This is a genomic window from Rosettibacter sp. KY25 (assembly GCF_057554405.1).
In genome coordinates this window covers 1-42833 of the sequence record NZ_BAAJAO010000022.1, presented here as the reverse complement: position 1 = coordinate 42833, position 42833 = coordinate 1, and the positions used below count along the sequence as shown (strand labels likewise).

Below are 42833 nucleotides of genomic sequence, written 5' to 3'. Positions count from 1 at the left end.
CATCAGAATTGAACTGATAGCCAGATTACTAATTGAAACAGATTTATCAATCTCACAGATTACTTCCCTTTTCAATTTTACTGATGCTGAACATATCTCAAGATACTTCAAAAGAGAAAAAGGAATTGGTTTGAGAGAATTTCGTAAACTTCACCAGCCTCGTTAGTAATGACGTTATCTGGTTAGTTTTTGTCAAAATTTGGTTATGCTTGTTTTATTTCTTTGGCTATATTAATTATTGGATAAAGCACATAAATATTTCAAGACTCACTCCCCTACAACAAAATAAGGTGTTACATGAAAAAAATATTACTGATGTTATTTCTAAATTATATTTTTATTACCTCATTAATTTCTCAATCAATCTCATTTAAGACTTATCTGAATCCTGTAATACCAGGTGATCATCCTGATCCAACATTAACAAAAATTGGAAAGTACTTTTACACATCTGGTTCTTCATTTAATCCGACACCTAAAATTTATCGTTCAACAGATTTAGTTCATTGGGAAGTAATTGCACAGCCGGTTTCAGCTTCATGGTCTGAATATGGTGATAGTCCAGGTGGCGGTATATGGGGCGGTCATATGGTTTATTACAAAGGCAAATACTGGCATTTCTTCGGAAGAGGCGGTGGAAGTATGTATTTTGTTACAGCAGATAAACCTGAGGGACCATGGAGTAATCCAACACGAATGAGAGTTCCCTCAAGTATGCCTGCAGGTTTGGGAGTAGATAATTCAATTTTTATTGATGAAGATACTGGTAAATGGTATTTGCTTACAAAAGCTGGACAGCCAAATAATCACATAGTTGAATTAGGTGATGATGGTCAACCAACAGGCAAAGTTCTGGATTTAACTTGGTTAAATCCAGCTCCTTCATATCCATTCAGCTGGGCTGAAGGTCCAGTTATGTGGAAATACAAAGGTTATTATTATTACAGCTTTGCACAGCATCTTGTTGGTGCTCAATATGTAATGAGAAGTGATACATTAACAGACGATAAATCTAAATGGACTATTGTTGGAACTAACATTTTTACCGGTCCAAGATATTTTTACAACACTCCTAATCATATCTCCCCTGCTGTAATACTTGATGACAGCACAAGCTGGGTTATTGCACATAGTTATCATGGAAACAGTCTTTGGTATGCACAAGGAAGGCAGGGTTTGTTATGCCAAGTAAAATACAACGAACAAGGATTTCCAACAATTCAATTTCCTGTTGATGATGGTGTTGCAGCTCCTAAGCTTCCAAGTAGCGGAATTCCCTGGACTGTGCCGCATTCTGACTTTTTTGATTCAGATAAACTTAATCCTGAATGGTCATTCTTAGGTTATACAGCTTCGAATACTTATTCACTTACTGAAAGACCAGGCTGGTTAAGACTCTCCCCCAAAAGCAGTACTAAACCAAACACAATTATTAAAAATGATGGAGAACATAATTATTCTTTGATAACAAAATTAGATTTTAATCCATCATCAACATCTCACGAAGCAGGTTTATGGATAATTAATGGTCCACAAACTCTTACCGTTAAAGTATACAGCACAGTAAATACAAATGGACAAAAAGTTTTTGCTTTTAGCTTTGATAAAACATATTACGAAGTTGAAAATAACATTGGAAATATTGTGTGGCTGAAATTAGTTCGCGACGAACACATCATGTCAGGTTATTACAGTGCTGATGGTAATAACTGGAAACAAATTGGAAAGGAAATTGACGCAACACCTATTGATCGAGAACAAACACAATTCAATAATTTTACCGGCAATCAACAGGGTCTTTATGTAAAAGGAAAAGAAGCATATTTTGACCTTTATATTTATCGAGATGCATACACAAAAATTACAGCTCAAAATGCTGCAAATAGACTTGGTGTTTCTGCAGCAAGTAGTTATTTATACAATATTCACAATAACGATTGGGCTATGTATGCAGGAGTTGAATTTGGGAATAAAGAGTATAATAAAAAACCAGTCTCAATTGAAATTTCTGCCTCGAGTTACACATCTGGCGGAATAGTTGAAGTATGGCTTGATTCGATTGATACAGGTTCAAAAATTGCTGAATGCAAAATCGAAAACACTGGTAGCTGGAGCAATTATCAAATCTTTTCTTCTAAAGTTGATTCGACAGTAAGCGGCAATCACGATTTATATTTTAAATTCGTGGGTTCAGGCACAGAGCAACTTTTTAGAATAAATTGGTTTAGATTTGTTAATGCCTACGACACTCTAACTTCTATGAAAGAATATGGTAAAAATGAATTCAAAAATTTCCAGCTGTATCAAAATTATCCCAATCCATTTAATTACAGCACAAATATAAGTTTTTATATTCCTTATGATTCAAATGTATCATTAAAAATTTTTGATTTACTAGGAAGAGAAGTAACAACTCTCTTATCAGGAAAATTAACTTCTGGAAGTTATTCACTTAAGTGGGATGCAAATAATTGTTCGGGGGGTGTATATTTCTATCAATTAACAACTAATAATTTTATTGACACAAAGAAGCTTATTTTATTAAAATAATCTCAGAAAAGTTTTAATTAATAATGGAGAATCAAAATGATTAAAAAAATTTTTACTCTAATTAGTTATTTATTATTAATAGTTCATTTAGATTTATCTGCACAGGTCAATCCTGTTGCAAGTAACTTAATTCACTCATGGACTTTTGATGATGGAACTGCTGTAGATAAAATAAAAGGTATTGCAGGAACATTAGCAGGAAATGCCAAAATTTCTAATGGAGCACTCAATACTACAGCATCAAATTCATGGCTTGCGTTGCCAGCAAATTCAATATCTATAAATCAATATCAGGCTCTTACATTTGAAATATGGTTTAAATCTGTTCCTAAAGGCAATACTGGTTTTCATATGATTGTTTCTTTTGGTAATACAAGAAATACAATTGGTGTTAATTATTTTTTCATTACCCCTGCAAGAGCTGACGATAAAAGTCGTGCGGCAATTTCCTGTCTTGATGAATCAACTCCATGGGCTAACGAGTCAGGTGCAGATGGTCCAGAACTAGATGATGGCAATGTTCATCAAATGGTAAGTACAATTGATTCAGAAAATATTACATTGTATATCGATGGACAACTTCAGTCAAAAACACCATTATCAGATAATAATAAAATTGCAAACATTAGTAATAACTTTGCTTATCTTGCTAAGAGTGTTTATGATAATGATCCCACATGGAAAGGAGAAATTTATGAATTCAACATTTACAATAAAGCATTATCATCAGATGAAATTACTTATTTGTATAACACATCAAATCTTACTGCTGTAAATAAACCAGTCGTAGTTGAAGCTGAATCGGGTAAACTTGGCAGCTATTTTATAATTAAACAGGAAGGAAACATATCATACATCACAACTACAGTTAATTATACAGGGCTAACAGCACCAGCTGACAGCAACAGAATAGCAACGTATCAAGTTACATTTCCTGATTCTGGGCATTACAATTTATTCTTACGTGTTCGAGTAGGTTCTGGTGGATATAACGACGACAGCTTTTTCTATGGAAGAGGTTTTGGTATTAAAAACGATACAGCAAGAGCTGATTGGGTATTTGTAAATGGTCTTGGGGGCGCTGGTTTTTCCAATCCTACTGATATTGTTGATAATGTAGGTGCAGTTGGCTCAGGTGTATGGAAATGGGTGAATGTTTCGAAAAATACTTACTCAGGTGCTCAAGGACATGTCTTCTATGTTAGTCTGGATAGTCTTACCAAAACTTTTCAAATTGCAAGCCGTGAAGATGGATTGGACATAGACAAAATTGCATTTGGCAAAGCAAATTTATTATTCACCGTAGCAAATCTTGACAGTGTTCAGGAAGGTACATCTATTCCTGTTGAACCTGTTATACCATGGAGCGGTCCACCATTAGCTCATAAGCAACCTAAATTTGTTGGAAATATTCATAGTCCTTCTCAAATAGAAAATTTTGAATACTACTGGAATCAGGTTATTCCGGAAAATTCTGGTAAATGGGGCAGCGTTGAAGGAGTAAGAAACAGTATGAACTGGACTGCATTAGATGCAGCATATAAATTAGCAAAGGATAATGGTTTTCCATTCATGTTTCATGTTCTTATCTGGGGTGCTCAACAACCATCATGGATTAATTCACTTCCCAAAGACGAACAGCTAAAAGAAATTAGAGAATGGTTTCAGGCTGTAGCAAATAGATATCCTGATATTGATTTCTTACAGGTCGTAAATGAACCTTTGCCCGGTCATAATCCACCTGACGGAAATAGTGGACGAGCAAATTATAAAGATGCTCTTGGTGGTAATGGTGCAACAGGTTGGGACTGGGTAATTAATGCATTCAGAATGGCGCGTGAAATCTTTCCAAAGAAAACTAAACTAATGATAAATGATTACAACATTATCAACAGCACTTCAAGCACTTCACAATATCTTAAACTCATAAGATTACTTCAATCAGAAAATTTAATTGATGCTATTGGTGTACAAGGACATGCATTCACAACAGCTAATGCAACAGCTTTATTAATGAAACGAAATCTCGATTCTTTAGCATCTACCGGTCTGCCAATTTATGTAACAGAGTTAGATATTGATGGCCCAACTGATGATGTTCAATTAAATGAATACAAACGAGTTTTCCCGGTATTATACGAACATCCAGGAGTTAAAGGAATAACTCTTTGGGGATGGAGACCTGGTTTATGGAGAAATGAGCAACGCGCTTATTTAATTAATACTGATGGAACTGAAAGACCGGCATTAGTTTGGTTAAGAAATTATCTTGATACTGTGAAGGTTGTAGTTTCTGTTGAAGAGAAGTCTGAAATTCCTCAAGCATTTAATTTATACAATAATTATCCTAATCCTTTTAATCCATCAACCACAATAAGCTATGATGTGCCTTACACAAGTTATATCAGTTTGAAAGTATACAATTTATTGGGACAGGAAGTAAAAACTTTGTTTGAAGGAATTCGCCAACCAGGTCATTATAAAGTTCAATTTGATGGAAGCAATCTCAGTTCTGGAATATATCTCTACAGATTAACTGCTGATAAATTTTCAGCCACAAAGAAACTAATGTTAATAAAATAAAAAATATAAAATGCTGGAAGCTCAATGAGAATACTTTTATATAAAATAATAATCTTAATTGCTCTGCTTGGAAATTTAGAAGCACAAAAGTTATGCAGTGATAACGGAGATGGAACATACACTAATCCTATAATTTATTCAGATTTTCCTGACCCTGATGTAATTCGTGTTGATTCTGTTTATTACATGGTTACAACAACAATGTTTATTTTTCCAGGTGTTACAATATTAAAGTCCTTTGACCTTGTTAACTGGGAATATTGTGTCAATGCTGTAGAAAGGTTTGATTTCAGTCCGTGTTATAATCTTGAAGGCTGTAATAGATATTCTCATGGGCAGTGGGCTACAAGCTTCAAATATCATAATGGAAAATTTTATTTATTATTCATTACACTTGATGAAGGCGGTTTTTTATGCACAGCTGATAAACCCGAAGGACCATGGCAAATAAGAAAGCTCCCAAAAGGATTTTATGACCCCGGATTATTTTTTGATGACGATGGGAAAATTTATGTTGCTCATGGATATAATAAAATTTACGTAACTGAACTAGATACAAATTTTCATCCAAAGGGAGATGATGTTTTGGTTTTTACAGGCAACATTCGCCATGGTCTTGAAGGCACACATGTTTACAAAATAAACGGTTATTACTATTTATATTGTACTTATGGTGGAAGAGATGGATTTCAAGTTGCACTTCGCTCTAAAAATATTTATGGACCGTATGAACAAAAAATTGTAATAAGAGATACTTCCTATTTAGGTACTGGTTTACATCAGGGAGCTCTTATTCAAACTCAAACTGGAGAATGGTGGACAATAATTTTTCAAGATGGGGGCGCCTTTGGCCGCTTCCCATCTTTACAGCCTATAACCTGGATTGATGATTGGCCCTTAGCTGGAATTAATGGAAAAGGTGTAATTATATACAGAAAACCTAATGTGGGCAAAAATTATCCCATAAAAATTTTGCCAACATCAGATGAATTTGACAGCACAAAATTAGGATTACAATGGGGATGGAATCATAACCCCGAACCATTAAAATGGTCGTTGACAGAAAATCCTGGTTTTTTAAGACTCAAAACTGTCAGAGTTGTTTCTAATTTAAGAGAAGCACGAAACACACTTACGCAAAGAATTTTTGCATATTACTCAAAAACTTTTGTAACTACTGCAACAATTAAAATGCATATTGACAGTATGAAAGATGGTGATATTGCTGGACTTGCGGTATTTCAGGACCCTTATGCATTCATTGGTATTAAAAATAACAACGGGAAAAAATATGTTATAATGGTTAATAATGGTTCTTTAATTGATTCTACAGAAATTAATTCTTCAATAATTTATTTGAGAGCAATGGCAGAATATGGAACCAGTAAAGCTTCCTTTGCTTACAGCATAGATAATCATACATTTAAGCAACTTGGGAATAATTTATTGATGCAGTTCAATCTTTCTGTTTTTACAGGAAATAAATTTTGCATATTCAATTATGCTACAAAAAATACTGGTGGATTCGTAGATGTAGATTGGTTCAGAATAAATTTGCCGAAGTAAATTATTCTGTTTAAAAAAATTTTTTCAAATGTTACCTTGCTAACTTTATAATTATTAATGCTTTCCATAGATAACCATCTACTATTTTTATAGAATTTAAAAATTGTTTGTGAAGAAAAATTATTTTATAATCTGAAGTGATTATCAAATAATTCTGGAATAAACTATGAAAAAAATTTTAGGAATACTTTTTATTGCATTTATTCTATCTGCTTGTGCACCTGGCGGCGGAAAGTATAATCAATCAAGAAAAGCTGGATTTCTTGATGGCATCTGGCATGGCTGGATTGCACCGGTTACTCTTGTTTGGGGATTATTTAATAACAATATCAGAGTCTATGAAGTTAACAATACAGGCTGGTGGTATGACTTTGGTTTTTATATTGCAATTGTGGGTGGATTTGGAGGTTTTGCTTTATCAAGAAAGAAAAAGTGATAAATATTTTTAACAGAAACTGCATAATTTTTTCGTAAAGCGTTTTCATTAAATCCAAGAAAGAATTTTACATGCTCTTTCTGTTTTTACCTGTATTATTTTTGTAAATTTATAGGAAGAATTATTAAACAGGTTTAGAAATATGTATATCAAAACATTTACGTTCACTGTAAACACAAAGGGATTTAATGATATTGTTGATATTACTCCTGAAGTTCAATCCAGATTAAACGAAACCGGAATGAAAGAAGGAAATGTTCTAATTTTTGCTCCAGGTTCAACTTCTGGAATTACAACAATTGAATATGAACCAGGACTTCTTAAAGATTATCCTGAGTTCTTTGAAAAGATTGCACCATCCAATCATCATTACCATCATAACGAAACATGGCACGACAACAATGGACATGCTCACGTACGAGCATCACTTCAAGGTGGTTCTCTTCAAATTCCTTTTACTGATTCAAAACTTTTGCTTGGCACTTGGCAGCAAATTGTCTTAATTGATTTTGACAACAGACCAAGAAGAAGAAACATCATTGCACAATTTATAGGACAATAATCATGAAAAAATCATTTCTGCTTCTTTTCGTTTTTCTCCCAACAATTTTCAATTTTGGCTGGGGAGACAATGGTCATAAATTAATTACAAAACAAGCTCTTTTAATTTTACAAAATGAAATTAATTTTTCAGACAATCTTAAATCTGCGATAATTCAGCATTCCATTGACCCGGATTATCGAAAGAAAGATGACCCTTCAGAACCGACAAAACATTTTATTGATATAGATTATTACAAAGAATTTTTAAATGGAAATATGATTATATCGATTGATTCACTTAAAAAAATTTACGGCGACAGCACTGTTACTGCTCAAGGAATTTTACCATGGGCTACAGTTTCAACTTACTCACATCTTGTTGAAGCATTTAAAGAAAACAACAAAGATAAAATTTTATTATACACATCCGACCTTGCTCATTATGTTGCCGATGGACATCAACCACTTCATTCTACTATGAATTACAATGGCCAACTTTCTTCTCAAAAAGGTGTTCATTTTAGATATGAAATTGAAATGGTTGACCGACATTTAAATGACATAGAAAAAAATTTGAAAATCATTTCACCTGTTTATGTTACTGATATTACAGATTTTGTTTTCAATTATATCTACGAATCAAACTTTGAAGTTGACATTTTACTTTCCGCAGATAAGCATGCATCAAAAATCAGCAATGGAAAATATGATGATGATTATTACCGAATCTTATGGTTTCGAACAAAAAATTTGACTATAGACAAATTTGAGCAAGCCGCTTTTTCCCTTGCTTCTCTAATTTATTCTGCATGGATTGAAGCAAACAAACCAAAAGTAAATTACTGATGAAGAAAAAATTTGTAACAGTATTCGGCAGTTCAATTCCGCGTCCAGGAGATTATGAATATGAAATTGCATATTGGCTTGGTAAAAAATTAGCAGCAAATGGATTTAATGTTTGCACAGGTGGTTTTCAAGGAATTATGGACGCAGTTTCAAAAGGAGCAACCGAAGAAGGTGCAGAAGCATTAGGTATTACATTAAGTATTTATAACGCCGTTCCAAGTAAATACCTTACAAAAGAAATAAAATGCGATACTCTTTTCGAACGATTAAAAAAATTAATTGAGTACGGTGATGCATATGTAATTCTAAACGGCGGAACAGGCACTCTTGTTGAACTTGCAGTTGTATGGGAATTAATAAATAAAAATATGCTTATCGAAAAACCTGTTGCATGTCATGGCACAATGTGGAAAGAAATTGTTCATTTAATGGAAGAACAAATTAAAAGAGAACATAGAAAAACAGGATTAGTAAAGTGCTTTGATGAAATCGATGATTGTGCTGATTATATAATTGAAAAACTGAAAGAATAATTTCAATTATCTAAAACTACAATTCTTCCCTTGATTTTATATTTCTCTTCAAGTTCAATCAGAGTTTTATTTGCCTCTTCTTCACTTGAGAATTGCCCGCAATTAACAACACTTAAAATACTTCCTCCAACTTCTTTTAAAGTTATTTCAGTGTAATAACCATCTCGTTTCAATATTTCACTTAATCTTTTTGCATTATCCGATAACAAAAAAGCTCCAGCTTGAATAGTAAATTTTTTGTTATCAATCGGAATAGAATCGGGCAGATTTCTATTTGCATAATTTAGAAACGAAGATTCGGGAAATTTATTTTTCAATTCATTTAAATATTTGGCAGCTGTTTTATAAAGTCCAATTGAATAGTAATAAGAAAAAATCTTAAACAAAACTGCATCGTTAAATTTGTGATTGGGAAATTTTTCATAAAGGGATAAATATTTTTTTAATGCTTCTTCGCCGTTTTTAGTGAGAAGTGCATCAAGATATAAAACAGAAGGGTCGGAAGGATTTTCTGATTTGAATTTTAAAAGCATACTCTCAGCTTTTTGAATATTTCCGTTGTCAATTTCATTTAATGCTTCGGTTATATCAATATTCTGAGAGTATGCAGTAACATTAATTAAAAGAAATATCAATAAAAATTTTTTCATTCCTGCAAAGATTCTTTTGACCTTCGATATGCAGAAATCACAAAACCAATAACCATTACAGCAACACCAAGCCAGATTAAACTGATAAATGGTTTAATGCTTGCTTCAATAGTAAGAATTTCTTTGGGAGCCGATTTTTCTTCCGATTTATTTGAGAGTGAATCAAAAGTAAGCTCAACCATTCCTTGTGATGCATTCATATTATTGATGTAAACTTTCAAATCTGCTGCTTGAGATTCTGCCGGATAAAATTGTGGTCCATCACCTGTATTTTCCATGTATGGTTCAATAATTTCTGATTTACCATCATAATTAAGTTTCAAGCTTACACCAATTCTAAAATTTCCTCCGCTCATCATTGCGCTCATGTCTTTTGGCAGAACAAAATTCAAAAAAGTAATTTGAATATTTTTGTAGGTGTATGTCTCTCCTTTCTTCATCTGGACAGAAGAATTGGATGATGAATTTGTTTCATCATAAGCAATTGGAGCCACATAAAAATCTTTTGTAAGACCAACAAGAATATCGGGTTCTCTCATCAAACTGTTATTAAATTCTGCGATATACATCACTGGCGAAACTTGACGAATTGAATTTCCTTTTTTGACCATTACATTAAATGCATATTTTTTGCCACCTTCAATTGGCTGATAACCTGTAAATGTAAGTTCATAACCAAAAAGATTTGCTTTTTCTCCTTTGACCAAATCTATTTGTTGATGTTTTGAATAACCGCCTGTTGCAACAACACCAACAAGAAAAAGTGCAATTCCAATATGTGCAACATAGGCACCAATAAAACTTTTTCTTCCTCTAAGAATTGAATAAGCAATTTCTCCATTTACAAAAAGTGCAAATGCTGAGGAGAATGTTAAGAGCACAAGCATAAAGTTACTTACACCGCTTAAAACAAAAATCAATAAAGTAAGAATCAATGCAGCAATAACAGCAAATCTTGATTCTTTCCATAATTGCTTGCTTTCAGTGTATTTCCATTTTAATATTATACTCAATCCATTAAGCAATCCAATAATTATTGCAATAGGAAGATTAAGTTCATTATAAAAAGTTGTATCAACAGTTTGTCCAAAAATTGGTGCGCTTGTTCCAGCCAGAATAATAATTGCTGATGCAATTAAAGCAACAGAGCCTGTAAACAAAGCTAATTCTCTTGATAAAATATTTTCTTCAAAAGTAAAATGCTCTGTTAGATATTTCCATCTGTAAATAATCATTCCAATTCCAAGTAAAGCAAAAAGAACTAAAAATAAAATCAAGAAAAGATAAACTGTCATACCTGGGTCAACAAATGAATGAACCGATGCATCACCAAGTATTCCGCTTCTTGTAAGAAAAGTGCTGTAAAGAACGAGGATATAAGTCATAATACACAAAATCAAATTTGTTTTAACAAATCGGCTGGTTCCATCTCTATCTTGACTTTTCTTTTGAATTAGCATTGTATGAATTGCAGCAACACCAATCAACCAAGGAACAAGAGAAGAATTTTCAACTGGGTCCCAGCCCCAATAGCCACCCCAGCCTAAAACACCATAAGCCCAGTAACCGCCAAGCATAATTGCCAAACCCAGAATCATTGAACCAGTAAGAACCCATGGTAATGCCTGTTTAATCCATTCTTTATAATCATTTTTAAGTAATGCCGCAATTGCAAATGCAAAAGGAACTGCTGACATTGCAAATCCTACAAATAACATTGGAGGATGAATTTGCATCCAGAAGTTTTGTAATAATGGATTTAATCCTTTCCCTTGAATAATAAAATTTTCTATAGGAATATTGTTTGTAGCAAGAATGCTGTAAAGTTCTTTACTAACTTGAATAAAATGTTTATTTGATTGCGGGTCGCTGAAAATAAAATTTTGTAATGCTGGTAAAGTAAGGTAAGCAGTATTAATGTGTTTTAAATCTACAAAATCACGTTGAGACCAGATATAATTAAAAGGTGATTTAAGAAGTGGATTTAACATTATCAAAAGAAATGTAATTGAAAGTGAATAAACCATCATTACTCTTGGTTCTAAGTCACCTCGTTTTGAAGTATAATCCAAAAGAATTAATCCAATAATTGCAGAAAATAATGCCCAGAGCATAAAACTGCCTTCCTGCCCAGCATAAAATGTTGAGATAAGTAAACCCGTAGGCAAACCGCTGCTGCTGTAATCATAAACATATTTGTATTGATATTGATGAGTTAAAATTGCATGAAGAAGCAATGCGCTTGCAGCCATAATCATAACTGCAGTAAAATGAAAACTTATTCGAGCTATTCCCAGCGTGTTTTGATATCCTCTGTAATTTAGATAATACATCAAAACGGTAAAAGCTCCTGCAATTAATGCAAGAGTTAGAAATATATTTCCAATCATTATTTCTCCTGTTGCTTAAGTTAAGATTTGGCTTTTTGAACTGTTTGTCCCTGATACTTAGAAGGACATTTAGTTAATATATCTGTTGCCTGAAAAACTCCATTAGAATATTTGCCAGTAACAACAACACTTGTTGAAGATTCAAAATTATTTGGCATTCCTCCATGATAAACAACTTTCATCACATTACCGTTTTCATCTTTAATGTAAAAAGAAAAAACTTTATTCTCTTTGTCGAATTCATAACTTCTTTCTTTCAGCCATGTGCCTGTTGCTTTAACAGTTTTACCAGACTGCATTACTTTCACAAAGCTGCTTTCATATTGAACATTGGTTTGTGTAAACAAGTAAATCATAATTCCAAGAAAAACCACAATGATTATACCGCCGAAGAGATATTTATTTTTCATAGTATTATTTCTCCTTAATTTCTTTCTCAATTTCTTTAAGTCTTTTATCAGTATTCAATAAGAAAAGAAAAATTCCTATCCAAACAACAAGAACAATGAACATTACAATATAAATTGAGTTCTGCTCAAGAAAATTTATTAATCCGTTTTCCAATTTTAACCTCTTATAATTTTTTAGAAATATTTTCGTTTATGATTATTACTTTATAACGAATTTTCCAAATCCACCAGTATAAAATTGTAAATGCAATAAGTGAAATATAAAATACCAGCATCATATTTAAATTCATTTTAAAATCTACAACTGGACCGGCTGTATCATCATTTGCAGAACCTGGATGCAAACCTGTCATTATTCTTGGCATAATAAAAATAAAGAAAGGAACTGTTAGGAACGCAATGATTGAGTAAACAGCAGAAAGTCGAGCTCTTTTATCTTCGTTTTCTATTGCGGAACGAAGAGCAAGAAGAGAACCATAAATTAAGAGCAAAATAAAAATGCTTGTCTCACGAGGGTCCCAATGCCAGAATGCACCCCATGTAAATTTTGCCCAGATTGAACCTGTTACAGTTGCAAGAATGCAAAAAACCATTCCAAGCTGCAAAGCAGAAGCTGATTTTGCATCATCATCAAGATTTTTATTTCTCAAATATTTTATTCCATAAATCATTGCCATCAAAAATGCAATAACAGAAATCCAAGCTGTTGGAACATGAAAGAAAATTATTTTTGCTTTTTCTTCAAGACCAGGTATGTTAGGAAATTCATACCAGTGCTGAGGCTGTGGAACTATTGGAAATGTAATTCCAGCAATAATTACAAATGTCATCAATATGAATAAAATTATTTTCCATGCCATAATTTATCTTTCTTGTTTAATTACAAATATGGATATTTAGACAGCATTTAAGTCATAGTTGCACGAAAAATATAAAAGTAGATTATGATTTCCAAAGACTTGGCTTTTATTTATGTTTATTGTACAAGCAGAATCAGAATTTTTAACAATATTAGTCTTAAAATATTTTTGATGTTTTTTAACTAAATTAAATTTTTTTCGATACAATATTAAAATAAATTCGTCTAAAAATGCAGAATAATAATTAATGAGGAAAATTTGGCTGACAAAAATCCGATAAAAAGAATATTCGACCTTTACACAAGTGATTTGAGTTATCAGGAAATTGAAAAATTAATTAAACAGGAAGCCAGTGAAGTATATGAATTTTTCAAAAGTGATATTCCTAAACCAGACACATCAAAAAATAAATTCATTCGCGGTTTGATATTTATCAGAAGTTTATTCAATGCATTCATTTTAAGACTTTCTCCTGCAAGAAGAATTTTTTATTTAATCGCTCTCTTTTTCTTTTTTATAAGTTATTCTGAACCAAACTCACTTTATCTTTTGTGTTCATTCATAATATTAAATTTGCTTCTTGCATTTGAACTTGCTGATAAATTAACCGCCAAAAGTGAACTTGAAGTTGCAAGAAAAATACAATTCGATTTAATACCAAAACATTCACTTCAATTAAAAGATTATCAAACGGCAACGTATTATGAACCTGCAAGAGAAGTAGGCGGTGATTATTTTGATATTATTGAAACCCAAGAAAAAAGTTACATAATTGTTGGTGATATTTCCGGAAAAGGAATGGCAGCTGCACTTTACATGGTTCGCGTTCAATCAATTATTTATTTCTTGCTTGATTACTATTCTGATATTAAAGATATAATCACAAATCTGAAAAAATATTTTTCAAAAAATTTGAGGAAGGAATTTTTTCTTACAATCACTATTGCGTCAATTGATAAAGATGGAAAAATTAATTTTGTAAGAGCAGGTCATCCGCTGGCAATTCACTACAAATATAATCAAAAAGAATTCGTTGAAATAAATCCAGCTGGTATTGCTATAGGAATGAATGATAAAGGTTTATTTGAAAAAACTTTAGAAGAAGTTCAAGTAAATCCGGAGATAAACGATATTATTTTAATTTATTCCGATGGTGTAACTGAAACAATGAACATTTTCAAAAATATGTTTGGACTGGAAAACATTAAAAATGTGATTGAGAAAAATGCGGAAAAGTCTGCTGAAGAAATAAAAGAAGCTTTATTAAAATCAATTACTTCATTTCGAGGCAATGCATTGCAGAATGATGATTTAACTTTTGTAGTATTAAAAAGGACTCAATCTGTTTCAAGCACATGAAATTCTTCATCGGCTGGTCTGATTTCATCATACATTCTTTTTAATGCATTAAAAGCAGTTTGATTTCCTCTTTGAGCAGCTCTTCGATAAAATTTAACTGCAATCCCCTTTTGTTCTTTTACTCCAATTCCTTTTTCATAACAATACCCAAGATAAGTTTCAGCAAGAACCGAACCTTCGTTTGCAGCATTTTGAAGAATTTGAATTTGGTTTGTCAAATTATTTCTTGATGAAGAATCAGCAATTTGTGCAAATGCAATTCTAACCAGAGCTTCTTTGCTTCCTGAGTTTTTTGCAATTGTCCAGTATTCAATTGCTTTTTGAAGATCTTTCTTTACAAGTGAACCTGAGCTGTAACATAATCCAAGTTCAATAATTGAAGGCACATGATTTTTTGCAGCAGCATTTTTTAACAACTCGAGTGCCTGCTGATTTGTAATGAGATTTACAAATCCAAGTGCTGTTGCTCCTGCAATTACATACATTGCATCTGCATCATTTTTATTTGCTCTTTCTTTCAGAACATTAATAAAATTTTCATCTCTAATCATTTTATAAAAAATTTCTCCAGCTTTATAAGAACCAAGACGATATGCATGCAGATATTTCGATGCAGCCTTTATCAAATTTTTTTCAAACAAAATTCCTTTTTCGTATGCAAGTCCCTCAATTAAAATTGCTTCCGGACTTCCATTTTCGGCTGCAAATAGTAAAATGCTTTTTCCGCTTGTATCGGGAAGATTTATATTTTCATTTTCATCAATGCCAAAATATTTTTTTAATTCTTTACTGCTCTTTTTTGTTAATAGATTCAGTTCGTAATTATCTTCTTTTTTATTTTGATTTTCTAAATCAAGGAATTCAAGATTCCAATCAGAATTAATTAATGAAACATCCTCAGCTTTAACAGTGGTAACTTTGCTTTCAGTTGTATCCGCAGGAGGAATAAAACCACTCTTCTTAAATTGTTCTAAAGCTTCTTTTGCTGGTTGGAAACCTGCTTTTGCTGAACTCTGAAATAGTTTATAGGCTTCTGTATAATTTCTGTTTACAACAAGATTATCCATTAGCATCAATGCATAAGCAAATTGAGCTTCTGGCAAACCAGCATTAGCTGCACTTTTAAAATTCAAATAAGCTTCAAAAGGATTCCATGGGACACCAATTCCGTTGTAAAGCAAAATTCCATAATTATGTTTTGCACTTGGTAAATTTTGGTCTACAGCTTTTCTAATCCAATAAATTGCTTTGACAGTATCAGGTGAAAAACCTTGTCCAAGTAAATATCTTATTCCCAATTCGTGTTGGGCAAATGGGTCCCCTTTGTTTGCTTCTTTAACAAGCAAATATCCTGCAAGCAAAGAGTAGGATGGATATTTTGCCTTAAAATATGTTTTTCGTGATTGATTGGATTTAAACGCTTGGCTTCTTAATGTATCGTTCTGATTATAATATTGTGCATTGATATATTCAGATGATAAAAAAATAATCAGCAGAAAAAAATGGAGTGAGCTTTTCATTCTAATTTTAATAAAGCCACTTTTTAAGCACGAAATAATTTTTTCCATTAATTGAAAAATAATCAAGTTCATCCATCAATTGTTGAATAATAAAAAGTCCCATTCCGCTTTCTGGAAGACTTTCCAAATCATTCGGATTGTAATCAAGTTTTTTAATTTCCAGATTAGTTCTCGGCAAACCTTCATCAATAATGTTCACTTCAACTAAATTTTCATCCTTGATTACTTTCACCTGAATCGATTTTCCTTTTTCTTCCTTGTAAGCATGTTTAATAACATTATTCAGGGCTTCGGTTAGACAAATATCGAAGGCATTTCGGATTAATTCTTCTATTCCTTGTTTGATTAAAAAATCATTAACAGCATCATTAACCTTAACTACTTCTTCATAATCGCTTGATATTTTAATTTCTATTTCGTTCACTCGATTAAATATTTTATTTCATTCTTAATATAAAAAAGTGTGGTTTCACTATAAAGCCTTTTTGTGTAATAAATTTAGAGTTAATCATGTTTCAGTAATTAAATTTTATGCTTAAATTTAAATAAAAATTAAGGTTCAATATGAAAATTATTTTTGTTGGAACAGGCTCAGGCAGAACAAGTGTAAAAAGGTTCCATTCTTCTTTCTTATTAAAAACAAAAAAACACAATTTGCTTGTTGATGTTGGAGATGGAATTTCAAAAGCATTATTAAAACAAAACATAAGTTTTAATTCAATCAATTCTATTTTATTTACTCATTATCATGCAGACCATTTTACTGGAATTGGAGCTTTAATAACTCAAATGAAACTGGCTAACAGAACAAATTTATCAAAACAAGGCGGGCAATTAAAAATTTATACACATAAAAACTTAATTAATCCACTTGTATCATTAATCAATTCTGTTTACATGTTTAAAGAAAATCTTGATTTCGAGATTGATATAAATGGATTTAATTTTGATGAGCCTGTTCAGATAAATGAAGAAATTAAATTCGTTGCAAGACAGAACTCACATATTTTTCAGAAAGATTTTTTGAATCACTATCCTTCGGAATTATTTGTTTCCTCAAGTTTTCTTTTTAATGCAGAAAACAAAAACATTTTTTATAGTTCCGATGTTGGGAATAAAAACGATTTATATCTTTTTGAAAATGAAAAAATAGATTTAATGATAATAGAATCAATGCATATTACACCAGAAGAAATATATGAAGCATTTATCAAAATTAAACCCAAAAAATTATTGCTGACACATATTGATGATACTCAAGAAAAAGAATTAAAAAAATGGCACAAAAATTTGCCTGAGAAAGAGAAAAGAAAAATTTTTCTGTGCTATGATGGGATGATTCTATAAATTGCCGTAAAGTTGATAAATTGATTCTGCAATTATTATTACATAAAAGCTTATCTTTACATAAACCATTTTAAGATTTTGTGATATGAGCATTGAAGAGTTTCAAAAAAAATTTGGAATTATTGGAAAATCTAAAGAGATACGGGATTTAATCGACATAACAATGCAGGTTGCACAATCTGATATTACTGTTCTTATAACCGGGGAAAGCGGTGTAGGGAAAGAAGTTTTTGCAAGAGCAATTCACGGATGCAGCAAACGAGCAAACAAAGAACTAATTAGTGTAAACTGTGGTGCAATACCAGAAGGTATTCTTGAAAGCGAATTATTTGGCCACAAAAAAGGAGCTTTCACCGGCGCAATCGAAGATAGAAAAGGCTACTTTGAAATTGCAGACGGCGGAACCTTATTCCTCGATGAAATTGCTGAAATGCCTTTGACAACTCAGGTTAAACTTTTACGTGTTCTTGAAACAAAAGAATTTATGAGAATTGGTAGCGAAACTGTAACTAAAGTAGATGTTAGAATAATTGCTGCAACAAACAAAGACCTTCAAGTTGAAGTCGACTCAAAAAAATTTAGAAGTGATTTATATTTTAGACTCAAAGCTGTAACATTAAATATTCCTCCACTAAGAAATAGAAAAATTGATATTATTGAGTTAGCATATCATTTCTTGAAAAATTTTTCTGATAAGAATAACATACCAATTCCAAAGCTTACAAAAGATGCAGAAGAACTTTTAATAAACTATCACTGGCCAGGAAATATAAGAGAACTTAAAAATGTTGTTGAAACAGCTGTAGCATTAAATAAAAACGGCATTCTCGATGCAGATGCATTTTATCCTTTGCTTGAAATTAAAAAAGAAGATGAGATACGATATCTCCCTGTGCATTTAAATCGTTCGCCGGAAGCACTCGACAGAGAAATGATTTATCGTGCTTTAATTGAAATAAAAAAAGATTTAATGGATTTAAAACAAATTGCATTGAATCATAATCAAGATGTAAATTATCGACCCGTAAATTTTCAGAATGATGAAATTTTGCCATTAGAAGAAATTGAAAAAAGAGCAATTATCAACACAATGAAATATACCAGAAACAATAAACGAGAAGCAGCAAAATTGTTAAACATAAGCGAACGAACTCTTTATAGAAAACTGAAAGAATATGGTATTCAATAAAAAAATAATAATAATTCTGCTTATTGGAATAACAAGCTGCAGATATTCATTTACTGGAGCATCAGTTCCTCCACATTTAAGAACTATTGCTATTCCTTTATTTAATGATAGAAGCGGTTCAGGCGAGCCTGATTTAAGCAACAAATTAACAAATCAATTAATCCAAAAATTTATCAACGATAATACACTTCAAGTTACTGATAAAATGAATTCCGATTGTATTATTGAAGGAACAGTAATATCACTTTCAGAAGCACCGGCTGTTATTTCGGGAAACGAAACAATTACTGCACAACGAATTACAATGAATGTTCATGTTGTTTATCGAGATTTAATTAAACGCAAGGTAATTTTTGAAAGAGATTTCACAAACTATACAGATTATAAAATTGATGCTGCAAATATTATAAATGCACGCAAAGCAGCAATAGACGAAACAATAGACAAAATAACAGAAGATATACTCATTGGAGTAGTATCTAACTGGTAAAAAATTAAAGAGGTGATTAATATGGCAATTGATGAAATAGTTTTATTTGTATACATCTTTTCTTTAACTGTATTGCTTTTCTTTGGAAGTCACGGCTTCATCATGATTTATTATCATCAAAAGTATAGAAGAAAAAGTCATCAGGCAAAAGAAGAAATTCCAGAGGAAATGGTAACAATTCAGTTACCGCTTTATAACGAAGTTTATGTTGTAGAAAGATTAATTAATGCTGTTTGTCAAATTGATTATCCAAAAGATAAACTGGAAATTCAAGTGCTGGATGATTCAACAGATGAAACAGTTGATGTTGTTGCAAGATTAGTAAAAGAAAAACAGGCAGAAGGATTTGATATTAAACATATTCGTCGTTCGAGTCGTGAAGGTTTTAAAGCAGGCGCACTTAAAGAAGGACTCAAAACTGCAAAAGGAAAATATATAGCAATTTTTGATGCAGACTTTATTCCCAAAAGAGATTTTTTGAAAAACACACTTAGATATTTTTACGATGACAAAGTTGGAATGGTTCAAACAAGATGGGAACATTTGAATGAAGATTATTCACTACTTACAAAAATTCAAGCACTTGCACTTGATGGTCATTTTGTAATCGAACAAACTGTAAGAAATAAAGCAGGGTTCTTCATTAATTTTAACGGAACCGGCGGTGTATGGCGTAAAGATTGCATCGAAGATGCAGGCAACTGGGAAGGCGACACACTAACTGAAGACTTGGATTTAAGTTATCGTGCACAACTAAAAGGATGGAAATTTGTTTTCCTGCGCGATTTTACTACTCCAGCAGAACTTCCAGCAGAAATGAATGCACTTAAAGCTCAGCAGTTCAGATGGACAAAAGGTGCAATTGAAACTGCAAAAAAAATTCTGCCTCTTGTTTGGAAATCAAACATTCCGCTTAAATTAAAAATTCATTCAACATTTCACTTAACAAATAATATTGTATTTCCATTTATACTTCTTGCAGGAATTTTAAATGTTCCTTTAATTTTTATAAAGAATGCTGGACCTTACTGGAACTTCTTCAACATAATGGCAATCTTTGTTATAGCATTCATAGGTTCATTTTTGTTTTATATGTTTGCACAAAAAGATGTACATCCAGATTGGAGAAAAAGAATTGCTCTTTTCCCATTGTTTATGGCAGGCAGCATGGGTTTTGCACTTAACAACACTCGAGCTGTAATTGAAGGATTATTAAACAGAAAAAGTGAATTTGTAAGAACACCTAAGTTCAAAGTAGAAAGTAAACAAGATAATGTTCTGAAAAATAAATATCTCAAAAACATAAAAATTCAAGCATCAACTTATGTAGAATTATTGCTTGCTGTTTATTGTCTTATTGGTGTTATCGCTTCAATTTATTTTATGGAAATTGCTGCTCTTCCATTTCAGTTAATGTTCTTTATTGGTTTTGCAAGTGTTTCAATATTATCACTTAGACAGGCATTATTAAAAAAACAACAGCTAAATTGAGTGAATCAAAAAAATTATTCGATTGACAAAATAAAATTAATTTATGAATTCAATCCAGAATCACCTCTGTTTGCAAGAGTAGCTGCTTCAATTATAGAAGAGGGAAACATTGCAGATGCAGTAAAAATTTTAGAAAAAGGGATTGAAAAATTTCCTGAATATCCTTCTGCATACTTCATATTAGCAATAGCAAAAGCTTACAATGGAAATGAAACAGAAGCAATAGAATTAATAAATCGTGGAACTTTATTTATTAATTCTGAAGAGACAAAAGATTTCTACATTAAAAAAATCAAAAAAATAATTGAAGAAAGAAATTCCCTCAAAGATGTAAAGAAAAAAGCTATTTGGCAGGAAAGCAAAGTTAATGTTAATAATTCAATAGAAGAACAACTTGAAATTCTTGCAGAACAGCTTAGCAAAGCAAGAATTAGTTATGTTCCAGATAACAATACTCAAACAGAATTGGAAGTACCAGAATACACAGGCAAAAAAATTGTATCTGAAACTTTAGCAAAGATATATGAATCACAAAAAAACTTTAAAGAAGCAATTTCAATTTACAAAGAACTTATAAAGCTTTATCCAGAAAAATCTGAGTATTACAAAACAAAAATAAAAGAGATAAGCGAAATAATAGACACAGGATTAGCGTGAAAATGTTAAATTAAAAAAATTATGGATATCAAATTATGACAAATCATAAATTAATAATTGGAAATTGCATGAGTATGGTTGAGATTCCCGATGAAAGTGTACATTTAATGGTTACTTCTCCACCATATTTCAACGCCCCTTTTGATTACAAAGGGTTATTTAAGACTTATGATGAATATTTATTACTATTAGAAAAAGTTTCTCGAGAAATCTTTAGAGTATTAAAAAATGGAAGAGTTGCTGTATTAAATATAGATGATATGTTAGTTAATGGAGAAAAATTTCCTATAGTTGCAGATGCTACTAAAATATTTCAATCTGCTGGTTTTAGATATCGTGATAGAATAATCTGGAAAAAGCCAGATGGTTATTTAAGAATTAGCAGAAGAAGCGGTGTACTTTTGCAAAATCCTTATCCTATGTACTTCTATCCCGACAATTTATTAGAAAGCATCTTGATATTTCAAAAGGGGAAATTTGATTACTCAACAATTTCAAAAGAATTAAAAGAATCATCAAAAATAGATGTAAAAGAATTCTCTGATAATAAGTGGTATATGACACTTTGGGAAATAGTTAATGTGCTGCCTAATTCTCAATTAGAAAAAGAAATTGCTGCCTTCCCTGATGAACTGCCTTACAGAATTATTAAATTATTCTCTTATAAAGGCGAGACAGTCTTAGACCCATTTGTTGGTAGTGGTACTACAATGAAAGTAGCAAGAAAACTCGAAAGAAATAGTATTGGAATTGAAATTAAAAAATCTTTAATACCCATAATCAAGAAAAAAATCGGTTTTGATGGGCAATTATCACTTGATGGCCAAAACGATACTTTCGAATTAATTATAAGAGAAGATTTAAAATATGGATGTGTTGGCTAAAACTACCGGGATAAAATACACTCCACTTCTTTGTAAAAAATTAAATGAGTATGATATTTCAAACTTGGATCTTGCCCTTGAGAAAGAGGCAACTTTTATATTAAATATTAAACAAGATATAAAAATCGCTGTAAGTTGGTGGGTTTCTCCAAAAAGAACAAGGTCATATCCTTATGCCAGAGTTTATGACTCGTTGAATTTTCATGGTAAAAAGATTACAATCATTCCTGCCATAAAAGATGAGGGATTGGATGGAGATCGTGATTTTTTACAATGGGATTCTGTTTCATTAATGAGTCTTTTAGGAATTTATGTTATAATTAGTTACTATAATTCTGCTTCCAAAAATTTTAAATACAAAAATAAAATAACCAATCAAAAATTTGATATTATTCATATTAATGAAGAAATTAATAATATCCTATCTTACCAATCTGATGCTTTACATTGGAATATCCAGCAGCTAAATAAAATTGCAGAATTAAGTAATAAAGCCCTTGATTGCTAAAAAAATTTCAGACAAATTAGATGTCAAATTACATTCATTTTCAACTGCGCATTTTAGAATTAATCAATTAATTAACGATAAAGAAAACTTTATGAATTTCTCAAGAGCTTTAGCAAAGAAAGCTCAACATAGAGAAACTTTGACAAAACAGCCAAAAGAAAAGTTATCTGGATTAAAAGCTACTTTAACCATTAAAAATTATTTAGGAGGCTATTATTATTTAACATGTGATGAAATTTCTAAAATAGATAAAATAGTTACTTTAACTGAAGCAAAACATAGCAAAAATAACTTACTTCCTTCTTTAGGTGATATTAAAGATGGGCTGGTAAAGATGATTTTATTTTCCAATCTTGAAGATGTTATAATTGAAAACAAAAAATACAAAGTTGTTCCTATTTTGAAATTAACCAGCAGTCTCAGGTTTTCAAAAAAATATTTAACTAATTCACAAGTAACAACATTAAAATTATTAAAAGAGGAATCTAAAATTAATAATTTTACTATCTACATCAACAACAATAATCTTAATGATGTCAAATTATAATTCTAAATGTTTTCAATAAAAACATACTTTTATCAACTGACTTGTTTATAAAATATTATGCTTAATTACTCTAAACTCAAACTCCCACTCGAATTTTATACAAGAGATGTTCATACTGTAGCAATTGAATTATTGGGCAAATTATTTGTCCGCAAAATCAAAGATAAATTTTTAATCGGTAAGATTGTTGAAGTTGAAGCTTATGATGGAAGAGTGGATGAAGCAGCTCATTCTTTTAACGGAAAAACGAAACGCAACGAAATTATGTTTCAAGGAGGCGGAAAACTTTATGTTTATTTTACTTATGGGATGCATTTCTGTTCAAATGTCGTAACTGGCAAAATTGATGATGGCACTGCTGTTCTTCTTCGCGCAATGGAACCAATCGAAGGATTAGAATTGATGGCATTAAACCGCTTTGGCAAAAAAATTATTTCTGAAAAAGAAAAAATCAATCTAACCAATGGTCCCGCCAAGATTTGCCAAGCATTCAACATAACACGTAAAGAAAATGGAACTCTTTTGACTGAAGATGAAATTTTCATCTTATATCAGCCCGAAATTAAGAGAAGTCAAATTGAAATATCCAAAAGAATAGGAATTAAAAAATCTGTAGATTTGCCTTGGCGTTATTTTATTAAAGATAATCCTTTTGTATCAAAAAAATGAATAAACCCAAAAATATTCTAATTGCACGAACTGACAGAATTGGCGATGTTGTTCTTACACTCCCTCTTTGCTCAATTGTTAAAAAACATTTTCCAGAATCCAGAATTAGTTTTTTACTTCGAGATTATACAAGTGCTCTCGCTAAAAATAATCCTTTTGTTGATGAAGTTATAATCCTCAAAGAAAAAAATAGGAAAGCATTAATTTGGGAAAATATTAAACTGCTCAAAAACAAATTTGATGTTTGCATAATTGCTTATCCAACTTTCAGATTAGCATTGATTCTTTTTTTATCTAAAATCAAAATAAGAATTGGAACAGGATATCGATGGTATTCTTTTTTATTCAACAAAAAAGTTTATGAACATCGCAAAGATGCTAAATACCATGAACTTGAATATAATGTCCATTTGCTGAAAAAAATTGGCATTGATGAAAATGTAAATCCACATAATATTCAGTTTGGACTTAGACCTTCAATTGAAAGCATTGAAAGAGTAAATGAATTACTTAAATCAAAAAATATTTCAAGCCAAAAAAGTATAATAATACTTCATCCGGGAAGTGGTGGTAGTTCTTTAGATTTCCCTGTTAATAAAATGAAAGCACTTACCCAAAAAATTTCTGATGAATTTGATGTTGAGATTTTAATCACAGGTAACAAAGATGAAAAGGAACTATGCCAATCTCTTGTTGTAAGCGAGAAAACAAAAAACTTTGCTGGCAAATTAAATCTGTCAGAATTAATTGCATTAATTGATAAATGTAAATTATTGATTGCAAATTCTACAGGACCAATTCACATTGCTGCTGCTCTTGGAAAATTTGTAATCGGGTTTTATCCAAATATTGTTACATGTTCTGAAGAAAGATGGGGACCTTACACAAATAAAAGAATAATTTTTAAGCCGAAAATAAATTGCTATGACTCTACAAAAGAAAATAATTGCATGGACACAATAGAAGTTGAGGAAGTATTTGAAGCAGTAAAAAAAATATTAAGTAATCATTAACAGGCTTGATATGAATTTCCACTTACTAAAAAAATATTACGAACATTTTAAAATCTTTTTCTCTGAATCAAATTACTCAAATAATTTTCAAAAAAATTTTTACTTCTCTCCAAAAATTATTTTATATGTTCTGCTGCTTTCGACAACAATTTTGTTTGCTCAAAAAGACAATTTCAGAAAAATTGAAAACAAAGCTTTCAGGCAGGGAGAAAAATTAATATTTGATGTGAAATATGGATTTATAACTGCAGGTGTTGCAGAATTTTCAATACCCAAAATAGTTAAAATAGCTGGCAGAGATGTTTACAATGTTGTTTTCAAAGTAAGTTCTGTTCCAGCATTCGATTTATTTTATAAAGTTAGAGACCGATATGAAACATATATTGATGTCGAAGGAATTTTTCCATGGCGATTTGAACAACACATACGTGAAGGAAAATATTCGAGAGATTTTTCAGCTTTTTTTGACCAGAGAAAAGGAAGAGCTATTACAACAGAAGGTTCTTATGATATTCCTAAATATGTTAATGACATTGTTTCGGCTTTCTATCTTGCACGAACATTTGATTATTCAAAAATGAAAATAGATGATAAAATTTATCTCGAAAATTTTTATAAAGATAAAGTTTATCCTCTTGAAGTTATTTACCGCGGCAAAGAATCAGTTAGTGTTACAGCTGGAACTTTTAATTGCATTATTCTTGAGCCAGTAGTCAAAGAAGGCGGTTTATTTAAAAGCGAGGGTTCAATTATAATTTGGCTTACAGATGATGACTTAAAAATTCCTGTTAAAGTAAAAACAAAAGTGCTTATTGGTTCAATTGATGCAGAATTAATTGCCTATGAAGGTTTGGCTGGAGCTTTAAAATCAAAAAGAAATTAATCTTTATTAATTTCATTTTCTGAAGAAGCAATCACAGTAGCTACTACCGCATCCCCTGTAACATTAACAACTGTTCTGCACATATCCAAAATTCTATCTACGCCCATAATTAATGCAATCCCTTCTTCTGGTATTCCAACGGATTTTAAAATTACAATTAACATTATAATTCCAACACCAGGCACAGGTGCTGTACCAATTGAAGCAAGCACAGCTGTAAATACTATTGTCAATTGTTGAACAATATTCAAATCCATTCCAAAAACTTGTGCAATAAAAACAGAAGCTACTCCCTGATATAAAGCAGTTCCGTCCATGTTAATTGTAGCACCAAGAGGAAGCACAAAACTTGTTATGCTTTTTGATATTCGCAAATTATCCTGACACACTTCCATATTTACCGGCAATGTTGCTGCACTCGAACTTGTAGTAAAAGCAACTATTTGAACACGTTTCATGTTTTTGAAAAATTCTTTGAGATTTATTTTTGAAAAAAACTTTAATATTATCGAATATGTGCCATATGCATGAATTATCAAACCAATTAAAACTGTCAATGAATACCAGATAAGTGTCTGAAGAATATCAAAACCAAATTCTGAAACTGTTGCTGATATAAGTGCAAAAACTCCTATTGGTGCTATCAACATAACAATATCAACAAACTTTATCATAACTTCGCTTAATCCATCAAAGAAATTAATTACAGGTTCTGCTTTTTCTTTTTTAATAATTGTCAAAACCATGCCAAACATTACAGCAAAGAATACAATCTGCAGCATTTCTGAATTTGCAATTGCATAAAAAGGATTTCGCGGAACGATATCGACAAGCATTTTCGAAATACTGAAATCAAAATCTGTCTGAATTTTTGATTTTATATCTGTATCATAAATTGATAATAATCTTTCTTTAGTTTGAAGATTCATAATTTCGCCGGGACGAATCACATTTGCAGCTATTAAGCCAAGAGTAATTGCAACAGCTGTTGTAAAAATATAAAGCAGTATAGTCTTAGCACCAATGCGAGCAAATTTTTTAATGTCGCCAAGACTTGCAGCTCCAACAATCAAAGATGCAAGCACAAGTGGAACTGCAATCATATTGAGCAGCTTAATAAAAATTTCGCCAATCCATTTTATTGATTGAGCTATAGTTTTTTCTTTGCTGATTAAGATAATATTTCGAAATGATTTTTTTAATTCAACTTTGTTTTCATTCAGAGAAAAATATTTTTCTGCTATAATTTCAGGATTATTTCCTTTTACCTTATTGAAATAATTAATTATTTCCAACTGTTGATTTGAATTGAAGAAAGTTGAATCATTCCCTATAACAAAAATTAACTTTTCCCACTTTTCAATGACTGAAATCTGTGGTTCATTATTAACAAAATATTTAATTTCAATTCGATGAGTATTCACTTTGAACAGCGAACCAAAGAGTGCCCCAAGTATTAAACCAATTACAATTTGATTATGAAGTTTCGGGAATCTTATTTTCATAAAAATTTAATTTGTGAAAAAATTGTCTTCAAGAAATTTCAGTATGTTTTTTCTTTCTGGCTGTTTACATGTTTCATAAAGGTTAATATCGTTGAAATGCTGTTGACAACATTTTCTGTCTTAAATAAAATATTAAGGAACAATAAATTTGTTCTGGGTTTTGCGGCTCCATCTTTGATAAGAGAAACTTGATTTTTGCTTGTCTTTTTAAGCAATTTTTTTAATTCATGAATTAAATCATTTAGTTCGTCAATTTTAGAAGAATCTTTTTTAGATATTTTTTTCGCTGAGTCTTCAAGAAGATTAATCAATAAATTTCTTAATTGCTTGAAATCTTCTTTTTGTTGTTTAGCTAATCCTGTATGATTATTGTCAATATGTTCAAAAGAAATTTTCGAAATTTCTATTAATGAATCAGATATTTCTCTAAACGATGAAATTACTTTGCCTACATCAGCATCTTCATGATAATCATCATCTAAATAGTGAATCAAAGAAAGAAGTTTTCTGATAATTATTTCACTCTGTTCTTCAAGTTCTTTTGATTGTTTGACTGCTTTCTTAAGTTGTTTTCTTTTCTCGCTTGTTAATCCAGAGTAAACTTCTTCATAAATATTAATTGCATGATTAAAATATTGATTTATATCATCAACAAATGAATACTTGTCAATGCCGTCGCCGCTGAAAACAAGTTCTTTCTTACGGATTTTTTTCTCAGCTTTTTTATGAAATAAAGTAGTTCTAATGATTACATAAAATGCAAGAATGGATATTGCGATTACAGCTATTAATCCACCGTAATATAAAATTGTGGTAAAAACGACAGCCATAAGAAAAGCAATAAAAGCCGTTAATACCCAGCCTGCAATTACTGTTATTACTCCATTTACTCTGTAAACAGCACTGTCTCTTCCCCATGCTCTATCAGCAAATGATGTTCCCATTGCTACCATAAAAGTAACATAAGTAGTTGAAAGAGGAAGTGTGTATGCTGTTCCCAAAGAAATCAAACTGCTTGAAACCATAAGATTTACAGTAGCACGAATTAAGTCAAAAGCAGGACGGTCTTTTTTGTTATGTTTATCTATTTTATCTGTATCAAACCGTTTGTTGATTTTTTTATAAATTTTATTCGGGATAATACTTCTAACTTTTTCTCCTAATGATATACTCACTCTCACAATTGAACGAGCAATTGGTGAAGAATCAAATTTTTCATAACCATCAAATTGTCTTCCAAGATTTATCTCTGTTTTTGTAACTGTTTGAGCTTTTTTACTTAATGATATTGTTAAAATCATTATGAATCCTGAAGCAAGAAGAATCAATGGATTAGTTTTAGCAGGCTGAAGCAAGCCCTCCATAGTTGTTGTAAATGGATTAGAACTTTTTACTGCAATTTGATAAGAACTCAATCCTGCAAGCGGAACACCAATAAAATTTACAAGGTCATTAGCAGCAAATGCTAATGCTAAGGACATTGTACCAATCAGAACAATAGGTTTAAGAATATTGATGTTTGTAAATAAAATAATTATTTCAAGAATTACAGCCCAGATGACAAAATTAATGGAGAGAACAGCAATAGAATTTTGAATCACCCAATGAACAAATTCGTCTGAAAGGAAAGATGTCCCTTTAATTCCTTTAACAAAAATAAAATAGACTATAGAAGTCAAAGCAATCGAGCCCCAGATTGCACCATAACGTTTCAATCTTTTTTCATAATTGAATGTGAATAACAAGCGTGATAAATATTGAATGACAGTACCTGCTGTAAATGAAATAATAACAGAAATAAAAATTGCAGAAAAAATTCCCGTAACTTTTACCACATTAATATAATTTACAATCTCATCTATATTTTTATTTGACTCAAATATTTTAATGAAAGACATTGCTACGCTTCCACCCAAAAGAGAAGAAATCATAGAAACTGTTGTCGAAGTAGGTAATCCAAAAGTATTTAATAAATCGAGAAACAAAACATCAACAAACATCACTGCCAAAAAAACAAATATTAATTCTGGAAAAGTAAACATTGAAGGATTGAAAATTCCCTTTCGTGCAACTTCCATCATTCCGCTTGAAAACAAAGTTCCTATTAAAACTCCTGCAGATGCAAAAATTAAAATAACTTTTCGTGATGATACTTTTGAACCCATTGCAGAATTAATAAAGTTTACTGCGTCATTAGCAACACCAACACTTAAATCAGAGATGGCAAGTATAAATAAGATAATTAGAAAAAATAGGTATGTTTCCACTAAGCACTCTCCATTATGTATAAGGATTCTATTTTTTCCATATAAAAAAGAGGTATTTAAGGTTAGTTTAAAATTTTGTATGGAAATCTAATAAAAGTTAAGCTATGTCCAAAATGTTTAGTAAATCTAATTTCAAAGAAAACTTTTTATTGCTGAATATTTGAGATTAGAAATTCAATCAATTATTTTGCCGCAAATTTTTTTGATAATATGACACAAAAAAATAAAAAGACAGATTTAATTCGCGGACTAAGTCTTACTGCATCAATCATGATTGTTGCAGGTTCTATGATTGGTTCTGGAATATTTAGAAAACCTTCAACAATGGCAGAACAATTGGGTTCTCCTGAATTATTAATTTTAATCTGGATTGCTGCAGGATTGATTACATTAATTGGAGCATTTGTTAATGCAGAAATTTCTGGAATGATTGATGCAACAGGAGGTCAATATGTTTATTTCAGAAAAATGTATGGAGATTTTACTGCTTACATTTACGGATGGTCAATTTTATCTGTAATTCAAACTGGAAGTCAGGCTGCTATAGCTTATGTCTTTGCAGAATATATTGGCTATTTTATAAAATTATTTCAACTTCCTGAAGCTTGGCAGAATTTTTCCTTTTATTTTCCACTTGTAGGAAAAATATATCCCTTTGTAGATTTTGGGACAAAAACTGTTGCAATTCTTTCTATAATTATTTTGACTTCTGTAAACTATATTGGAGTAATTTTTGGCGGAACTGTTCAAACAATTTTGACTTACATTAAAATTGCAGTCATAATTATCTTTGCATTGATTCTCTTTTTATTTGGAAATGGCAGCGTATCAAACATTTACACAAATTTTAACATCCCTCCTGCTACATCGAAAAATCTTTTTAGTGTAATTGGATTAGCATTTGCAGGAGCATTCTGGGCATATGATGCATGGAACAACTTAACTTTTGTATCTGGAGAAGTAAAAAATGCACAAAGAAATGTTCCGCTTGGTTTATTGTTTGGCGTGCTGATAGTAATATTTGTGTATGTTCTAATCAATTTAGCTTACCTTTATGTTTTGCCAATAAATGAAATGGCAAAATCCCCTTTAGTAGCCGCTACTGCAGCAGAAAAAGTTTTTGGATTGAAAGGTGGTTCTATAATTTCATTAATTGTTATAGTTTCTACTTTCAGTGCATTAAATGGAAGCATACTTGCCACTGCAAGAGTTCCGTTTGCAATGGCAAGAGCTAATTTATTTTTCAAAAGTCTTGGCAAAGTTCATCCAAGTTTTGGAACACCTCATATTGCTCTAATAGTTCAAGGAATCTGGTCATGCGTGCTTGTACTTTCCGGCACATTTGATACAATTACAGATTATGTAATGTTTGCATCATGGCTTTTTTACATGCTTGGTGCATTTGGAATAATTATTCTCAGAAAAAAAATGCCCGAAGAAAAAAGACCTTATAAAGTTTGGGGTTATCCTTACACTCCTTTAATCTTTGTTTGTGCAGCATTTTTATTTCTAATTAACTCAATCTTTTCCGATACCCAGGATGCAATGATGGGATTAATTCTAATATCAAGCGGTTTGCCTTTCTACTTATACTGGAAATATAAAGCATCAAAAATTTCTTGATTACATATTCAATCGCAGAACAAACTAAAGATTAACCCTGAAGTTAATCGCTATTTATTCATTCAATCCAAATTCTTTTTTATATCGCCTTATTGAACTATTAACAACTTTGAATGCGATTTTTTTTCCAAAAAATTTTTCTACTATCACATGCTTATGTTCCAATTTTTTATAATCTTCAAAAAATCTTTTCAGCTGAATTGTAGTATGCGGAGGCAAATCTTTTAATTCATTTATGTAATTGAGTGATATATCATTCTTTGCAACAGAAATTATTTTATCATCTTTTTCATTATCATCAACCATTCGCATTAAACCGATAACTTTTGCTTCAATAATACAAAGTGGATCAACATCAATTGAAGACAAAACAAGAATATCAAGCGGGTCGCCATCATCACTAATTGTTTGTGGAATAAATCCATAATTTGCAGGATAATAAACTGCAGAAAAAAGAACCCTATCAAGTTTAAGCAATCCACTTTTTTTATCAAGCTCATACTTCCCTTTTGAACCCTGAGGTATTTCAATAATTGCATTGACAATTTCAGGTGCATTATTGCCATACTCAACATGATGCCATGGGTTGAAGTAAGCAGGAAGTGTATGTTTATCATTTTTTTTATTATTTATTTTAGCATTCATAAATAACCTCTTTTTTTCTTACAACAAACTTAATACTTTGTTAAGAAATAATATTACTTTTTCAATAATTTCTTTAGTTTATTAAATGAGAGGAATTTTATGAATTGTAATATCACCGCAATAGGAGAAATTCTTTATGATGTTTATCCAGACAGAAAAAGGCTGGGAGGAGCACCCTTTAATTTTATTTTTCATGTCTGGAAAATTTTAGGCAAAGCAAATTTCATTTCAAGTGTTGGCAACGACGAAAATGGAAGAGAAATTTTAAGCTATCTTAATTCAATTGGATTTGATACAAAATTAATTTCTATTGATAAAGCTCATCCAACTGGAACTGTTAAAGTAGAATTAGATGAGAATAAAATCCCACATTTTACAATTTCACCTGAATGCTGCTATGACTTTTTAACATTAAACGAAGAAATTATTAACACAATCGAAAACAATACTGATATTTTATATTTCGGAACTTTATCACAACGAAGCACTACTTCAAGAAATACAATTCAATCATTATTTGGGAAAAACATAAAGTATTTTTGCGATTTGAATTTGAGGCATAATTTTTTCAACGATACAATGATTCAAGAAGCTTTAAGAGTGAGTAATGTTGTCAAAATAAATTATGAAGAGTTCCAAAAGATTAAAAAAATTTTGAACATGGAAATGAATGATGAATTAGCAATGAAAAATTTATGCAATAAATTTAATATTGATTTGTTAAGCATAACTCTTGGAAATGAAGGAGCAATTCTTTACGATAAAAATAATTTGTCACACTACAAAGCCAGAGCAAACAAAGTAATTGATACAGTTGGGGCAGGTGATGCATTTGCAGCAATCCTATGCATTGGTTATCTATTACAAATGGATTTGTTCAGCATAAATAAATTAGCAAACGAGTTTGCAGCAGAAATTTGTATGATAGAAGGTGCTGTGCCAGAAGATGACTTTTTATATCAAAAATACAGAAAAATATTTATGGATTATTGTTAAGAAATTATCTTTTCTTTGCAGGTTCAGATTTTGCCTGCTGAAGTTCTACATTAATTGATTCCGGCAATAAATTATACATTGAACCAGTGAACATGTCAACTATCATTCCCGGCAAAAATCCATTAAAAGCATTCCCCCAAAACCAGATTGAAATTTTTCTTGTAATCTGAGTTTCATAAGTATCATATCCATCAAGTTCAAGTTTTACAACATGATTCGAGCCTCTTTCAAGATTTACAGATTGAGGCGTCGTTCCAAATTTTTTTCCGTCAATTGTAATTTTTGCATTAGGTGGATTTGTTTTTATCTCAATATTTTGTGTAGTAGTATTTATTACAGTAGCACATGATTCTAAAACTAAAATCAAAATAAAAACTAGAAAACTAAATTTAATTCTCATTACCATACCTCTTTTTGTTTTTATTATCGAAAATAATTCATGAATAATTAATAATCATTAAAAATAGTTTGAAATCTAATCTGGTTCTTTTATATTAAATTTCGAAAAAACAAATGGTCGAGATAAAAATGAAAATTTATTTTGCCTTTCTAGTCCTTCTTATTGTATCATGTTCATCAAACAATCTTGAAGAAGCAAGAAATTTCATTAACGAAAAAAATCTTTCTGAACACATAAAAATTTTAGCATCAGATGAATTCTTAGGCAGGTCTCTTGGTCATGAAGGCGAAGAAAAAACAATTAACTATTTAGTTGAACAATACAAAAAATTAGGATTAAAACCAGCCGATGGCAAAAGCTATATTCAAGAAATTAATCTTGTTGAACTAACTCCTTCTGTTGATTCTGAAATTATAATTAAAGGAAAAAATGGAAAAGTAAAACTTAATTACGCTGATGATTTTGTTGCAGTTACAAGAAGAGTTACAGAGAAAATCCAAATTGATCCTACTGAAATAATTTTTGCAGGTTATGGAATTAATGCTCCAGAATATAACTGGAATGATTTTGAAGGAATCAATGTAAAGGACAAAATCATATTAGTAATGGTGAACGACCCTGGATATGCAACAAAAGATTCATCATTGTTTAATGGCAGAGCTATGACTTATTATGGAAGATGGACTTATAAATACGAAGAAGCAGCAAGACAGGGTGCCGCAGGAGTTTTTATAATTCATGAAACAAATGCTGCAAGTTATCCATGGGAAGTTGTAAAGAATGGAAGAGTTGGTCCTCAATTTTTCAATGAAGAAAAAGACAAAAACTTTTCGCGCTGCAAATTTGAAGGGTGGATTACATTTAATAAAGCAAAAGAAATTTTTAATCTCGCAGGATTAAACTTAGACGATAAATTAAAAAAAGCTTCTCAAAGAGGTTTCAAAGCAAAATCTCTTGGACTTACAACTTCGTTTACAATTAAAAACAAAATTAATCACATTAAAACAAGAAATGTACTTGGAATATTACCGGGTAAAGAAAGAGCTGATGAATTCGTTTTTTACATGGCACATTGGGACCATCTTGGTTACGATTCTTCATTGAAAGGGGACAGTATTTTTAATGGTGCAAGAGATAATGCTACTGGTGTTGCAGGAATTCTCCAAATAGCAGAAGCTTTTTCTAAATTAAATGATAAACCCAAACGCTCAATTGCAATTCTTTCTTTGACCGCTGAAGAACAGGGTTTATTGGGTTCAGAATATTATGTAAAAAATCCCATTATACCATTGAATAAAATTGTTACAGTAATTAATCTTGATGGATTGAATATCTTTGGTAGAACAAAAGACATAGCTGTGCTGGGATATGGTCAATCCGAACTTGATAATTACATTAAAGAAGAAGCTGAAAGAAGAGGAAAAATTGTAAAACCAGACCCCAATCCGGAAAGCGGAGGATTTTTCAGGTCAGACCATTATAATTTTGTCAAAGCTGGCATCCCAGCAATTTATATTCGACATGGAATTGAATCTTTAGATGGGAAAAAAGACATCCAAAAAGCTGCAAGAGAATGGAATAAAAATAATTATCATAAAGTAACTGATGAATTTAACTCCGATTGGGATTTAAGCGGAATGGTTGAAGAAGTTCAAATGCTTTTTGATATTGGATATAAACTTAGCAATGAAGATAAATTTCCAAAACTGATTAAGTAATAGATTAATTAAAGAAGTTATATTTAAAAAAGTTATAAATTTTTCTTAAAGCAAATAATCATTTACAAGATTTTTATTAAATCATCTTTATTACTTTTTTAATAAATCTCTAATTTCAGTCAAAAGAATTATCTCTTTTGATGGTGCAGTTTCTGGTTTTGGTGATTCTGCTATTTTTTTCTTAAGTGCATTTACTGGTTTTACAACACCTAAAAAGACTGCAAAAGCAATAATAAGAAAATCCACAAGTGTTTGAATAAACTTACCATAGCCAATTACAACTGCAGGTGAATTTTCTTTAGCTTCTTTAATAACTATCGATAAATTTGAAAAATCAACACCTCCAATTAAAACACCGATTGGAGGTAATATTACATCACCGACCAATGAAGACACGATCTTTCCAAATGCTGCCCCCATGATAATTCCAACAGCCATATCAATAACATTTCCTCTTGAAATAAACTCTTTAAATTCTTTAACAATATTCATTGTCCTTCCCCCCTCTTTTTAATAAATCACTAAAAAGATTATTAAGAATAAACTTAATTAACCAAAGTATATCAATACTATTTTGCTTAAATAAAACTCATAAAGAAATCGAATTATAATTTGCTAATACTTGTAAGAAAATCCTAGTCCAATTATTTGTTTAAATTGAACTCGTGGTCCATATCTTTCTACAATTCCATCATTATTTTTATCGATTGCTACTAAAACATCATCATCGTAAACTAAATGAGAATTAATATTAATTGCAATGTATTTGTTAACCCGCAAAGTAATTAAAGTTTCCCAGCTAATATCAATGTTTTGCGGTTTATGAATGTAATTCGAGAAGAAATCAATTTTAGAAGTAATAGAAATGTTTTTAAGTAATTCGCTTTCAAAATTATTTCTTGTATATATTAATCGAGCATAACCACCAAATTCTCTTTTTGTATTTCTGCCTTCTCTTATAATTTTTCCAGTGTTATCGTAAACTGCTTTTTCAACACCAAAGGCGCCTGCATTTGCCAAATCCCGATCTTTAACAATTGTAATCTTTCCAGTTAAAGGTGCAAAAAATGTGCTTACATAATTATTTGGCTTAAAGTCAATTCCTAATGCACCAATTAAGTATGCTGGCGAAAGAAAATTAGATATTTTTGCTTTATCCTTAGAATAATCTTTCCCGATTGTCATTTGAGTTTTAAAGTTGAACAATCCAGAAATATAAAAATTATTAAATGCCTGTCTTCCATATTTAGAAAGGAAATCAAATCTGTCATCAGTTTTTCTGTAATCCGAATCCTGACCCTGTTTTAAAATTCCATATCCTATATCAAGCATATTATCCAATGAGATATTATTATTCTTATAATTCATAAACAGACTATAAAAACCATTAACAGAAAAAGAATTTTGCCCGCCTGCAGCCCAGTTAGTTAATGATGTTAATGATAGATTAATTGAAACTATTCCTCCGCTCTTCCATCCTTTTGTTGTATCTGCACTTCTACTTCGAAGTTTTGATTCAATTTCTGTTATTTGAGCAGATGTATATCCATTCAATAAGATTAATAGATAAGTAAGAAAAAATAATTTTAATTTCATGAGCTCCTCTTATTTCAATTAATTACCAAAATCATTTTTCATACTTTTCAAAAATATTAAAAGCAATAAAAGACAGAAAAAAGTAATAATTGAAAAAATAACAACAACTGATAATTCTGTTTCAAATCCATTAATATTCATGGTAATCATCATTCCAATTATTGCAATACACATAAAAAGACTGAATGTTAAAAACGCAGGAGTTAAAATGAAGCCTGCTAATTTTCTTTTATTTAACATTATTGCAGTTATAATTAATGCTGGTAAAAATATTGAAATATCTAGCACATGAACTGCATTTGTTGCAACTCCATTTTCCAATACACTTTTGGGAATCTCATTCTTTATCAGTGCAGGAATAACTTCTGATAACCACATAAAGTAGAATAAAGCTGAAAGCAGAATAAAAAAACTGCTGGTGATTTTTATTAATGAATTATTCAGTGCAAAATTATTTTCTTTTTTCAACTGCGTTATGAAATAATATCCAAATAAATAAAACGACAAACCAAATATTCCACAGTAAATTAGAAACAGAAAATTAAAATGCATAGAGAAACAATAAATTGTATAAGAGTAAATCAAGTATAAAATTATGCCGCTCCATATAAACATTGCAGCTTTGTTCTTTTTATAAAACAAAAAAGAAGAAATAATTAAAGCTGGAGAAACTATTACTAAATTGACAAAATCCTGACCTATTCCCTGAACAGCAAAATATCTTACTTCTCTTGAATAAGTTTCTTTAATAAATACTCCACAAAAACTTGCAATCATCACCAACAGACTTAAAAGCAACGATAATAACAAAATAGTTATCATTTCTCTTGAAATACTTTTTGATTCCATGTTATCCTCATTTTAATTAAATAAAAAAAGCAGAGATGGAAAAATAAACATCTCTGCTTTGCAATCTTTAATTTTATTAATATTAACCTAAAATCACTTCTACATTGTGAATTTTTCCATCATTCAAATCTGGTATTTTATTGCTACTTAATAGTTTTCCATCAAGATAGAGACTTCTTACACCTTTGTTAATTTTATCTGGATTAGAAATTGTAATTTTATAAATGCTGTTTCTAAATTTTCTTGTAACATTAAATTTATCCCAATCATCTGGGATGCAGGGGTCAATAATTAATCCATCAAAATCTGGACGGATTCCCAGGATATATTGAGATATTGCAACAAAAGACCATGCAGCTGTTCCTGTTAACCATGAATTTTTTCCTTCACCAGAAGTTGGAGCATCTCTTCCTGCAGTCATTTGACTATAAACATAAGGTTCGGCTCTGTAAATATCAATTTGTTCTTCTTTTGTTGGTGGACAAATACTTTTATAATATTCCATTGCTTGATTACCTCTTCCAAGCATTGTTTCCGCAATTTGAATCCAGGTATTATTATGAGTAAATATTCCTGCGTTTTCTTTGTACCCTGGAGGATATGAACTAACTTCTCCAAGATGAACATAATATTTAGAATAAGCTGGCTGTTGTAATATAATTCCATTTGGTGTAGCAAGATATTTTTTAACACTATCAAGAGCTTTTTGAGCATAACCATTTTCTAAACCAACTTTGCCAAGAACACACCAGCCCTGACTTTCAATAAATATTTTCCCTTCTTCATTTTCTTTTGAACCAATTTTTCTTCCAAATGCATCGTAAGCTCTCAAAAACCATTCTCCATCCCAGCCGTATTCATAAATTGTTTTGCGCATTTCTTCGGCATGGTTCAAATATTTTTCTGCTTCTTCTGTTTTGCCAATAAATTTAAGTAGTTCTGCCATTTCATCACATGCTTTGCAGAATAGACCTGCTATCATGACGGATTCTGCAACTCTGTCGTTTTCAATATGTCCCGCTGTCTGAAAACTTTCTCCAGGAGTTGTAGAAAAGCAATTAAGATTAAGACAATCATTCCAATCTGCATGACCAATCAAAGGCAAGCCATGTGGTCCTCTATTATTCAATGTATATTGAAGTGAAAGATGCAGGTGGTCCAGTAAAGTTGCTTTTGATTCTGGAATATCTGCATAACCACAATTTTCATTTAGAATACTTTTATCCCCTGTTTCTTTAATATAAGCTGCTGTTGATAAAATTAACCAGAGCGGGTCATCATTAAATCCGCCTCCAATTTCTGTGTTCCCTTTTTTGGTTAAAGGTTGATATTGATGATAGCATGTTCCATCAGAAAGTTGAGTTGATGCAAGGTCAAGAATTCGTTGACGTGCTCTTGATGGAATCATGTGAACAAATCCAAGAATATCCTGATTGCTGTCTCTATAGCCCATTCCTCTGCCAATTCCAGATTCATACAATGATGCTGAACGAGACATATTGAATGTAACCATGCATTGATATTGATTCCAGATATTGACCATACGATTTACAATTTTATCAGGTGTGTCTGCTTTGTATGATGATAATAAATTTTCCCAATAATTTTTTAATTCATCAAATGCACTGAGAACATTTTCAGTTTTCAAAAATTTTGTTTTTACTTGTTCAAATTCATCTTTGCGTATCTTGCCATTATCAAGATATTTTTTATCATCTGGATTTTCTGCATAACCTAAAATGAAATTTATAGATTTAGATTCTCCAGGCTGAATTTCTAAATCAATTTGATGAACACCAATTGGAAGCCAGCCGTAAGCAGTGCTGTTTCTGCAATTTCCTTCTATAACTGCTTGAGGTGCTTCAAGTCCATAATGCAAACCAACAAATGCATCTCGGCTGCTGTCGTATCCAGAAACTTTTTCGCTGCATGCAAAATAACCATAATGATTTCTTCGTTCTCGATATTCTGTTATGTGAAAAATTGTTCCATCTTCAATTTCTACCTGACCAGTTGAATAATTCCTTTGAAAGTTTGTCATATCATCATAAGCTTCCCAAAGACACCATTCAACAAAACTCCACAGCCTTATATTTTTTGTTTTGTCAGAATTATTTTTTAATTGAACATGCCATATTTCATTTCTGCTGCCAATTGGAATGAAATAAAGAATCGAAACTTCAAGATTATTTTTTTGTGAAGTAATTTTTGTGTAAGCCAATCCGTGTCTGCATTCATATTTATCTAACGAAACTCGCATTGGCTTCCACATTGGATTCCACACAACTTCACCATCTTTTACATATAAATATCTTCCATTGCTGTCCATTGGAATATTATTATAACGATAACGTGTTAATCTTAACTTTCTTGCATCGCGATAAAAACAATATCCTCCTGCAGTGTTTGATATAATTCCAAAAAATTCTTCTGTTCCTAAATAATTAATCCATGGCAGTGGTGTGTCAGGACGAGTAATTACATATTCTTTTTGAGTATCATCAAAATAGCCGTATTTCATTTTGACCTCTTTAATGTGATTTTTTTAATCCAATAAATTGATAAGAAGTTTATATTCAGAATAAGAACAACATAAGCAAATTTTATTTTTAATTCTTAGTTGAAAAAGTATATCAATAATAATAAACAATTTTTATGCATAATTGACGGTTAATTAATTTCTATTTTGGGAATTGGAATATTATTCTTAATTAACATTCTTAATTTAGACAAGTAAGTATAATACCTGGACGTTGGTGCAATATTTTGAAGCAAATAAAAATAATTATCACCTTCTAAAATCTGATTGTTATAATAATAAGCTCTGCTTAAATTAAAAATCACTTGCGAGTCATTCATATTAGCATTTTTTAAATAGTTGATTGCTTGTGGATAATTATTTCTTAATAATTCTATTTGTCCAAGCCATTTATATGCAAAAGAAGTTTTTTTATATGAAAGTGAATTTTTCAGCAAATCAAAAGCTAAATCATATTTTTTCATTTTAATTAAAACTGCAGCTGCATTAATTTGAAATTCTACTTCTTGAGGGATAGAACAAATCAATGCATAATATTCATTGAGAGCTTCATCGAGCTGATTTTTTTGTTCATAATATTTGCCTAAATCGAGATGTGCGGTTTCAATACTATATTCTGGATCTTTCAAGACTTTGATTGACAGTTCTTCAAGAATATTTGATGGAATAAATTCATCAAAAAAGTTATTCAATTTATTTTTAGGAACAAAGGGCCAACTATTTTTCAATCGCTTTACTGTTAAATCTGCATACACACTATCTAATTTTGTGAATCCAAAATTTTTTTCCTGAGCAAAATTTATATCATTCCAAAAAGTATCTATAAAATTATTTGACTTGAGAGTATTATAAAAAGCTTTTGCAATTAAGAAATAACCATCTTTATTAGGATGCAAATGTTCGAGCATTAAGTTGTTTCCAATAATTTCATTCGGAGATTCTTTTTCAAAATAATCAATCAACGGGACTACTGGAACACTAAATTTTTTTCCTAATGTATGAATGATTTCATTGAAGTCTTCTGGGGCTCTAAACCGCAGTGCATCAAAATCTTTTGATTTGATATAATATTCCTTTGCTTTTTCATAATTACCAATGCTTTCAAAATATTTAGCTTTATTAAAGCAGCTGTCGGCTCTTTCATATTTATCATTTACAGAAATAAATGGTTTTTGGTCTTTTAAATTGCTTACAAGTTCACTTAATACAATTTTGATATTATGTGATTTTGCAATTTTAATAATTTGCTCGAGATTTTCTTCAAATTGTTTTTTCCCTTGTTCATACAATAAACTTTTATAAGGAATTACTTGTTCGGCAACAACTTCTTCCATTAAAGTAGAAGCTGGGGTTTTTATTTTATTGCTGCTGAAAATTTCGCTGAGCTTAATTTTAATCCAGCTTATAACATCTCGTATCAACAAAAATGTTCTAAACTTTTGTAAGTTCAGATAAGTTCGAATGAACCATCTTGAATTTCCAATAGATTGAGTTGAACCTACACCTAAAGCACCGTAGTATTCATTATGCCCAGTATAAATTAAAATGACATCAGGTTGATAGTTAACAATTTCATCTATTAAATCAAGCAATGCATAAGAATTAATGGCTGACATAGAAATATTAATTATTTCTATTTCTTTATCTGGAAAAGTTCTATTCAACATTCTTTTTAGAAACATCGGGAAAGAAACATTATTGCCATAGGGAAATCCAGCAGCAGATGATTCGCCCATTACAAAAATTCTAAATCCATTGGAAGGTTTTTTCTTAAACATTAATTGCTTTGGCGGGGTTGGAATTATTGATTGATAGTTAAAATATCTTCTTGCAACATTAGGATTGCATCTTAAAAAATTTTCATAGCCTTCAGGTACTTCAATGAACAAATTAAGATTTCCGCCGTAGTTTATTAATCGCAACAAAATTTCTACAAAAACAAAAAATAACAGTGGAAATGAAAGAGTAATTAACCAGAACAACTTACGTTTTAAGGGGGATAAACTTTTTTCATCATAAGAATTTTTAACGGATTTTTTCATTTCGATTTAGATTTACATAGGAGATTTTAGACATCACAATATAAAATAAAATTTTTAAAGCAAGAGCATCCACCATAAAAAAGTGGACGCTCTTTTACTGCAATTTACTTTATCAGCATCATTTTACGAGTTAAAGTTACATCTCGTGCATTAAGTTTATAGAAATAAACTCCGCTTGCTAAATTATTTGCATTAAAATCGACTGTATATAATCCAGCTCTTTGATACTGATTTACCAAAACTTTAACTTCGTTTCCAAGAACATCATATACAGCAAGTTTTACATAATCATCTTTTGGCAATGAATATGTAATTCTTGTTGATGGGTTGAAGGGATTAGGATAGTTTTGTTCTAACTTATAATCTTTAACTAAAGCTGGTTCATATTTTACACTTGTTACTTTACCTGTCAAAACAGCTGTACCAAACAATGAAGCATTTCGCCATGTATTGCCATCCGTTGTCCACCAGTGTCTTACATCATTTCTATCTCCATTATCTCTATCAGCATTAGATATTTCAAAACCAATTTCTTGATCTTCTTTTAATGGCATGTAAGGTTCTGCTTGGGTTTTAGGAATCGAAACTTCTAAGTTATAACCATAATCAGTTTTCTTGAAAACATAAGTTCCGGGACCATTGCTGATACGTTGGCTTTGTTCTAATTTATCATCACCATAGACCCATCTCCATTGAACATCATTAACGCCATCGTATGTAGTTCCTTTT

General features: G+C 30.9%; 40 protein-coding genes. 23 read left to right on the top strand and 17 right to left on the bottom strand.

Annotated features, from left to right (window positions below; all coding sequences use genetic code 11):
* Window position 1 precedes the first annotated feature (1 nt).
* From AC27L2_RS11865 to AC27L2_RS11830, 8 genes are all read left to right on the top strand, one after another.
* Window positions 2–166, top strand: coding sequence for a helix-turn-helix domain-containing protein (locus AC27L2_RS11865; RefSeq protein ID WP_487211974.1), 165 nt, complete (start codon window positions 2–4; stop codon window positions 164–166).
* 131 nt (window positions 167–297) lie between these two features.
* On the top strand, window positions 298–2550 hold the full coding sequence (locus tag AC27L2_RS11860) for a family 43 glycosylhydrolase (protein ID WP_487211973.1): 2253 nt from the start codon (window positions 298–300) through the stop codon (window positions 2548–2550).
* Window positions 2551–2586: 36 nt separating this feature from the next.
* Window positions 2587–5133 carry an endo-1,4-beta-xylanase gene (locus AC27L2_RS11855; protein WP_487211972.1) on the top strand — a complete coding sequence of 849 codons (2547 nt, stop codon included), beginning with the start codon at window positions 2587–2589 and terminating at the stop codon, window positions 5131–5133.
* Window positions 5134–5157: 24 nt separating this feature from the next.
* Complete coding sequence (locus AC27L2_RS11850) at window positions 5158–6699, top strand: glycoside hydrolase family 43 protein (protein WP_487211971.1); 1542 nt, start codon at window positions 5158–5160, stop codon at window positions 6697–6699.
* Between the two features lie 166 nt (window positions 6700–6865).
* The gene (locus AC27L2_RS11845; protein WP_487211970.1) at window positions 6866–7135 is read left to right on the top strand and encodes a hypothetical protein; all 270 of its coding nucleotides are present in this window, start codon (window positions 6866–6868) and stop codon (window positions 7133–7135) included.
* A gap of 142 nt (window positions 7136–7277) precedes the next feature.
* Entirely contained in the window at window positions 7278–7697 is a 420-nt protein-coding gene (locus tag AC27L2_RS11840; RefSeq protein WP_487211969.1) for a secondary thiamine-phosphate synthase enzyme YjbQ, read from the top strand.
* Between the two features lie 2 nt (window positions 7698–7699).
* The gene (locus AC27L2_RS11835; RefSeq protein ID WP_487211968.1) at window positions 7700–8524 is read left to right on the top strand and encodes a phospholipase C/P1 nuclease family protein; all 825 of its coding nucleotides are present in this window, start codon (window positions 7700–7702) and stop codon (window positions 8522–8524) included.
* Complete coding sequence (locus AC27L2_RS11830) at window positions 8524–9057, top strand: LOG family protein (protein WP_487211967.1); 534 nt, start codon at window positions 8524–8526, stop codon at window positions 9055–9057. Before AC27L2_RS11835 ends, AC27L2_RS11830 begins: the two co-directional genes overlap by 1 nt.
* A 2-nt stretch (window positions 9058–9059) precedes the next feature.
* On the opposite strand, the gene AC27L2_RS11825 is transcribed toward AC27L2_RS11830, so the two are convergent.
* The 5 genes from AC27L2_RS11825 to AC27L2_RS11805 are packed head-to-tail and all read right to left on the bottom strand — an operon-like array spanning window position 9060 to window position 13367.
* Window positions 9060–9707 (bottom strand): SPOR domain-containing protein, encoded by a 648-nt coding sequence (locus tag AC27L2_RS11825; RefSeq protein ID WP_487211966.1) that lies wholly within the window; start codon window positions 9705–9707, stop codon window positions 9060–9062.
* Window positions 9704–12097 (bottom strand): heme lyase CcmF/NrfE family subunit, encoded by a 2394-nt coding sequence (locus AC27L2_RS11820; RefSeq protein ID WP_487211965.1) that lies wholly within the window; start codon window positions 12095–12097, stop codon window positions 9704–9706. The genes AC27L2_RS11825 and AC27L2_RS11820 overlap by 4 nt, the downstream gene beginning before the upstream one ends.
* A 20-nt stretch (window positions 12098–12117) precedes the next feature.
* A complete protein-coding gene (locus tag AC27L2_RS11815; protein WP_487211964.1) occupies window positions 12118–12507 on the bottom strand; it encodes a cytochrome c maturation protein CcmE domain-containing protein in 390 nt (129 codons plus the stop codon).
* 4 nt (window positions 12508–12511) lie between these two features.
* A complete protein-coding gene (locus tag AC27L2_RS11810; protein WP_487211963.1) occupies window positions 12512–12661 on the bottom strand; it encodes a CcmD family protein in 150 nt (49 codons plus the stop codon).
* 10 nt (window positions 12662–12671) lie between these two features.
* On the bottom strand, window positions 12672–13367 hold the full coding sequence (locus AC27L2_RS11805) for a cytochrome c biogenesis protein (protein ID WP_487211962.1): 696 nt from the start codon (window positions 13365–13367) through the stop codon (window positions 12672–12674).
* A 258-nt stretch (window positions 13368–13625) separates the two neighbouring features.
* On the opposite strand from AC27L2_RS11805, the gene AC27L2_RS11800 reads away from it, so the two are divergent.
* On the top strand, window positions 13626–14726 hold the full coding sequence (locus AC27L2_RS11800) for a PP2C family protein-serine/threonine phosphatase (protein WP_487211961.1): 1101 nt from the start codon (window positions 13626–13628) through the stop codon (window positions 14724–14726).
* Here the strand turns inward: AC27L2_RS11800 and AC27L2_RS11795 are convergent.
* Together AC27L2_RS11795 and AC27L2_RS11790 are read right to left on the bottom strand one after the other, a co-directional pair.
* Window positions 14705–16246, bottom strand: coding sequence for a tetratricopeptide repeat protein (locus AC27L2_RS11795; protein ID WP_487211960.1), 1542 nt, complete (start codon window positions 16244–16246; stop codon window positions 14705–14707). The genes AC27L2_RS11800 and AC27L2_RS11795 overlap by 22 nt on opposite strands.
* Before the next feature lie 7 nt (window positions 16247–16253).
* A complete protein-coding gene (locus tag AC27L2_RS11790; protein ID WP_487211959.1) occupies window positions 16254–16670 on the bottom strand; it encodes an ATP-binding protein in 417 nt (138 codons plus the stop codon).
* Window positions 16671–16810: 140 nt separating this feature from the next.
* Here AC27L2_RS11790 and AC27L2_RS11785 point away from each other — a divergent pair, with 140 nt between their 5' ends.
* The 11 genes from AC27L2_RS11785 (at window position 16811) to AC27L2_RS11735 (ending at window position 25924) form a co-directional block, all read left to right on the top strand.
* A complete protein-coding gene (locus AC27L2_RS11785) occupies window positions 16811–17593 on the top strand; it encodes an MBL fold metallo-hydrolase (RefSeq protein WP_487211958.1) in 783 nt (260 codons plus the stop codon).
* A gap of 85 nt (window positions 17594–17678) precedes the next feature.
* Window positions 17679–18782, top strand: a complete 1104-nt coding sequence (locus AC27L2_RS11780) for a sigma-54 interaction domain-containing protein (protein WP_487211957.1) — start codon at window positions 17679–17681, stop codon at window positions 18780–18782.
* Window positions 18769–19272 carry an LptE family protein gene (locus tag AC27L2_RS11775; RefSeq protein ID WP_487211956.1) on the top strand — a complete coding sequence of 168 codons (504 nt, stop codon included), beginning with the start codon at window positions 18769–18771 and terminating at the stop codon, window positions 19270–19272. Before AC27L2_RS11780 ends, AC27L2_RS11775 begins: the two co-directional genes overlap by 14 nt.
* Before the next feature lie 21 nt (window positions 19273–19293).
* Window positions 19294–20763: a cellulose synthase family protein gene (locus AC27L2_RS11770; protein WP_487211955.1), complete on the top strand. Its 1470-nt coding sequence runs from the start codon at window positions 19294–19296 to the stop codon at window positions 20761–20763.
* Window positions 20764–21420: a tetratricopeptide repeat protein gene (locus AC27L2_RS11765; RefSeq protein ID WP_487211954.1), complete on the top strand. Its 657-nt coding sequence runs from the start codon at window positions 20764–20766 to the stop codon at window positions 21418–21420.
* 35 nt (window positions 21421–21455) lie between these two features.
* Entirely contained in the window at window positions 21456–22304 is an 849-nt protein-coding gene (locus AC27L2_RS11760; protein WP_487211953.1) for a DNA-methyltransferase, read from the top strand.
* Window positions 22294–22812 carry a hypothetical protein gene (locus tag AC27L2_RS11755; RefSeq protein ID WP_487211952.1) on the top strand — a complete coding sequence of 173 codons (519 nt, stop codon included), beginning with the start codon at window positions 22294–22296 and terminating at the stop codon, window positions 22810–22812. Before AC27L2_RS11760 ends, AC27L2_RS11755 begins: the two co-directional genes overlap by 11 nt.
* A 91-nt stretch (window positions 22813–22903) precedes the next feature.
* Window positions 22904–23359 (top strand): hypothetical protein, encoded by a 456-nt coding sequence (locus AC27L2_RS11750; RefSeq protein WP_487211951.1) that lies wholly within the window; start codon window positions 22904–22906, stop codon window positions 23357–23359.
* A 57-nt stretch (window positions 23360–23416) separates the two neighbouring features.
* On the top strand, window positions 23417–24028 hold the full coding sequence (locus AC27L2_RS11745; RefSeq protein WP_487211950.1) for a DNA-3-methyladenine glycosylase: 612 nt from the start codon (window positions 23417–23419) through the stop codon (window positions 24026–24028).
* Complete coding sequence (locus AC27L2_RS11740; protein ID WP_487211949.1) at window positions 24025–25041, top strand: glycosyltransferase family 9 protein; 1017 nt, start codon at window positions 24025–24027, stop codon at window positions 25039–25041. The genes AC27L2_RS11745 and AC27L2_RS11740 overlap by 4 nt, the downstream gene beginning before the upstream one ends.
* A gap of 10 nt (window positions 25042–25051) precedes the next feature.
* Window positions 25052–25924 (top strand): DUF3108 domain-containing protein, encoded by an 873-nt coding sequence (locus AC27L2_RS11735; protein WP_487211948.1) that lies wholly within the window; start codon window positions 25052–25054, stop codon window positions 25922–25924.
* On the opposite strand, the gene AC27L2_RS11730 is transcribed toward AC27L2_RS11735, so the two are convergent.
* Both AC27L2_RS11730 and AC27L2_RS11725 read right to left on the bottom strand, forming a co-directional pair.
* Window positions 25921–27429, bottom strand: a complete 1509-nt coding sequence (locus tag AC27L2_RS11730; RefSeq protein ID WP_487211947.1) for a dicarboxylate/amino acid:cation symporter — start codon at window positions 27427–27429, stop codon at window positions 25921–25923. The two genes, AC27L2_RS11735 and AC27L2_RS11730, sit on opposite strands and share 4 nt — an antisense overlap.
* A gap of 38 nt (window positions 27430–27467) precedes the next feature.
* Complete coding sequence (locus AC27L2_RS11725; protein ID WP_487211946.1) at window positions 27468–29696, bottom strand: inorganic phosphate transporter; 2229 nt, start codon at window positions 29694–29696, stop codon at window positions 27468–27470.
* A 210-nt stretch (window positions 29697–29906) separates the two neighbouring features.
* On the opposite strand from AC27L2_RS11725, the gene AC27L2_RS11720 reads away from it, so the two are divergent.
* Window positions 29907–31319, top strand: a complete 1413-nt coding sequence (locus AC27L2_RS11720) for an APC family permease (protein WP_487211945.1) — start codon at window positions 29907–29909, stop codon at window positions 31317–31319.
* Window positions 31320–31373: 54 nt separating this feature from the next.
* Here AC27L2_RS11720 and AC27L2_RS11715 read toward each other — a convergent pair whose 3' ends face one another.
* Window positions 31374–31964, bottom strand: a complete 591-nt coding sequence (locus tag AC27L2_RS11715; RefSeq protein WP_487211944.1) for an inorganic diphosphatase — start codon at window positions 31962–31964, stop codon at window positions 31374–31376.
* A gap of 99 nt (window positions 31965–32063) precedes the next feature.
* Between AC27L2_RS11715 and AC27L2_RS11710 the strand changes: the two genes are divergently transcribed.
* Window positions 32064–32960 (top strand): carbohydrate kinase family protein, encoded by an 897-nt coding sequence (locus AC27L2_RS11710; RefSeq protein WP_487211943.1) that lies wholly within the window; start codon window positions 32064–32066, stop codon window positions 32958–32960.
* 4 nt (window positions 32961–32964) lie between these two features.
* Here AC27L2_RS11710 and AC27L2_RS11705 read toward each other — a convergent pair whose 3' ends face one another.
* Window positions 32965–33360 carry a PEGA domain-containing protein gene (locus AC27L2_RS11705; RefSeq protein ID WP_487211942.1) on the bottom strand — a complete coding sequence of 132 codons (396 nt, stop codon included), beginning with the start codon at window positions 33358–33360 and terminating at the stop codon, window positions 32965–32967.
* A 128-nt stretch (window positions 33361–33488) separates the two neighbouring features.
* On the opposite strand from AC27L2_RS11705, the gene AC27L2_RS11700 reads away from it, so the two are divergent.
* Window positions 33489–35078, top strand: coding sequence for a M28 family metallopeptidase (locus tag AC27L2_RS11700; RefSeq protein WP_487211941.1), 1590 nt, complete (start codon window positions 33489–33491; stop codon window positions 35076–35078).
* A 90-nt stretch (window positions 35079–35168) separates the two neighbouring features.
* On the opposite strand, the gene mscL is transcribed toward AC27L2_RS11700, so the two are convergent.
* The 6 genes from mscL to AC27L2_RS11670 all read right to left on the bottom strand — a co-directional run.
* Window positions 35169–35570, bottom strand: a complete 402-nt coding sequence (gene mscL / locus AC27L2_RS11695; RefSeq protein ID WP_487211940.1) for a large-conductance mechanosensitive channel protein MscL — start codon at window positions 35568–35570, stop codon at window positions 35169–35171.
* 123 nt (window positions 35571–35693) lie between these two features.
* On the bottom strand, window positions 35694–36674 hold the full coding sequence (locus AC27L2_RS11690; protein ID WP_487211939.1) for a DUF3078 domain-containing protein: 981 nt from the start codon (window positions 36672–36674) through the stop codon (window positions 35694–35696).
* 18 nt (window positions 36675–36692) lie between these two features.
* Complete coding sequence (locus AC27L2_RS11685) at window positions 36693–37523, bottom strand: hypothetical protein (protein ID WP_487211938.1); 831 nt, start codon at window positions 37521–37523, stop codon at window positions 36693–36695.
* Window positions 37524–37605: 82 nt separating this feature from the next.
* Window positions 37606–40044 (bottom strand): glycoside hydrolase family 94 protein, encoded by a 2439-nt coding sequence (locus AC27L2_RS11680; protein ID WP_487211937.1) that lies wholly within the window; start codon window positions 40042–40044, stop codon window positions 37606–37608.
* 149 nt (window positions 40045–40193) lie between these two features.
* Window positions 40194–42104 carry an SGNH/GDSL hydrolase family protein gene (locus AC27L2_RS11675; RefSeq protein WP_487211936.1) on the bottom strand — a complete coding sequence of 637 codons (1911 nt, stop codon included), beginning with the start codon at window positions 42102–42104 and terminating at the stop codon, window positions 40194–40196.
* Window positions 42105–42208: 104 nt separating this feature from the next.
* Window positions 42209–42833 (bottom strand): sugar-binding protein (locus tag AC27L2_RS11670; RefSeq protein WP_487211935.1); only part of this gene is annotated, 625 nt, incomplete at its 5' end.

Coding starts and splice junctions, on each gene's coding strand:
- AC27L2_RS11815 (WP_487211964.1), bottom strand. CDS start 12,507: ATGAAAAATAAATATCTCTTCGGCGGTATAATCATTGTGGTTTTTCTT.
- AC27L2_RS11830 (WP_487211967.1), top strand. CDS start 8,524: ATGAAGAAAAAATTTGTAACAGTATTCGGCAGTTCAATTCCGCGTCCA.
- AC27L2_RS11745 (WP_487211950.1), top strand. CDS start 23,417: ATGCTTAATTACTCTAAACTCAAACTCCCACTCGAATTTTATACAAGA.
- AC27L2_RS11840 (WP_487211969.1), top strand. CDS start 7,278: ATGTATATCAAAACATTTACGTTCACTGTAAACACAAAGGGATTTAAT.
- AC27L2_RS11715 (WP_487211944.1), bottom strand. CDS start 31,964: ATGAATGCTAAAATAAATAATAAAAAAAATGATAAACATACACTTCCT.
- AC27L2_RS11825 (WP_487211966.1), bottom strand. CDS start 9,707: ATGAAAAAATTTTTATTGATATTTCTTTTAATTAATGTTACTGCATAC.
- mscL (WP_487211940.1), bottom strand. CDS start 35,570: ATGAATATTGTTAAAGAATTTAAAGAGTTTATTTCAAGAGGAAATGTT.
- AC27L2_RS11860 (WP_487211973.1), top strand. CDS start 298: ATGAAAAAAATATTACTGATGTTATTTCTAAATTATATTTTTATTACC.
- AC27L2_RS11710 (WP_487211943.1), top strand. CDS start 32,064: ATGAATTGTAATATCACCGCAATAGGAGAAATTCTTTATGATGTTTAT.
- AC27L2_RS11680 (WP_487211937.1), bottom strand. CDS start 40,044: ATGAAATACGGCTATTTTGATGATACTCAAAAAGAATATGTAATTACT.
- AC27L2_RS11835 (WP_487211968.1), top strand. CDS start 7,700: ATGAAAAAATCATTTCTGCTTCTTTTCGTTTTTCTCCCAACAATTTTC.
- AC27L2_RS11675 (WP_487211936.1), bottom strand. CDS start 42,104: ATGAAAAAATCCGTTAAAAATTCTTATGATGAAAAAAGTTTATCCCCC.
- AC27L2_RS11785 (WP_487211958.1), top strand. CDS start 16,811: ATGAAAATTATTTTTGTTGGAACAGGCTCAGGCAGAACAAGTGTAAAA.
- AC27L2_RS11775 (WP_487211956.1), top strand. CDS start 18,769: ATGGTATTCAATAAAAAAATAATAATAATTCTGCTTATTGGAATAACA.
- AC27L2_RS11735 (WP_487211948.1), top strand. CDS start 25,052: ATGAATTTCCACTTACTAAAAAAATATTACGAACATTTTAAAATCTTT.
- AC27L2_RS11750 (WP_487211951.1), top strand. CDS start 22,904: ATGAATTTCTCAAGAGCTTTAGCAAAGAAAGCTCAACATAGAGAAACT.
- AC27L2_RS11795 (WP_487211960.1), bottom strand. CDS start 16,246: ATGAAAAGCTCACTCCATTTTTTTCTGCTGATTATTTTTTTATCATCT.
- AC27L2_RS11805 (WP_487211962.1), bottom strand. CDS start 13,367: ATGGCATGGAAAATAATTTTATTCATATTGATGACATTTGTAATTATT.
- AC27L2_RS11780 (WP_487211957.1), top strand. CDS start 17,679: ATGAGCATTGAAGAGTTTCAAAAAAAATTTGGAATTATTGGAAAATCT.
- AC27L2_RS11770 (WP_487211955.1), top strand. CDS start 19,294: ATGGCAATTGATGAAATAGTTTTATTTGTATACATCTTTTCTTTAACT.
- AC27L2_RS11690 (WP_487211939.1), bottom strand. CDS start 36,674: ATGAAATTAAAATTATTTTTTCTTACTTATCTATTAATCTTATTGAAT.
- AC27L2_RS11685 (WP_487211938.1), bottom strand. CDS start 37,523: ATGGAATCAAAAAGTATTTCAAGAGAAATGATAACTATTTTGTTATTA.
- AC27L2_RS11740 (WP_487211949.1), top strand. CDS start 24,025: ATGAATAAACCCAAAAATATTCTAATTGCACGAACTGACAGAATTGGC.
- AC27L2_RS11720 (WP_487211945.1), top strand. CDS start 29,907: ATGACACAAAAAAATAAAAAGACAGATTTAATTCGCGGACTAAGTCTT.
- AC27L2_RS11855 (WP_487211972.1), top strand. CDS start 2,587: ATGATTAAAAAAATTTTTACTCTAATTAGTTATTTATTATTAATAGTT.
- AC27L2_RS11705 (WP_487211942.1), bottom strand. CDS start 33,360: ATGAGAATTAAATTTAGTTTTCTAGTTTTTATTTTGATTTTAGTTTTA.
- AC27L2_RS11850 (WP_487211971.1), top strand. CDS start 5,158: ATGAGAATACTTTTATATAAAATAATAATCTTAATTGCTCTGCTTGGA.
- AC27L2_RS11700 (WP_487211941.1), top strand. CDS start 33,489: ATGAAAATTTATTTTGCCTTTCTAGTCCTTCTTATTGTATCATGTTCA.
- AC27L2_RS11760 (WP_487211953.1), top strand. CDS start 21,456: ATGACAAATCATAAATTAATAATTGGAAATTGCATGAGTATGGTTGAG.
- AC27L2_RS11730 (WP_487211947.1), bottom strand. CDS start 27,429: ATGAAAATAAGATTCCCGAAACTTCATAATCAAATTGTAATTGGTTTA.
- AC27L2_RS11845 (WP_487211970.1), top strand. CDS start 6,866: ATGAAAAAAATTTTAGGAATACTTTTTATTGCATTTATTCTATCTGCT.
- AC27L2_RS11820 (WP_487211965.1), bottom strand. CDS start 12,097: ATGATTGGAAATATATTTCTAACTCTTGCATTAATTGCAGGAGCTTTT.